At 34.8% G+C, this 57,671-nt stretch carries 50 protein-coding genes and 3 tRNA genes (1 of these 53 running past the window's edge); 15 read left to right on the top strand and 38 right to left on the bottom strand.

The window, feature by feature from the left end:
* Nucleotides 1-162, top strand: partial view of a DUF4386 domain-containing protein gene (locus ACSVDA_RS18105; RefSeq protein WP_485884917.1) — the 3' end only. The gene continues 597 nt to the left of window position 1, outside the view; 162 of the gene's 759 nt are visible here — the last part of the coding sequence; the start codon falls outside the window, past its left edge; its stop codon occupies nt 160-162.
* A gap of 3 nt (nt 163-165) precedes the next feature.
* On the opposite strand, the gene ACSVDA_RS18100 is transcribed toward ACSVDA_RS18105, so the two are convergent.
* Nucleotides 166-735 (bottom strand): Crp/Fnr family transcriptional regulator, encoded by a 570-nt coding sequence (locus ACSVDA_RS18100; RefSeq protein WP_485884915.1) that lies wholly within the window; start codon nt 733-735, stop codon nt 166-168.
* A 271-nt stretch (nt 736-1,006) separates the two neighbouring features.
* On the opposite strand from ACSVDA_RS18100, the gene ACSVDA_RS18095 reads away from it, so the two are divergent.
* Both ACSVDA_RS18095 and katG read left to right on the top strand, forming a co-directional pair.
* The gene (locus tag ACSVDA_RS18095) at nt 1,007-1,162 is read left to right on the top strand and encodes a hypothetical protein (RefSeq protein ID WP_485884913.1); all 156 of its coding nucleotides are present in this window, start codon (nt 1,007-1,009) and stop codon (nt 1,160-1,162) included.
* Between the two features lie 303 nt (nt 1,163-1,465).
* Nucleotides 1,466-3,685: a catalase/peroxidase HPI gene (katG, locus tag ACSVDA_RS18090; protein WP_485884911.1), complete on the top strand. Its 2,220-nt coding sequence runs from the start codon at nt 1,466-1,468 to the stop codon at nt 3,683-3,685.
* A 141-nt stretch (nt 3,686-3,826) separates the two neighbouring features.
* On the opposite strand, the gene rlmH is transcribed toward katG, so the two are convergent.
* The 15 genes from rlmH to ACSVDA_RS18015 all read right to left on the bottom strand — a co-directional run bounded on the left by rlmH (nt 3,827) and on the right by ACSVDA_RS18015 (nt 17,647).
* Nucleotides 3,827-4,306: a 23S rRNA (pseudouridine(1915)-N(3))-methyltransferase RlmH gene (gene rlmH, locus ACSVDA_RS18085; protein ID WP_485884909.1), complete on the bottom strand. Its 480-nt coding sequence runs from the start codon at nt 4,304-4,306 to the stop codon at nt 3,827-3,829.
* 93 nt (nt 4,307-4,399) lie between these two features.
* A complete protein-coding gene (locus tag ACSVDA_RS18080; RefSeq protein ID WP_320207304.1) occupies nt 4,400-4,555 on the bottom strand; it encodes a CxxH/CxxC protein in 156 nt (51 codons plus the stop codon).
* A 152-nt stretch (nt 4,556-4,707) separates the two neighbouring features.
* Nucleotides 4,708-4,860: a hypothetical protein gene (locus ACSVDA_RS18075; RefSeq protein WP_485884907.1), complete on the bottom strand. Its 153-nt coding sequence runs from the start codon at nt 4,858-4,860 to the stop codon at nt 4,708-4,710.
* Nucleotides 4,861-4,964: 104 nt separating this feature from the next.
* On the bottom strand, nt 4,965-6,209 hold the full coding sequence (locus ACSVDA_RS18070; RefSeq protein ID WP_485884905.1) for a S1C family serine protease: 1,245 nt from the start codon (nt 6,207-6,209) through the stop codon (nt 4,965-4,967).
* A 372-nt stretch (nt 6,210-6,581) separates the two neighbouring features.
* Complete coding sequence (locus ACSVDA_RS18065) at nt 6,582-7,823, bottom strand: S1C family serine protease (protein ID WP_485884903.1); 1,242 nt, start codon at nt 7,821-7,823, stop codon at nt 6,582-6,584.
* 372 nt (nt 7,824-8,195) lie between these two features.
* Nucleotides 8,196-8,990: an MBL fold metallo-hydrolase gene (locus ACSVDA_RS18060; protein ID WP_485884901.1), complete on the bottom strand. Its 795-nt coding sequence runs from the start codon at nt 8,988-8,990 to the stop codon at nt 8,196-8,198.
* 8 nt (nt 8,991-8,998) lie between these two features.
* On the bottom strand, nt 8,999-9,781 hold the full coding sequence (locus tag ACSVDA_RS18055) for a two-component system regulatory protein YycI (protein ID WP_485884899.1): 783 nt from the start codon (nt 9,779-9,781) through the stop codon (nt 8,999-9,001).
* Nucleotides 9,768-11,078 carry a YycH family regulatory protein gene (locus ACSVDA_RS18050; RefSeq protein ID WP_485884897.1) on the bottom strand — a complete coding sequence of 437 codons (1,311 nt, stop codon included), beginning with the start codon at nt 11,076-11,078 and terminating at the stop codon, nt 9,768-9,770. Before ACSVDA_RS18050 ends, ACSVDA_RS18055 begins: the two co-directional genes overlap by 14 nt.
* Nucleotides 11,075-12,898 carry a cell wall metabolism sensor histidine kinase WalK gene (gene walK / locus ACSVDA_RS18045; RefSeq protein ID WP_485884895.1) on the bottom strand — a complete coding sequence of 608 codons (1,824 nt, stop codon included), beginning with the start codon at nt 12,896-12,898 and terminating at the stop codon, nt 11,075-11,077. Before walK ends, ACSVDA_RS18050 begins: the two co-directional genes overlap by 4 nt.
* A gap of 8 nt (nt 12,899-12,906) precedes the next feature.
* Complete coding sequence (gene yycF, locus ACSVDA_RS18040; RefSeq protein WP_214482820.1) at nt 12,907-13,617, bottom strand: response regulator YycF; 711 nt, start codon at nt 13,615-13,617, stop codon at nt 12,907-12,909.
* Nucleotides 13,618-13,706: 89 nt separating this feature from the next.
* The gene (locus tag ACSVDA_RS18035) at nt 13,707-15,206 is read right to left on the bottom strand and encodes a peptidoglycan DD-metalloendopeptidase family protein (RefSeq protein ID WP_485884893.1); all 1,500 of its coding nucleotides are present in this window, start codon (nt 15,204-15,206) and stop codon (nt 13,707-13,709) included.
* Nucleotides 15,207-15,485: 279 nt separating this feature from the next.
* Nucleotides 15,486-15,558 (bottom strand) — tRNA-Phe (locus tag ACSVDA_RS18030).
* Between the two features lie 199 nt (nt 15,559-15,757).
* A tRNA-Asp gene (locus tag ACSVDA_RS18025) sits at nt 15,758-15,833 on the bottom strand.
* A 44-nt stretch (nt 15,834-15,877) separates the two neighbouring features.
* Nucleotides 15,878-15,949 (bottom strand) — tRNA-Glu (locus tag ACSVDA_RS18020).
* Between the two features lie 411 nt (nt 15,950-16,360).
* Complete coding sequence (locus tag ACSVDA_RS18015; RefSeq protein ID WP_485884891.1) at nt 16,361-17,647, bottom strand: adenylosuccinate synthase; 1,287 nt, start codon at nt 17,645-17,647, stop codon at nt 16,361-16,363.
* Nucleotides 17,648-18,053: 406 nt separating this feature from the next.
* Between ACSVDA_RS18015 and ACSVDA_RS18010 the strand changes: the two genes are divergently transcribed.
* Nucleotides 18,054-19,337: a phosphotransferase gene (locus ACSVDA_RS18010; protein ID WP_485884889.1), complete on the top strand. Its 1,284-nt coding sequence runs from the start codon at nt 18,054-18,056 to the stop codon at nt 19,335-19,337.
* 128 nt (nt 19,338-19,465) lie between these two features.
* Here ACSVDA_RS18010 and dnaB read toward each other — a convergent pair whose 3' ends face one another.
* The 11 genes from dnaB to ACSVDA_RS17955 form a co-directional block, all read right to left on the bottom strand.
* A complete protein-coding gene (gene dnaB, locus ACSVDA_RS18005) occupies nt 19,466-20,830 on the bottom strand; it encodes a replicative DNA helicase (protein WP_214482818.1) in 1,365 nt (454 codons plus the stop codon).
* 106 nt (nt 20,831-20,936) lie between these two features.
* Entirely contained in the window at nt 20,937-21,383 is a 447-nt protein-coding gene (gene rplI, locus ACSVDA_RS18000) for a 50S ribosomal protein L9 (RefSeq protein ID WP_485884886.1), read from the bottom strand.
* Nucleotides 21,380-23,353, bottom strand: a complete 1,974-nt coding sequence (locus tag ACSVDA_RS17995; protein WP_485884884.1) for a DHH family phosphoesterase — start codon at nt 23,351-23,353, stop codon at nt 21,380-21,382. The genes rplI and ACSVDA_RS17995 overlap by 4 nt, the downstream gene beginning before the upstream one ends.
* A gap of 37 nt (nt 23,354-23,390) precedes the next feature.
* Nucleotides 23,391-24,317: a YybS family protein gene (locus ACSVDA_RS17990; RefSeq protein WP_485884882.1), complete on the bottom strand. Its 927-nt coding sequence runs from the start codon at nt 24,315-24,317 to the stop codon at nt 23,391-23,393.
* 367 nt (nt 24,318-24,684) lie between these two features.
* Nucleotides 24,685-24,924: a 30S ribosomal protein S18 gene (rpsR, locus tag ACSVDA_RS17985; protein ID WP_214482814.1), complete on the bottom strand. Its 240-nt coding sequence runs from the start codon at nt 24,922-24,924 to the stop codon at nt 24,685-24,687.
* 69 nt (nt 24,925-24,993) lie between these two features.
* Nucleotides 24,994-25,500: a single-stranded DNA-binding protein gene (gene ssb, locus ACSVDA_RS17980; RefSeq protein ID WP_485884880.1), complete on the bottom strand. Its 507-nt coding sequence runs from the start codon at nt 25,498-25,500 to the stop codon at nt 24,994-24,996.
* A 55-nt stretch (nt 25,501-25,555) separates the two neighbouring features.
* Nucleotides 25,556-25,843 (bottom strand): 30S ribosomal protein S6, encoded by a 288-nt coding sequence (gene rpsF, locus ACSVDA_RS17975; RefSeq protein ID WP_214482812.1) that lies wholly within the window; start codon nt 25,841-25,843, stop codon nt 25,556-25,558.
* Nucleotides 25,844-26,326: 483 nt separating this feature from the next.
* Nucleotides 26,327-27,427, bottom strand: coding sequence for a redox-regulated ATPase YchF (gene ychF / locus ACSVDA_RS17970; protein WP_320259695.1), 1,101 nt, complete (start codon nt 27,425-27,427; stop codon nt 26,327-26,329).
* Between the two features lie 81 nt (nt 27,428-27,508).
* Nucleotides 27,509-29,512, bottom strand: coding sequence for a molybdopterin-dependent oxidoreductase (locus ACSVDA_RS17965; protein WP_485884877.1), 2,004 nt, complete (start codon nt 29,510-29,512; stop codon nt 27,509-27,511).
* Nucleotides 29,513-29,589: 77 nt separating this feature from the next.
* Nucleotides 29,590-29,787, bottom strand: coding sequence for a DUF951 domain-containing protein (locus ACSVDA_RS17960; RefSeq protein WP_485884875.1), 198 nt, complete (start codon nt 29,785-29,787; stop codon nt 29,590-29,592).
* Between the two features lie 579 nt (nt 29,788-30,366).
* Nucleotides 30,367-31,386, bottom strand: coding sequence for a YkvI family membrane protein (locus ACSVDA_RS17955; protein ID WP_485884873.1), 1,020 nt, complete (start codon nt 31,384-31,386; stop codon nt 30,367-30,369).
* Nucleotides 31,387-31,478: 92 nt separating this feature from the next.
* On the opposite strand from ACSVDA_RS17955, the gene yyaC reads away from it, so the two are divergent.
* Nucleotides 31,479-32,078 carry a spore protease YyaC gene (gene yyaC / locus ACSVDA_RS17950; protein ID WP_320207287.1) on the top strand — a complete coding sequence of 200 codons (600 nt, stop codon included), beginning with the start codon at nt 31,479-31,481 and terminating at the stop codon, nt 32,076-32,078.
* A 238-nt stretch (nt 32,079-32,316) separates the two neighbouring features.
* On the opposite strand, the gene ACSVDA_RS17945 is transcribed toward yyaC, so the two are convergent.
* From ACSVDA_RS17945 to rpmH, 11 genes are all read right to left on the bottom strand, one after another.
* Nucleotides 32,317-33,030 carry a DUF554 domain-containing protein gene (locus tag ACSVDA_RS17945; RefSeq protein WP_485884871.1) on the bottom strand — a complete coding sequence of 238 codons (714 nt, stop codon included), beginning with the start codon at nt 33,028-33,030 and terminating at the stop codon, nt 32,317-32,319.
* Nucleotides 33,031-33,113: 83 nt separating this feature from the next.
* The gene (locus ACSVDA_RS17940) at nt 33,114-33,965 is read right to left on the bottom strand and encodes a ParB/RepB/Spo0J family partition protein (protein ID WP_320207285.1); all 852 of its coding nucleotides are present in this window, start codon (nt 33,963-33,965) and stop codon (nt 33,114-33,116) included.
* A complete protein-coding gene (locus tag ACSVDA_RS17935) occupies nt 33,958-34,719 on the bottom strand; it encodes a ParA family protein (RefSeq protein ID WP_485884869.1) in 762 nt (253 codons plus the stop codon). The genes ACSVDA_RS17940 and ACSVDA_RS17935 overlap by 8 nt, the downstream gene beginning before the upstream one ends.
* A gap of 425 nt (nt 34,720-35,144) precedes the next feature.
* Complete coding sequence (gene noc, locus ACSVDA_RS17930) at nt 35,145-35,990, bottom strand: nucleoid occlusion protein (protein ID WP_485884867.1); 846 nt, start codon at nt 35,988-35,990, stop codon at nt 35,145-35,147.
* Nucleotides 35,991-36,096: 106 nt separating this feature from the next.
* Complete coding sequence (rsmG, locus tag ACSVDA_RS17925) at nt 36,097-36,813, bottom strand: 16S rRNA (guanine(527)-N(7))-methyltransferase RsmG (protein WP_485884865.1); 717 nt, start codon at nt 36,811-36,813, stop codon at nt 36,097-36,099.
* A gap of 343 nt (nt 36,814-37,156) precedes the next feature.
* The gene (mnmG, locus tag ACSVDA_RS17920) at nt 37,157-39,046 is read right to left on the bottom strand and encodes a tRNA uridine-5-carboxymethylaminomethyl(34) synthesis enzyme MnmG (protein ID WP_485884863.1); all 1,890 of its coding nucleotides are present in this window, start codon (nt 39,044-39,046) and stop codon (nt 37,157-37,159) included.
* 48 nt (nt 39,047-39,094) lie between these two features.
* Nucleotides 39,095-40,480 (bottom strand): tRNA uridine-5-carboxymethylaminomethyl(34) synthesis GTPase MnmE, encoded by a 1,386-nt coding sequence (mnmE, locus tag ACSVDA_RS17915; RefSeq protein WP_485884861.1) that lies wholly within the window; start codon nt 40,478-40,480, stop codon nt 39,095-39,097.
* 910 nt (nt 40,481-41,390) lie between these two features.
* Complete coding sequence (jag, locus tag ACSVDA_RS17910; protein ID WP_485884859.1) at nt 41,391-42,011, bottom strand: RNA-binding cell elongation regulator Jag/EloR; 621 nt, start codon at nt 42,009-42,011, stop codon at nt 41,391-41,393.
* A complete protein-coding gene (gene spoIIIJ, locus ACSVDA_RS17905) occupies nt 42,008-42,784 on the bottom strand; it encodes a YidC family membrane integrase SpoIIIJ (RefSeq protein ID WP_485884857.1) in 777 nt (258 codons plus the stop codon). Before spoIIIJ ends, jag begins: the two co-directional genes overlap by 4 nt.
* Nucleotides 42,785-42,890: 106 nt before the next feature.
* A complete protein-coding gene (gene rnpA / locus ACSVDA_RS17900) occupies nt 42,891-43,238 on the bottom strand; it encodes a ribonuclease P protein component (RefSeq protein ID WP_485884855.1) in 348 nt (115 codons plus the stop codon).
* 261 nt (nt 43,239-43,499) lie between these two features.
* Nucleotides 43,500-43,634 carry a 50S ribosomal protein L34 gene (gene rpmH, locus ACSVDA_RS17895; protein WP_214482797.1) on the bottom strand — a complete coding sequence of 45 codons (135 nt, stop codon included), beginning with the start codon at nt 43,632-43,634 and terminating at the stop codon, nt 43,500-43,502.
* Nucleotides 43,635-44,171: 537 nt separating this feature from the next.
* Between rpmH and dnaA the strand changes: the two genes are divergently transcribed.
* From dnaA to ACSVDA_RS17845, 10 genes are all read left to right on the top strand, one after another.
* Nucleotides 44,172-45,521 (top strand): chromosomal replication initiator protein DnaA, encoded by a 1,350-nt coding sequence (gene dnaA / locus ACSVDA_RS17890; protein WP_485884853.1) that lies wholly within the window; start codon nt 44,172-44,174, stop codon nt 45,519-45,521.
* A gap of 202 nt (nt 45,522-45,723) precedes the next feature.
* The gene (gene dnaN / locus ACSVDA_RS17885) at nt 45,724-46,863 is read left to right on the top strand and encodes a DNA polymerase III subunit beta (protein WP_485884851.1); all 1,140 of its coding nucleotides are present in this window, start codon (nt 45,724-45,726) and stop codon (nt 46,861-46,863) included.
* A 481-nt stretch (nt 46,864-47,344) separates the two neighbouring features.
* Entirely contained in the window at nt 47,345-47,560 is a 216-nt protein-coding gene (gene yaaA / locus ACSVDA_RS17880) for a S4 domain-containing protein YaaA (RefSeq protein WP_214482794.1), read from the top strand.
* 12 nt (nt 47,561-47,572) lie between these two features.
* Nucleotides 47,573-48,691, top strand: coding sequence for a DNA replication/repair protein RecF (gene recF / locus ACSVDA_RS17875; RefSeq protein ID WP_485884848.1), 1,119 nt, complete (start codon nt 47,573-47,575; stop codon nt 48,689-48,691).
* 9 nt (nt 48,692-48,700) lie between these two features.
* Nucleotides 48,701-48,955, top strand: a complete 255-nt coding sequence (gene remB / locus ACSVDA_RS17870; protein ID WP_320207274.1) for an extracellular matrix regulator RemB — start codon at nt 48,701-48,703, stop codon at nt 48,953-48,955.
* A gap of 177 nt (nt 48,956-49,132) precedes the next feature.
* Nucleotides 49,133-51,055, top strand: a complete 1,923-nt coding sequence (gene gyrB, locus ACSVDA_RS17865) for a DNA topoisomerase (ATP-hydrolyzing) subunit B (RefSeq protein WP_485884846.1) — start codon at nt 49,133-49,135, stop codon at nt 51,053-51,055.
* Nucleotides 51,056-51,657: 602 nt separating this feature from the next.
* Nucleotides 51,658-52,422: a molybdate ABC transporter substrate-binding protein gene (gene modA / locus ACSVDA_RS17860; RefSeq protein WP_485884844.1), complete on the top strand. Its 765-nt coding sequence runs from the start codon at nt 51,658-51,660 to the stop codon at nt 52,420-52,422.
* Nucleotides 52,423-52,432: 10 nt separating this feature from the next.
* A complete protein-coding gene (modB, locus tag ACSVDA_RS17855) occupies nt 52,433-53,086 on the top strand; it encodes a molybdate ABC transporter permease subunit (RefSeq protein ID WP_485884842.1) in 654 nt (217 codons plus the stop codon).
* Between the two features lie 162 nt (nt 53,087-53,248).
* Nucleotides 53,249-55,720, top strand: coding sequence for a DNA gyrase subunit A (gene gyrA / locus ACSVDA_RS17850; protein WP_485884840.1), 2,472 nt, complete (start codon nt 53,249-53,251; stop codon nt 55,718-55,720).
* A 321-nt stretch (nt 55,721-56,041) separates the two neighbouring features.
* The gene (locus ACSVDA_RS17845; RefSeq protein WP_485884838.1) at nt 56,042-57,121 is read left to right on the top strand and encodes an HD-GYP domain-containing protein; all 1,080 of its coding nucleotides are present in this window, start codon (nt 56,042-56,044) and stop codon (nt 57,119-57,121) included.
* The last annotated feature ends 550 nt before the right edge of the window (nt 57,122-57,671 follow it).

Raw genomic sequence — 57,671 nt, 5'->3', positions numbered from 1 at the left:
CCCAAGCTTGAAAATGTGACTTCAACTATCGAGATGATTTTGATGATTCCAATGACTGCTGGAGAGCTAGGCTTTTGCATTTGGCTCTTAATGAAAGGTGGTAAAACACCTATTAAATCGTATTCAACAAGGAAGGCACACAACAATGCTGCGCAAATTTGAATGCTATAATCTTCGTTTGATACGACTAAGTGACTCAGGTGTAATACCTAAATAGCTTGCTAACTGATGCTGTGGTACACGGTTAATCAAATCAGGGCGTTTGTCAACGAGCGCCTTATACCGCTCTTCTGGGCGAGATGAAATAAACGTAGCAATATCATCGTGCATATCACCCATAATCTCTTCCATTAGCTTACGCGTCATCGTTTCAAGTCCTGGATGCTTGTCATACATCTGTTCCTCGTTCGATAAATCACCTACAACGAGAACACAGTCCTCCATACAGATTAACGTGTACTTTGATGCTTTATCAGAACTATGCTGATTGAAAATCGTCACCGCTTGTTCTTCTGTAAAAAAATTATACGTCGTTTCTCTCCCCTCTTCATCAACTGCAAACTGGCGGACGCAACCCTTTACGACAAAATAGCATTTCTCTGGAACCTCTCCCTGATCTAAAAGGATAGTTCCTTTTTTATATTCTGCAATAGGTATATCTGCAACAATCATCTCTATCTCTGATTCACTAGCATCAGTATAATGTTTCAAATATCGAATAAGGATATCACTCATGTGAGCTACACCTCCATATTTCTCTTTATTATTGTTATAGCATATCACTTAGCTATGAAGCTAACAAAATATGATTCATATTACGATTTGAATAAGTAGATTTAATAAAGAAAGACTACTAGAAGATATATTCGTAGGACACTCTGAAGAAGATGATATGACAAGATGAGGCCATTTCAACATATGCAACTGGATTATTCTTTAGAACAACTAATAGGGTGGTTGGTTTGATGATGAGCGGTGTGGTCGGTTTGACAGTAAAAGGGTGATTTTGGACAGTAAAAGGGCTGACTTGGATAGTAAAGGAGCTGATTTGGACAGTAAAATGGGTAATTTGGATAGTAAAAAGGTTGATTTGGACAGTAAATTGTGTGATTTGGACAAAAACTGTATTAGTTCTGCAGCAATATCTTCATTGGTGATTTGATTAACGTAATTGCACAAAAATAATGTAGTAAGAAGCGGAAAAATCCTGTTTAACAACCTCATACTCAGGTAATTCTAATAAACATGAAAACAACATTTTTGACCCTATTTTGTGTGGTGATGAATCCTATTTGAAAGAAAATATTGTTAAAAATTCTCCATCCACAGCACATATCACTTTGAATCAAACACCCAGTCCACTATAATAGAGAGTAAGAATTATCATAATAGTCTAACACCTATTTGTGGCAAGATGTAATGTTATCTTCGACTAAATGTTCAAAAATAGGAAGGAGAATGATGAATGGAAAACAACAATTATCCTGACCAAAAAGAACACACAGCTGCAGCTGCGGGGCAATGTCCTGTAACTCATCACAAAGATAGTGCAATCACGACAACGACAGCGCCTAGAGGTACGACGAATAAAGACTGGTGGCCGAATCAATTGAATTTAGGCATTCTTCGCCAGCATGACAAGAAATCCAACCCAATGGGAGAAGACTTTAATTATAAAGAAGAATTCTCTAAGCTCGATTATGATGCTCTAAAGAAAGATCTTCATCATTTAATGACAGATAGCCAAGATTGGTGGCCTGCTGACTACGGTCACTACGGTCCATTCTTTATTCGAATGTCTTGGCATGCAGCAGGTACATATCGGACGGCTGATGGACGCGGGGGCGGCTCAACTGGATCACAGCGCTTTGCACCTCTGAACAGCTGGCCGGATAATGTCAATCTTGATAAGGCCCGCCGTCTGTTATGGCCTATTAAGCAAAAGTATGGAAACAAGATTTCCTGGGCCGATTTACTTGTATTAACAGGTAACGTAGCACTTGAATCTATGGGCTTAAAAACGTTTGGTTTTGGAGCAGGACGTGAGGACATTTGGCACCCTGAGGAAGATGTGTATTGGGGTTCAGAGAAGGAATGGTTAGCTGACAACAGGTATTCCGGTGACCGTGAGCTAGAAAATCCACTCGCTGCTGTACAGATGGGGCTCATTTATGTAAATCCTGAAGGTCCAAACGGAGAGCCGGATCCACTTGCAAGTGCCCGTGATATTCGTGATACATTTGAACGTATGGGAATGAATGACGAAGAAACGGTGGCGCTTGTCGCGGGTGGACACACATTTGGTAAAGCGCATGGCGCAGGGGATGCCTCTCAAGTAGGTGACGACCCTGAAGCAGCTACACTTGAAACACAAGGCTTTGGATGGAAGAGCACATACAAGAGCGGAAAAGGCCGTGATACGATATCAAGTGGTATTGAAGGTGCATGGACGACGAACCCTACTAAATGGGATAATGGCTACTTTGAATTGTTATTCGGATATGAATGGGAGTTGACCAAGAGTCCTGCAGGCGCTTCTCAATGGGCACCTGTCAATATGCAGGAGGAACATTTGGCCCCGGATGCTGAAGATCCATCTAAACGTGTAAAGACAATGATGACAACAGCGGACATGGCCTTGCGTATCGATCCAGAATATGAAAAAATTTCTCATCGTTTTTATGAGAATCCGGAAGAGTTTGCAGATGCATTCGCTCGTGCATGGTTTAAATTACTTCACCGTGACATGGGGCCAAAAGATAGATACTGGGGTCCAGAGGTTCCACAAGAAGAGTTAATCTGGCAGGATCCGATTACAGAAGTCGATTATGAACTATCTGATGCCGAAATCGCTGACCTAAAAGAAAAAATTCTTAACACAGGATTAACCGTAAGCGAACTAGTGAAAACAGCTTGGGCTTCAGCAAGCACATATCGTGGTTCTGATATGCGTGGGGGTGCGAACGGTGCACGCATCCGTCTGGCTCCTCAAAAAGACTGGGAAGCAAACGAACCTGCACAGCTTGAAAAAGTGCTTGGAATCTACGTGGACCTTCAAAGTAAGCTTGATAAAAAAGTCAGCCTTGCTGATTTAATCGTACTTGGTGGAAACGCTGCAATCGAAAAAGCAGCTAAAGAAGCAGGCTTCGATGTAACAGTTCCATTTTCTCCTGGTCGTGGTGACGCAACTGATGAGCAAACAGAAGTGGAAAACTTTGAAGTATTAGAGCCGGTATCTGATGGGTTCCGTAACTACCAGAAGAAAGAATACTCTATCAGCCCAGAAGAAATGTTGGTAGACAAAGCGCAGCTACTAGGTCTAACTGCACCAGAAATGACAGTCTTGCTCGGCGGTATGCGTGTCCTTGGCACGAACCATGGCGGTTCGGAACACGGCGTATTTACTGACCGTGTCGGCACGTTGACAAATGACTTTTTTGTGAACCTGCTTGACATGGGGATTGAATGGAAACCAGCGGGCTTCAACAAATATGAAGGCCGTGACCGCAAATCTGGTGAAGTCGTTCGTACTGCCTCACGCTTTGACCTCGTATTCGGTTCAAACGCAGTTCTTCGAGCTATAGTTGAAGTGTATGCTCAAGACGATAATACAGAAAAGTTTGTCCATGACTTTGTAGCCGCTTGGGTCAAGGTGATGGATGCAGATCGGTTTGATTTGAAGTAACCTTTATTTTGGAGACATAAAAAACTGCATCTCTATTGTTCGATACAATTGGAGGTGCGGTTTTTCTATCTAAAAATATCTTTAGCCCCCTTATTAGAGACAAAAATTCAACAGACATACTGATACTTGTATTTTAGTTTTTTACTTATGGTACGGTTCCCCCCTATTAATCCGAAAAGCTCGATAAACCTGCTCCAACAAAATCAACCTCATCAACTGATGAGGAAACGTCATCTTAGAAAATGACAACGATTCGTTCGACCTCTGCATTACTTCATTACTTAGTCCTAGTGACCCTCCTATTACAAAAGCAACTTTACTCTTGCCGTACGTTGCTAAATTATCAAGGTCTTTTGCGAGCTGTTCGGATGTTTTCATTTTGCCTTTGATGGCTAAGGCGATGACGTGGGTGTCTTCTGATATTTTTGCGAGTATGCGCTCGCCTTCTTTTTGTTTGATTTGCTCCATTTGTTGCTCGCTTAAGGCTTCGGGTGCTTTTTCGTCTGGGAGCTCAATAATATTGACCTTTGCATATGGTGTGAGGCGTTTTAAGTATTCTTGTATGCCTTGCTTTAAGTATTTTTCTTTTAGTTTTCCAATTGAAATAATTGAGATATTCACATTTATCCCCGCTTTATAAACAGTTTACTTACAAGTTATCCACAGTGGTTATCCACATATACACATTTTCTATCCACATCTTGTATGAGAATATTAGTTCCCTACAATATATGTTGCTGGATTTCGACAAAATTCACAGCATGTTGACAACTTTTCTTCTTCATTTAGCATATTTATTTCTGGTGCAATTTCATGTTCATCTACATACATATCAATGGCTAAATCTATATGTTCATCACAGCATTTCATGTTCTCATTCCTCCAAACAATGACTCTTTACATTTATCCACATGTGGGCAATTCTTTTTTCCGTTATCCATTGTAGCATATATTATTGTGGGTAATTATTAACGTAAATATTTATCCACACACATAAAAGCATAAGCGACTTCACTTCCACCTTAAAACCCCCCACTCCCCAGTGGTAACGGCGGAATCTTGTCATCATCATCCTGACTCCTCCGACAAGCACTTGACTCAAGACATTTCTCATGAAGACGCTTTTTACGAAATGGTGAAACTACTTCACGAAGAAAAGCACTAAATCTAAACATTAGCTAATACTCATATAATAAATAATCCTACTTATAAACCATTTAGTTAATCATAAAAAAGAGGGCTTCTCATAACCCTCTCTTCCTACCGTTTATACATCTACCTACAGCAAAATATATTTCGACAGCTTCATCGTTATCGTTTGTTTTAATCCTTGTCGAAACAATGTTACTTCCATCGTATCTCCGACTGACTTTTTCGTATATAAATGCCTTCTTAAGTTTGTTAGGTCATTTATTGGTTCACCGTCAAGCTCAACGATGACATCAAGCTCTTGCATGCCGGCTTCGTCAGCAGGTGAGGATCGTTCAACGCCAGTGATAGCTACACCTTTAGTCACTTCTGTTGGTAGCTTTAATGTTTTTTGTAAATGCTCTACCGGAATATCTTGGAGAGAGGTTAATTCTACTCCCATATATGGTCGTCTAATCTCACCATTCATTTCTAGGTTTTCAATTGTTTGTTGTACATAGTTAATTGGGATTGAAAGGCCTATACCTTCAACAGCATGCCTCGCAATTTTCATCGAATTTATGCCGATGACCTTTCCATTCATATCTACGAGTGCGCCTCCACTATTACCTGGGTTTATCGCAGCATCTGTTTGTAAAACCTCAGCAAACCAATCAATGATTCTGCCTTTTGATTCTACTTCTACTGGGATAAAACGATTTGTACCAGAAATAATGCCTTTTGTGACCGATCCTGATAGATGGATTCCTAATGGGTTCCCTATTGCGATGACGGTTTCCCCAGTTTTTACTTGATCTGAGTCACCTAATTCGGCAATGACCGTTATATCCTTTGCATCAATTTTGAGTACCGCCAAATCTGTTAATGCGTCAGTTCCGACTATGTCCGCATTTACACGTGTACCATCATATAGTACGACCTCAACGTTATTTGCCTGTTCAACAACATGGTGATTTGTCACAATATATGCTATGTCGTTGTCTTTTTTATATATAACACCTGAACCAGTACCAGCTTCGACCGGTCCTCTACTTGACCAAAAGTTTGCTTCTTGAATGTTTACAACACCGACAACTGCCTCTGAAACTTTCTCTACAGCTTCAGTTATAGATGTAATCACATTGACTGTCATATTTCTACTAGGGGCTGCTGTAACTGAAACAGAGTCAATTTCCTCTGGTGATTGGATTTTTTCGTGTTCATATACAATCTTATAAGGGAGAACATCTAATTTTGCTAATAGAGGAATGAACATAATGACAATGAATGTGCCAACAACTGCACCTATAAATACAGTTAACAACCAACCTTTTTTCTTCCTCTTCCTCTTGTATCTTTTTTGTAAGTGAACATAACCATCGTCATAATAGCCCATTTATTATTCATCCTTCCATCGGATAATAGGTTAGCTAATGTATTTGTTTAATAATTACACTGCATGTCATTGCATTGTTACCTTCAAGTATCGCAGTTTGTTACATGTATTACACCATATCTATAGTATATTATACTTTTATGTAAAGAAAAATCTACCAACATATATGTAACAGTACTAAACATTAACTTAATTTCCTATGATCGTCTCTTTATTGTTCAAATCAGCACTCTTTCTATCGGAATTTAAGCTTTTTCTGTCCAACTAGCTACTGTTACTGTCCAAATATAGCCTTTTACTGTCCAAACTTCAAAAAAAGGCTTCTCTAAGCCAAACTAATTTGACTAAAGAGAAGCCTCTATCTATTTATATCTAAAATATTTCTTCGATCAACTTCATTGTGACTGTTTGTTCTTCACCATCTCGGAAGATAGTGACTTCCATCGTGTCGCCAATTGCTTTTTCATTATACAAGTACTTTCGTAATTCAATTGTATCTGTAATTTGTACACCATCCATTGCGACAATGACGTCTAATTCTGTTAAGCCTGCTTGGCTTGCTGGAGAATTAGGCTCTACTCGCTGGATGACGACACCTTCTGTAACATCTTCAGGTAAATGAAGCGTTTGATTTTTATGGTAATCTGAAATCTCATTTAGCGATACCAAGTCTCCTACTCCCATATAAGGACGGCGCACTTCCCGGTATTGCTCTAAATCCTCAATAACTGGTAGCGCATAATTACTTGGAATTGAGAAGCCAATTCCTTCAACTGCTTGTTCAGCTATTTTCATTGAGTTAATACCTATGACCTGACCATCGATGTTAACTAATGCTCCACCGCTATTACCTGGGTTAATTGCTGCATCTGTTTGTAAAACTTCAGAATTCCAATCATACGTACCATCGCCATTAATGTCCATTGGTACAGAACGATTTAAGCCGGAAACGATCCCTTGTGTTACTGAACCAGAAAACTCCAAGCCTAATGGATTTCCAATAGCAATGACTGGCTCACCTAAATTAATTTGATCAGAGTCACCGAACTCGGCTACTGTTGTAACGTGTTCCCCATCAATTTCAAGAACCGCTAAATCAGTCCAAATATCACTTCCGAGTATGGTTGCTGGTACACGGGTTCCGTCAGCCAAGCTTACTTCCACTGCATTAGCACCTTCGATTACATGGTGATTAGTGATCACATAAGCTTTACCGTTATCTTTTTTATAAATAACTCCTGATCCTGTTCCTGCTTCTTGTGCTCCAGCTTCGTTGTTACTCCAAAAGCCAGCTTGTTGGATATTCACTACACCGACAACTGCGTCTGATACTTTATCAACTGCATCCGTTACTTGTGAGGATACATTGACGGCAACATTTTTATTAGTTCCCTCATTTATTGGTGTCCCGTTATTTGTTTCGAGTTGCTCAGCTTGCTCCTCGTTAATAGCTATATCATACGGTAAAACATCTAAATTAACTAAAGTAGGAATTGCAATAACAACTAGCAACGCTCCTAGAATAGCCCCAACAAGTGCTGATAAAAACCAACCGCCTCGATTTCCTTTTTGCTTTCCTTGAGCTTGCTCATAGTCTTGATCATAATATCCCATAAGTTATCCACCCTTTCACCGATGAATGTTAGATTTTGCAATTAATGCTTGTAATATTTATTATACTCAGAAATACTAATAAATCTATCATATCCACGAACTAACACAGTCATCACATAATTTCACATGAAGGGTGTTTTTTCCCTTTTAGAAAAGGCTCTTTTCGTATGCTATTTTATGAAAATGGACAGTCATACAAGGTTTTATCCACGCTCAAAAATGTAAAAATAGAAAAGAAGTCACGAACGCTTACTTGTACGAAAAGGATCAAGCTATGCGAAAACAGTCTAGTGAAAAGGATGGAGCAACTTCTAAGGGATGGATGCTATAACTCGATTGAACTTTATGGAAGATCGATTATGAACAAATAGCTTAGACTGCTATGAGCTTTGTCGGTTGATTTGGATCAGTATCATATAAGCTAAACTGCTCTCCGATTATAAAACCTTTTGATTCTAATGTCTGAGAAACTGCCATCCGTGCTAAATCCTTCATATTATTATCTTGGCTTAAATGTGCTAAATAAATACGTTTCGTACGATCACCTATAACTTCAGTCATCGCAATGGCAGCATCTTCATTTGATACATGACCAACATCACTTAAAATTCGGCGCTTAATGTTCCATGGATATTTACCCATTCTTAGCATGTCAACATCATGATTGCTCTCAAACACAAATACGTCAGCGTTGTTAATAATTCCTTTCATTCGATCACTGACATAACCAGTATCCGTAATAAGTGCAATTTTATTACCTTCATGGTGGAAAACATAAAACATTGGCTCAGCTGCATCGTGTGACACTCCAAATGACTCTATATCTAAATTGCCAAACGTTTTTACTTTACCCATATCAAAAATAAACTTTTGTTCTGTAGGGATTTCACCAACTTTACTTTCCATCGCACTCCACGTTTTTGCATTCGCGTATATTGGTAATTGATATTTCCTAGCCAATACACCTATCCCTTTTATATGATCAATATGTTCATGAGTTACTAAAATTCCAGATAGATTGCTTATCGAACGGTCTATCTGAAGAAATAATCGCTCCATCTGTTTACCACTCAAGCCAGCATCAACTAATATTGATTGCTCATTCGTTTCTATATAAAAGGCATTTCCAGTACTGCCACTTGCAAGCACACTAAAATGTAAACTCATACTTTCTTTCACTCCAAACTTTCCTCGTCAATTACTTTCCCCTCAAATGCATTGACGTAATAGTTTTCCTTATCATTTACGACAAATTGCCAAGTCGGTGTAAGAACCTTTGATTGTGGGGTTGTAAATGGCACAATTGAATAATATCCTAACTCAATTTCTGTTATTTGGCTACCAAACTTTAATAAGTTTTTATTGTGGAGAATTTCTAAAGCTTTTATCGCAGCAATGATTTCTTCTTCTTTTTCGTATTCCTCTATATTAAGCATTGTCTGTTTATAAGAAATAATTTCATTTAAGTCATTTAGTTGCAAGATAATACTACTGTTTTGTTCGTTGTAAATAACTTTATCATTATATAGTTGATAGAATATAATTTGATCTAGCTCCTCATCCATTTCCCAAAAAATATATTTATCGCCATCAATAATATACTCATTGAAAAATTGATTTAGCAGGAAGTCAAACTTTGCTTCTTCTAATGGATACGGTGTTAACAATGTTGATTCTACTGTTGCAGTATCAACAATAGGTATATCCTGACCATCTAGCTTCGCTAGTTCCTCTTCCGTAAATAATCTACTTACCCCGCTTAAATATTTGCCTCTCTCCTCTACTTCAGGAATTTTATCATAAGTAATATCGTCAGCAGCTAAATTTTCTTCAATTGTTTTTTCTGTCAGTATCATTAATTGGTTATTATTGCGCATTTCAAGAAATTGATAAATTAAAAAAATATCTAGCAAGAGAAAAGTAATAATGAAAATGGTTTTCGTCTTATTCCAATCCAATATACTCTCCTCCTACCTCTTCTACATTAATATGACGCCAGATGTTATTATAACGATAGAACCATACTGGATCAAAAATTAAAACATCTCGTTCACCTCGTCTAAGCCTATAACCTAAGATTAGATCTTCAAGCGAATCTTTATTGAATTGTTCCATTTGTTCCAAGTGATTAATAATTTCTTCACCAGTTGGTATAGTAACCTCCCTATGATCAGAAATCTTTAGCTCTATCATCGGGCGTTCATATCTATATAATTTACCATTACGCCAATATTGTTCAATTTTTGTAAGGTTACTTTCATTGAAAACAGGTAGGTTTCGTAAAAATAATTGAAACTCTGTCGTTTGCGTATGCTTTTCTCTGTTCTCATCCCAGCTCCAATAACGATACTTATCTGTCCATCCACCATGACTATTTACAAAATCAATGCTTTTTAATACAGTGTTTGCGGTACTTAATATATCACTATCCTCTGATACAGGGTTCTCAAATTTTAATCGATTCGTTAAAGAATTTATTTCCATGAAGCGTGAGCCATCTGTATACACAACTACGTGAGAATATAATGATTCTTTTTTAACAGATTTAGGATCACTGAACAGGGCATCCTTAAATACTTCTGGAGCTAGTGTTTCATACGTATATTCTAATTGATATACAGCTTGTTCTCCAGAAGGTACATAAATGCGTTTTACCTCATTGATGTCGTATGGGATATAGTGTGTATATGATTTTTTTTCTTGGAAATTTTTCCTTATATTTTCTAAATAAACATTATCAAGTGATGCTTTATACACTCTTTGCTTATCATATAAAACAAAATATAACTCTCCCTTATCTACATCAACAACAATACGATCATACAGCCCGACTAAAATATCTGGATTTTGAAATTGAAACATTTTCTTAGTAAATTCAGCTGGAACTTGGTCTTGATAGACTATTTCAAATTTACTATCTCCATGGATAAATGATAAAAAATCTTTTTGTGGAATAGTATTAGATATATTTGTTACATTCGTAATAATCCATTTTTGTATTTCTGTTAGCATTTTATCAATTTTGTAATATTCATTTGTTCCATAATCATCGTAATTATAATGAATAAACATTTGACTAGGTTTAATCAATTCTTCAACATCACGAGTTTCATTGTTAACTAAAACAAATTGATTAATATCTGGATTTTCTAATGTTTTATACTTATTTTGGAAAGTCCAAATATTCCATGTTAAGATAATACTTATCAAGATTAATGTTGTTAGCAATATTGATTTTAAGACTTCAAATTTCATGACCACTCATCCTCTTGCTCTTTTTCAAGTGGGAGTGTAAAGAAAATTGTCGTACCCTTGCCCTCCTCACTCTCTGCCCAAATGTCTCCTCCATGTGCTTCTATCATTTCTTTGGAAATAGCCAAACCAAGACCTGTTCCACCGAGGTTACGGCTTCTAGCCTTATCAACTCTATAAAATCTATCGAATATATGTGCAAGGTTAGCCTTAGGAATACCGACACCTTCATCACTTATGATTACTTCAAGGTGATTAACATTTTTCCTCAAAGAGAAGCTGACTTGTCCTCCTTCTGGAGAGTATTTTAGTGCATTTGAAATGATGTTATCTATGACTTGAGTTACTTTATCTTTATCAATACTAACCGTAATTTGTTCATCTGGTAGCTGTCGTTTGAAGGTTACATATTGGTTCTTTGAAATTTCAAATCGATCAATGATCTGATGAAAAAATTCAATAAAATTAACAGATGTTCTATGTAATGAGTAATCCCTACTATCTAACTTAGATAGCTGAAGTAAATCTTTCACTAGTCTTATCATACGTTCAGTTTCTGTTTGTGTAACATGTAAAAACTGTGGCGCAATATCTTTGTCCTGCCATGCCCCTTCCGCTAGTGCTTCCAAATAACTTCTCATTGTCGTAAGTGGCGTTCTTAATTCATGTGACACATTCGCAACAAACTCTCGTCGTTCTTGCTCGATCTTCTCTTGTTCAGTCACATCATGTAAAACAGCTATTAAGCCATTTGTAATACCGATTTTATTTTCAATGACAGAAAAATTCACTCGAAGTACATAAGAATTTTCCTTTGTACTCACGTCTAGTATTAAAGATTCCCTCTCATGTAAAAGTGTATCAAAATTAAGTTCATCCTCTAAACCTAAGGCTGAAATAATAGGTTCATTAAATACGTCTTCCCTGGATATACCTAATAATTTTAAAGCAGGATCATTTATTAATATGATATGTCCTTTTCTATCAGTGGCAATAACCCCGTCTGTCATATGAGTAATAACTGAAGCAAGCTTACGTCTCTCGCCTTCTGTAGACGCTTGTGCTTCTTGGAGTTTTCTAGATAAATAATTAAAGGTTAATGCTAATTGACCAATTTCATCATACCCGTAAATACGAACCTTTCTAGAGAAATTTCCTTTCGCCATCGCAAGAGCTTGTTTTCTCATATCTGAAATTGGACGAGTAATTGTATGGGCTAAAAAGATCCCTAATACTGCAGTAATGACCATAGCTAAAACTGTTCCTGTAACAAGGATACGATTAATTTGCTTCATTTGATTATAGACATTTTCCATAGAAGCTACTAAGTATATCGCACCAACAATTTCATCATTTGACTTGATAGGTGTTGATAATACACGCAATCTGAACCCTGTATTTGGTTCTATAACCAATTCATCACTAGCTGTTCCAACAATAAGTGCAAGATTTATACCACGCTCAGTCATTCTTTTCCCAACAATTTTCTCATTATCTGGATTAGACGTTCCTATGACACGACTATTGATATCAATAACACGTACCTCGATAATGTCCTGATAATCGTAGTCTCGCAAAATATTTTTGACATCATCCTCAACTGTGCTTGCTTGTTCATCTCGCTCTAATGTTATGGCTTCCTCTAAATAGTAGGATAGGATGTTTTCTTGTCTATCCAGTGACACTTTAAAGCCTTCGACGAGCTGACCTTCTAACTTCCGAACAAAATACACTCCAATAATTTGCATAGCAATAAGAATGAGGAGAATATAAATTAGAATAAACTTAATATGAATGGAACGAAACACACCAACTTTTTTCATAAATAAATTTACTCCTGCTCTGGATTTCGTAAGTAGTAGCCAACACCCCTTCTAGTAACAATCCAAGTTGGATCGCTAGGGTTATCTTCAATTTTTTCACGGAGGCGTCTAACTGTGACATCGACTGTACGAACATCACCAAAATAATCGTAACCCCACACTGTTTGAAGCAAATGCTCTCTTGTCATTACTTGACCTAGGTGCTTTGCTAAATAATGTAATAATTCAAACTCGCGGTGAGTTAGTTCTATCGTTTCACCACGTTTTGAAACAACATAAGCATCAGGTTGTATGACTAGTGGTCCAATTGATAAGTAATTATTGTCATCTTGTGATGTATCTTCTTCTGGGATGAGTTGATGCCTTCTTAAATTTGCTTTTACGCGTGCAAGCAACTCTCTAGTACTGAACGGCTTTGTTACATAGTCATCCGCTCCTAATTCTAAACCAAGAACTTTATCAATTTCTGTGTCCTTTGCTGTTAGCATGATGATTGGCATATCATATTTTTTCCTTACTTCTCGACAAACTTCCATCCCATCTTTTAGTGGGAGCATAATATCGAGTAATATAATACTCGGTTTTACCTCTTCAACTTGATTAAGTGCTTCTACTCCATCGTAAGCACATGTAACTTCATATCCTTCTTTTTCTAGGTTGAATTTTAAAATATCAGCAATTGGTTTTTCATCGTCTACTACAAGAACTTTATTTTTCATAGAAAGACTCCTTTCCCGGAACATTCTGTATCCTTACTTTATCATGAGGAGTATATGAATTACAAAAAAACCTCTAGCAAAGCTAGAGGTTACTGCAAGAAGTTTCTCGGGTTTTGTACACTTCCGTTTTTGTATACTTCAAAATGTAAATGAGTACCAGTTGAATTACCTGTCGACCCCATCACGCCAATTTTGCGTCCTTTTTCAATCGTTTGTCCAACTGAGACGCTTATTGATGACAGATGTGAATATGTTGTCTTTATACCGTTGTTATGATTAATAACAATTCGATTCCCATATCCTCCATCCCAGCCTGCAAATTCAACGACTCCATTGTCCGCAGCTTTAATCGTATAATTACTCGGTCTCGCAATATCCATACCTTTATGCAGCTTTCCCCATCGCTGTCCCATTTCACTTGAAACATAACCGCCTGAGGCTGGCCATAATAGAGTACCAGTTCCACGTGATGGCACAACCTTCGTACCTTTGAAAATAATTTTATTTACAGGTTCTTTAGTAACTTCTTCTTTAATCGTTGTTTTTTCTACTTGCGTACCATTATCTTTTACAATAATAATATTCTCTAGTTTCTCACCATTTTGACCTTCTTGATTTACCTTTTGATCACCTTTATACATTGTATCTTTTTCAATCGTCTCAGTTTTAAATGGTATTACAACTCGTTTATAATGCTCTTCTTTTACGAGAACATGTACATATGGTTCATACTGAGTAACATTTAATTGCTGACCAATTTGCAATACTGTCTTTTCGGATATATCTGAATTAAGTTTAAGAAGCTCTTCTGTGCTTAAATCATGAGCATTAGCAATACTTCCTAAGACATCACCTTGTTTAATTTCATATTTTTTTTCTGCCAACGTCCCTTTCTTTAATAAAGAAACACCTTGGTCAACAGTAATGATATTATCTGGTGAAATGTCCTCTTTAGTAACTTTAACTGATTCATCAAAAGATACGTCTATAATTCGTGATTCGCCTTCCTTCAGTGGCGGTAATTCATTCGATAAGTCATTCGGTAATTCATTCGGCTTTTGTTGTAGCTCTAGTTTTTCTAACTCTTTTGCTGACACGTAAGACGTTTTGATCTTTTTCAACACTTCATTTGCTTCTTCTTCATTTGCAAAATAAGCTATTGGTTCTCCGTTAACATTAATGGCAGCTGATGCAGCATATATCTCTATGTTATTTTTAACTTTCTTAGCGGTAGTTTCATTATTAACAATAGGACTAAAGACTTTTTCAGGTATGTAGGTTAACTGTTCTCCTACAGAAAATTCAAGATAACCGTTACGATCATCCATCTTTTTCATCTTGTCGTTTACAGCCTTCTCAATAGTCTTTTTGTCATCTACTGTTCCAATATTTTCTCCGTTAACATATACATGATAGATTGTAGATATTTCTGATGCACTATTAGCAGCTTCTACCGAACCAACTGTTAGTGTTGCGACTGCTACCGTCGTGACCATTGCTTTTTTGACGATACTAAGCGCTTTCTTATCAAAGTTAACAGGTTTAATCATATGGCGTACTTTAGTATATATGTTTGTTTGTTTTAACACTACTTTTCCTCCTAAAACAGGTTTCTCCATCGCCTTGGGAGAGAAAATTTTTTTTATATTAATGTGACAAATTTCTCTATTAAACACTCTATTACTTTATCATAAAATAAAAATAATGGCATACTAGATCAAAAGATGTAACATAATTGTATTATAGCTGTAATTTAATAGTGTCTTTTGTAAAATACAAGGTAATAAAAGCTAGCATTCTACTAGAATTATTACCAATATTATCATTTAATTAAAAAAGTATGATCTATACAGACCATACTTTGACAGTGGCTCGGGACGGAATCGAACCGCCGACACAAGGATTTTCAGTCCTTTGCTCTACCGACTGAGCTACCGAGCCATAATGAATTGTGCTTTTATTTCTTACCTTTTAGTCAAATACTCATATCTTTGCTCGTCGCATCTCTTTTGCAAGACATTGCTCCTCGCAGAACTAAACTAATGCCATTTCATAGATGTTTACGTTCTGCTCTACAGACTGAGCTACCGAGCCATATTTGCTATTCATTAATAATTTCTTAGTTCTTTATGTAATAAAATGGCGGTCCCGACGGGAATCGAACCCGCGATCTCCTGCGTGACAGGCAGGCATGTTAACCGCTACACCACGGGACCAAATATTCTATACAGTTTATTATGTAATGCTTAATTTTTATAAGTGACCCGTACGGGATTCGAACCCGTGTTACCGCCGTGAAAGGGCGGTGTCTTAACCACTTGACCAACGGGCCATATAATCATAAAATCTCAATTGATTATCAGCGACATTTAATATACTAACATATTTTTAAAATAAAATGCAATAGTATTTTATTTATTTTTTAGGTTCTTTTTATAAGCTGTGCTGTTATGTTGACTAAATTAATAAGACAATATTCGATTGTAATCATTTTAATAGTAGCAAAATTCCACGAGTATTAGTTGTAAAAGCGTATATATTAATACAATAATCGAAAACAACAACCAAAACGATACAATCTTTTTAACAGACAGAAGGTCTAAAAGTTACTCATATTAGCCCTTCTGTCTTATTTTAAAATAGACTTTGACTTTAAATACATGTGGTTGCTAGAGGCTGCTATCGCGACTCTAGGATGAAAAACAACAATCAACCTGAACAAAACTAAAGCAAGAAATAAAAATTAACTGTATACGCTACGCACAACATTTGTTTGTGATCTATCTGGTCCAACTGAGAAGATTGATAAAGGAATGCCTGTTAGCTGTGATACTCTTTCAAGATAATGACGAGCATTTGCAGGTAACTCTCCTAAACTTTTGACTCCTGTAATGTCCTCTGACCATCCAGGTAATTCTTCAAATACTGGCTCACACTCAGCTAACATTTTCAAGCTAGGAGGAAATTCTTCTATAAGTTGGCCCTTATAACGGTATGCTACACAGATTCTTAATGTTTCAATTCCTGTAAGTACATCAATTGAGTTTAGTGATAGATCAGTGATTCCACTTACTCTACGAGCATGTCGAACAACTACACTATCAAACCAACCTACGCGACGTGGTCTACCAGTAGTCGTACCATATTCACGTCCTACTTCTCTAATCTGATCTCCTACCTCATCCGTAAGCTCCGTAGGAAATGGTCCATCTCCAACTCGGGTCGTATATGCTTTTGACACTCCTACAACATGTTTTATTTTAGTAGGACCTACACCGGAACCAATTGTTACTCCGCCTGCGACTGGATTTGAAGATGTTACAAATGGATACGTTCCTTGATCTATATCTAGCATTACACCTTGAGCACCTTCGAATAGAACCCTACGTCCTTCATCTAGCGCATCATTTAACACAACAGATGTATCACAAACATATTTTGCAAATTGTTGTCCATACTCATAATATTCATCTAAAATATCTTCCAATTTAAAGCCATCTACCTCGTACATTTTTTCTAATAAACGATTTTTATCTCCAAGGTTTTTAGCTAGCTTCTCTTCAAATACTTCACGGTCAAGAAGATCTGCAATTCGGATACCTATACGAGCAGCTTTATCCATATATGCTGGCCCGATGCCCTTTTTCGTCGTTCCAATTTTGTTAGCGCCTTTTCTCTCTTCTTCGATCTCATCAAGTTTAAGGTGATAAGGTAAAATGACATGTGCACGATTACTAATACGTAAATTTTCAGTACTTACTCCACGTTCGCGCAAATAATTCAGTTCCTTAACAAGAGCCTTAGGATCTATTACGGTGCCATTCCCAATCGTACAAATTTTATCAGCATAAAAAATGCCTGAAGGTATTAAGTGTAACTTATACGTGTTACCGTTAAACTTTATTGTATGCCCTGCATTATTTCCACCTTGAGACCTTGCAACTACTTCTGCATTTGCTGAAAGAAAATCTGTAATTTTACCTTTTCCTTCATCTCCCCATTGTGTTCCAACAACGACTACTGAAGCCATCTATAGGCACCTCCGCTTTTTCCGAACTTTCATTTTTATTATTATCAAACATGATTAGTGTACCAATTCCATCGTGTATAGTCAATTAAAACCGAACATTATTATTTGATTTAGTAATTTTGTTCGTAGTTTATAATAATCAATGGCTTAAACATTTTTTGAAAAAGGTGTTGATCATACTAAAAAATAAACACGTAATTCTCTATAAAACGATGCCTGTTGCGTAAAATAACATATAGTTTAGGAACTATAGGAACTATATTTTCTAGAAGAGCCTTGAAGGAGTTTTTCTGAAAAAGTCTATAAATAGTGTATCCATAAAAGTTGATTCCATAATTAGTTAATTGTATGCTTATATAGTATTGTATAATTTTGTAATTTACTTAACGATAATGAGGGCTATGCAATGGAGAAGTTAGTGTTTAAGTTCTTTGTTATTTCAAAAAACAATAGTATTTTGCTAACATATGATAATAATAGATGGACCCTACCTACCTATGATGCAAAACCATCTCACGTAGCTGAAACAGCACAAATTAATCATTTTTTTAAAAGTAAATACAAATTAATGACGAATGTCTTGAGGTGCTATAACGAAACCGACCGTATGAGAATTTATGAAATAGAATTACTAGATAAAGAATGGTTTTCACCAAATATGTGTTGGATTAACAGATTGAATTTAGAGGATGTTAATGAACTTTGTAAGGAAGACAAGCTCCTTTTAAACGATTGGAACGCTTCTTTTCAGCCTACAAATTTACCTTGGTTTTCCCACGGTTGGGTAGATGAAATAAAGCAATGGTTTAGAAAAGAACTATCATGTAGTACTTTTGAATTGAAACAAATCAGAAGTTGGGAACGATCAGCATTGTTCAGAGTTAAATTAGCTAACAACAATTATTACTTCAAAGCGGTTCCACCTATATTTTCTCATGAGCCAATACTTAGTCAATATTTGTACCAACATCACCCTTCTTGTGTTCCATCTATACATAGTGTTGACTCAAAAAGAAGATGGTACATCATGCAAGAGTTAACAGGCCCCTTACTTGGAAAAACAAACAATATGCATCATTGGCAGGGAGCTCTATTAAAACTAGCAGAGATTCAAAAAAAGTCGATAGAAAACATCAACAAAATTAAACATATGTGTCCAATAAGACCTATCTCTAAGGTAATACAAACATATATGAGACCTTCATTAAATACTTTATATAACAGCAACAATATTTCAAATGAAATATATAATCAATTCATTGAAAGCATCCCAGCCATAATAAATATATGCGATTTATTGGAACAATCTCACATTCCTCATGCTATAGATCATGGAGACTTTTTTGGAGGTAATATTATTGTTCATGGTAATATTCCAATCATTTATGATTGGTCCGATTGTACTTTATCACACCCCTTTCTTAGTATCACAACTTTTCTTGAAGAAGTAGAACACTTTTTTTCAAAAGAACATGCAACATATTTGCTAGATTTATATTTAGCTGAATGGCGTTCATATAATTCGCCGGAACAATTATACAATGAATACGAATTAATCAAACTTATTGCACCAGTGTTTTACTTAACTGTATATCAGACTTTCATTTTTCCTTCTTTTCATGACAATTGGGACAAACAACATATAATAGATGGTTATATAAATAAATGGTTAGCTTTATTTGCTCAGTAACAAAAATCATATTCCATATAGACGATCAACTTTTCATAATATGGAAAATTGTATTAGTTAACAAAAAAAGAACCACATGTAGATAATCTCTACTTTGTGGTTCTCTATTATGTTAGTAATCTCCTAAACTATGCTCCAGCAGGAACACTTGAATCGCCATAGCGTGTCTCTAAGTTTACAAATTTATTATACTCTTTGACAAATGCTAATTGTACAGTCCCGACTGGACCATTACGTTGTTTGGCAATAATAATTTCTATTATATTTTGGTTTTCTGTTTCTTTATCATAATAATCTTCTCGATAGAGGAAGGAAACAATATCAGCATCTTGCTCGATACTTCCTGATTCACGAATATCTGACATCATCGGTCGCTTATCTTGTCTTTGTTCAACCCCACGGGAAAGCTGTGAAAGAGCAATAACAGGGACTTTTAATTCACGTGCAAGTGCTTTTAATGAACGGGATATTTCAGAGACTTCCTGCTGACGATTTTCCCCGCTTCGCCCACTACCCTGGATGAGCTGTAAGTAGTCAATTAAGATCATGCCTAGACCACTCTCTTGCTTTAGGCGTCGACATTTTGAGCGAATTTCACTAATACGTATACCAGGCGTATCGTCGATGTAAATACCTGAATTAGAAAGGCTCCCCATCGCCATCGTTAGTTTACCCCAATCCTCAGGAGTGAGTGAACCGGTCCTTAAGTTTTGAGCATCAATATTTCCTTCAGCACAGAGCATACGCATTACAAGTTGTTCTGAACCCATCTCAAGACTAAAAATCGCTACATTTTCATCAGTTTTCGTAGCAACGTTTTGAGCTATATTTAACGCAAATGCAGTTTTACCAACAGAAGGACGTGCTGCAACAATAATTAAATCATTACGCTGAAACCCAGCAGTCATTCGATCAAGCTCAGAAAAGCCTGTTGGTATACCAGTAATATCACCTTTGCGATTGTGTAATAATTCTATATTATCATACGTTCGAACGAGAACGTCTTTTATACTTTGAAAGTCACCTGCGTTTTTCCTTTGGGCAACATCCATAATTTGTTTTTCTGCTTCATTTAAAAGAACATCTACTTCGTCTTCTCGACTGTAGCCATCTTGAGCAATCGTCGAAGCTGTTCTAATTAGGCGACGTAAAATAGATTTTTCTTCTACTATTTTTGCATAATACTCAATATTTGCGGCAGTAGGTACAGAGTTAGCTAAATCACTTAAATAATTTAGTCCACCGATCTCTTCTAAGAGCTTCCCATCTGCTAGTTCTGACGTGACTGTTACTAAGTCAACAGGTTCACCCTTATCTGAAAGTAATAGCATAACATGAAAGATTTTTTGATGAGCAGCTCGATAAAAATCTTCAGGAATTAGTATTTCAGAAGCCAAAGTTAATGATGATGACTCAAGGAAAATAGCACCTAATACAGCTTGCTCCGCTTCAATATTTTGCGGTGGTATGCGATCCATTATCATATCGCTCATCCACTTTCACCATCCTATAGAAAAAATGTGATTTTAGAAAAAAGGTACGCTTAAAAAAGTACACTTTATCATTAAATCACATTTTCACTCATTTTGTATAATTAAATTATTCCTCTATTACATGAACTTTGACAGAAGCGGATACTTCTGGATGTAGTTTAATAGATACGTTTGTAAATCCTAAAGCTCTAATTCCATCCGCAAGCTCTATTTTACGTTTGTCAATTTTCATTTTATGTTTCGTTTTTAATTGCTCAGCTATTTGCTTACTCGTAATTGAACCGAATAATCTACCACCTTCACCAGCTTTCGCAGTAAATTCGATGGTGATTTTCTCAAGCTCTGCCTTTAATTTTTTGCACTGATCTAGTTCTGCTTCAGCCTGCTTCTCTTCCTTTTTTTTCTTCGCTTCTAATGAACTCATATTATTTTTTGTTGCTTCTACTGCAAGACCTTGTTTAAAAAGAAAATTTTGAGCATATCCATCAGATACATTTTTTACTTCCCCTTTTTTTCCTTTCCCTTTAACATCCTTTAATAATATTACTTTCATGATTCTTTCCCTCCATCTAAATAATCATCAAGCACTAACTTTAATTTCTGTTTAGCTTCATCAATAGTTATATTCTCTATCTGTGTTGCTGCATTTGTTAAGTGACCACCACCGCCGAGAGCTTCCATAATGACTTGAACATTTACATTACCTAAAGATCGAGCGCTAATTCCAATTACATGATCACTACGCATCGCAACAACAAACGAAGCTGTTACATCATTCATTGATAATAATGTGTCAGCGGCTTGAGCTAATAACACTTGATCATACGTTTCATCAGCATCTCCAAGTGCTATTGTTAAGCCTGATCGATAAATCACCGCTTTTGATATTAGATTAGCACGTTTTACATAATGATCAATATTTTCTTTTAATAATTTTTGAACGAGTATAGTATCTGCACCGTGAGCACGTAAATTAGATGCAGCATCAAAAGTACGTGAGCCAGTGCGAAGCGTAAAGCTTTTTGTATCTACGATAATTCCTGCTAACAAGGAAGTTGCTTCAAGCATATCCATCTTTAAACCTTTAGGTTGATACGCTAATAGCTCTGTTACAAGCTCAGCAGTAGAAGATGCGTAAGGTTCCATATAGACGAGAAGAGGGTCTTCTATGAAGTCCTCACCTCTTCTATGATGATCGATTACAACTACACTTTCCGTTTTATTAATTAATCTTTCCTCAATAACTAGGGAACTTTTGTGAGTGTCTACAACGACTAGCAATGTCTCGTCAGTAATTATTTCAAGCGCTTGTTCAGGTGTAATAAATCGAGACCATAAGTTTGTATCTTTTTTAATCTCATTAATCAGACGTTCAATTCCAGTTCCTATATCATCTTTGTCTATTACAATGTATCCATTCTTCTCATTCACTTCAGCAACTTTTAAAATCCCTATTGCTGAACCTATTGAATCCATGTCAGGGTTGACATGTCCCATTATTAATACTTGATCACTTTCAGTTACTAGTTCTTTCAATGCGTGCGATATGACACGCGCACGTACCCTCGTCCTTTTTTCCATAGGGTTTGTTTTTCCCCCGTAGAACTTCACCTTTCCATTCGTTTGCTTAATAGCAACTTGATCACCACCTCTTCCGAGTGCTAAATCAAGACTTGATTGGGCAAGTACACCTAGCTCAGGTAAAGATGAAACTCCTACTCCAATACCAATACTTAATGTTAAAGGCAAATGGTGCTTTGAAGTTTTTTCTCGAACATCGTCTAATATAGAAAAACTCTCAGTTTCTAATTGCTTCAAGATATACTCATTTAACACAGCGATAAAACGTTCGGATGATGTTCTTTTAATAAAAACCCCGTTTTCCTTTGCCCACTTATTTAATAAAAACGTTACTTGGCTGTTTAAATTACTTCTTGTTTGATCTTCTACTCCTTGCGTAACTTCATCATAATTATCTAACAAAATTACTGCTAATACAGTCCGTTCATTCTCATATTGAATTTGAATTTCTTTCTGTTCTGTTACATCAAAGAAATAGATCAGACGTTCTTCTGGCTTTACATGAACTTTAACTTTTCGTTCATAAAGGATAATAATATCATCGTCAACTTCTTGCTTAATAATTGGAATTAAGCTCTCTGTAATATCACGAAGTGAACGTCCTACTAATGTATCTTCTGGAAAATAGGAAGTCAAAAATGAGTTACTCCATTCCACATTTAAGTGTTCGTTATAAAGTAATATCCCAATAGGCATTTCAAGTAAAGCTTCTTCTCCAACTTTTTTGACTCGGTGGGAAAGAGTAGAAATATAGTCTTCTATCGATTGGTTAATTACCTTTTCGGACTTAATAAAAAAATATATAGGGATGACAAGGAGCACAAAAGCAATGATTCCGTAGATCCATTGATAAAAAGTAATAATAAGTATCATTAAAATTGAAATACTAATTATTCCATATATAGGATACCGAATTACACTCTTTTTATAGTACGAAGGCACGTTTTTCAGCTCCTAAATTTTAAGATATATGCGCCCATTAGCGCTTAGTTACTATTCTTTTCCGCAGGTCGAATCCTATATCAATTATACCTAATAATCGAATAATTGGTATAAGAAACAATGAAATGATAAATACAAACAATTGAACAACTTTGGTATAGCCTTTATGGTGTAAGAAATAAAATAATAAAGACATACCTTGAATAATCATTAGTAATTGCAAAATAAAATCAATATTTATCATTGGAAAAAATAAACTTGATTCTTCTTCTATAATAAATAACATAATGATCGTAATTAAATAATACCAAATTACACTTTTGGGCAGCATAAGATCTCGAAAAGGTGGCCACGGTTCAATACTTACATTAAAACGCTTAATAATCGGTATTGAAACAATTAACGAAATGAGCGCAAATAAAAACGCAGTCATAACAAAAAAACTCGGTATTAAGTATTGTATTAAATCTACTGTTGCTTGAAATTGCTTAAGGACTTGCTCATTTGCATCTTGTCCTAAGCCCTCCATCATATTTGTAGCCATCGCTATTGACTCATTCATCAATAATGTCATTTCATTTATGAAATCAATTTTAAAAAGCAACATCGATCCAACATAAATAAATGTAATATTAATTAAGTATATGACCGTTCCAACTAACAGTGTCATGTAATGACTTTTCTTTTCCTTTATTAAATACCCTGTAACAATACCACCACTTGCAAACATTAATGCTAGCGGTACTGCCAATATTGAACCAACGGCAATTGTTAATAAAATAGCGGGTATAATTAATATTATGCCATTTCGCAAACCATTTCTAATCGTAAAAAGCATAATTGGTAGTGGAAGAAAAAATATTGATACTGATCCAAGGAATGGTATGTACATTGAAATGAACACTAAAATAATAAAAATTGCTAGTAGTATAGCTCCTTCTGTTAATACTTTCGCATTCTTCACAGTTCCACCTCATGTTAGCTTAATTTCTTCATTTTCTTCACCTACTATATCAATTCATAATTAGTACGTAAAGTATATGCGATTGCTCAGTCTCAACAATAGAGTATGGTGCGTAGTTAACCAGCAAGCACTGAAGGCACTTCATTTCATATGAAGGCTTTGGAGTTGGATATAAACAACGTTCGTTTTACATAAGGCTGTTTTCACTCTATGACAGACATACGACAGATCGTCAATGCGCGTATTTATACTGCGTACGACATAATCACTAAAGCTATAACAGCCTGAGGAACAAAGACTTTATATAAGTATATACCTATTTAAGAAAGTAAAAAGCAGCAAGGAACCCCCGCTGCTTTAAAAATTATTATTCACCTGTAACATAAGGTAGTAATGCCATTTGACGAGCGCGTTTAATAGCAATAGTTAATTTACGTTGATATTTAGCGCTTGTGCCTGTAACACGACGTGGTAAAATTTTACCTCTCTCTGAGACAAACTTTTTAAGTACATCTATATCTTTGTAATCGATGTGCGTGATACCGTTAGATGTGAAATAACACACCTTACGACGTTTTGCACGTCCTCCTCTACGTCCTCCTGCCATTGTTCATCCTCCTTTCTATTTCAGTTATATATACACGTTCAAGTATAATCGACTAAACTACTCAGCAAATTAGAACGGCAAATCGTCATCAGAAATGTCTATAGGCTGTCCATCATTTGCAAACGGATCGTCATTTACTCGAGTAAACCCTTGATTATTATTATTATTATTACGTTGGTTCTGATTTTGTCCAAATTGCTCGTAGCCACCTTGGTTTCCTTGGTGATTATTGCCTGCAGGTCGCTGCTCGTTACCTGATCGCGGCTCTAAAAATTGCACACTTTCAGCAACTATCTCAGTTACATATACGCGTTTACCGTCTTGTCCTTCATAGTTACGTGTTTGAACACGTCCATCTACTCCAGCTAAGCTACCCTTTTTCAAGTAGTTTGCGACGTTTTCAGCTGGTTTACGCCATACAACACAATTAATAAAATCGGCCTGTCGTTCACCTTGCTGATTTGTAAATGTTCTGTTGACAGCTAACGTAAAGGTTGCAACTGCTACTCCACTTGGAGTATATCGTAATTCTGGATCTTTCGTTAATCGTCCGACAAGAATTACACGATTCATCATCAGAACCACTCCCTTTAAAGAACCTCTATTTTACAGAGTTTCTTTCAATTTATATTTATTCTTCTTCTTTTACAACGATATGGCGAATAATATCTTCACTAATTTTTGCTAGGCGATCAAATTCGTTAATCGCTTCAGCATTAGAAGCTACTTGTAAAATCATATAATAACCATCACGGAAATCATTGATTTCATAAGCTAGACGGCGTTTTCCCCATTCTTTTACTTCAGCAATCTCCGCACCTTTTTCAGTTAAAACGTTGCTAAAACGTTCAACAACTGCTTTCTTTGACTCATCGTCAATGTTTGGGCGGATGATATACATAATTTCGTATTTTCTCATCACAGTCACCTCCTTTTGGTCTGACGGCTCTCAAATGAGAGCAAGGAGCAATTGAATTAATTACTCACAATACGTGATTATAGCATATGGAGAAGAATATCGCAAGCGCCTTACAAATTTCTGATAAACATTTCGCCATTTCACATGAAGGTGCTTTTTGTCCTCCAATGAAATGGCGAAGTAACCTCGAAGAGATAGACACTCGAGCTTATTATAGTTAAATCGAATTAACACTTCTATTTACATGTAAGCACATGTTCCAAAAAAATCTTACAAAACACAATTATGTGAAGCCATTACTTTTACGTCGAGCTGTTTTCACATGATTGTGCTTGCCAACAAACAAACACGCACATAACTAACGTTCGTGACATCTTTTCTTCTATAAAGCAAAGACAATGGCTATCACCATCATCTAGCTTCTCAAATTAGGTTAAAGTAGTAACAAAGTTTACGAAAAGAGGCTAATCGATAGATACTGTTTTACACATTAAATCGAAAGTGAATGACATCTCCATCTTGAACAATATACTCTTTTCCTTCCAAGCGAACATTACCAGCTTCCTTCGCCGTTGTCATAGAACCTGCCGCTAAAAGGTCGTCGTATGACACTGTTTCTGCTCGAATAAAACCACGTTCAAAATCTGTATGGATGACCCCTGCACATTGCGGAGCCTTCATTCCTTTACGGAAAGTCCATGCTCTAACCTCCTGAACACCAGCTGTAAAATAAGTAGCTAGTCCAAGTAAGCTATAAGTTGCACGAATAAGTTGATCTAGGCCTGATTCTTCTATTCCGAGCTCTTCAAGAAACATTTCTTTCTCTTCCCCTTCAAGCTCAACAATCTCAGATTCAATTTTTGCGCATACTACGATGACTTCTGAATTTTCTCCTGCTGCAAATTCTCTAACTTGCGTTACATATTCATTGTTTGAAGGATCCGCGACTTCCTCTTCACTGACGTTCGCCACATATAGAATAGGTTTAATCGTTAATAAGTGTAGCCCTTTAACAATTTTCATTTGCTCTTCAGTAAACTCAACTGAACGTGCTGGCTTTTCATTTTCAAAAGTTTCCTTCAGCTTCACAAGCACCTCGTGCTCGTACATCGCTTCTTTATCTTTCTGCTTTGCCATTTTGCCAACGCGATCAATTCGTTTATCTACAGTTTCTAAATCTGCTAAAATTAGTTCTAAATTAATTGTTTCTATGTCTGCAATTGGATCCACTTGACCAGACACATGAGTAATATTTTCATCCGCAAAACAACGAACAACATGACAAATAGCATCAACTTGTCGAATATGAGACAAAAATTTATTACCTAAACCTTCACCTTTACTTGCTCCCTTAACAATACCAGCTATATCTGTAAATTCAAATGCTGTAGGTACAGTCTTTTTCGGCTGAACAAGCTCCGTTAATTTCTCCAAGCGATGATCAGGTACTTCTACTATGCCTACATTAGGATCTATTGTACAAAACGGGTAGTTTGCTGATTCAGCTCCCGCTTGAGTAATTGCATTAAAAAGCGTAGATTTACCAACATTCGGTAGACCCACAATTCCTGCAGTTAAAGCCATTGTAATTTCACTCCTCTTATATATCCGCTATCAATTCAGTCTTTCCCAATTATAGTGATTCCTAGTTAAAAAAACAAGGAGTTATATTTTTTCAATCGCTACAACACAATCAAACAAAGTGCTCCCCATCCCATTATCTGAAATACGATTTGGAGTGAGCAAATTAACACTTCCACCAAACTTACTCCACTGACCTTCATCTATATTAATTGTATTGCGATGTGCTTCTTTCAAAATTCGCACACGTCCCTCTAGTTCTCCACGTTCATTAAACACTTTAACAAGATCATCTTCTTGTAGTCTTTCTTTTTCAGCAACATCTTTTGATACCTCTACCTTAATTTCTTGCATAGAATCAATAAGATGATAGTGTTGCGAATGATTTGATCTCAACGGATGAATGGACAACAAAGTATATGGATATTTTCCAAGGAGATCTGGATTTTTTTGTTTTGATTCAAGTGGATAATCAATTCGTAACCGGCCATCAAAACCTTTATGGATTGCTTGTGATGAAGTAAATTCATACTTTCCACTTGCTGTCATAAATTTCTTATCACTCCAAGGAACATGATCAATAGGTAAAGGTAAATGATCATACTTTCTTAATCTCTCAAGTGTAATACCTTTTGTAACTAAATCTCCTAACCCAATATTAATAAATTGTTCTCTATTAAATGCAAAATCATCTGCAAAACCTAAGCGTTTTGCCAACTCTGTCCATATCATTAATTCTGATTTCACTTCACCTGAAGGCTCGACTAATTTGGGACCATAATTCACGTAATGATGATACATAGACGAATAATACACGTCCTCTTCTTCAAATACGGTCGTAGTTGGTAATACATAATCAGCCATCTGAGCAGTATCAGTCATAAATTGTTCTACAACAACTATCGTGTCTACCTTTGAAAAAGCTTGTTTCACTCGATTTGTATTTGGTACTTGTGTAACTGGGTTTCCACATGTAACAAAGACCATTTTAATAGGCGGATCATTAGCTAAAAGAATCCCTTCTGCTTGTTGCATCATTGTAAACGTCCTTTTATGCTGTCTGCGATTTGTCAATGACAGTGCATTTATGTCAAAGCTTTCACCGACTTGCTTATTAGCAAAATTCACACCTCCACCAGGAATACCGATATTACCACTTATTGCAACCAAAGCATCGATCAAACGGATCGTATTCCCTCCATTTGTATATCTTTGCATTCCTAAACCTAAATAAGTCATTGTTGGCTCATTCGCATATATATGAGCTAATTTTGTCATAATATCTTTCGATACATCTGTATGCTCTTCAAGTTCATCTAGTGTTTTTTCTTCAAGTATGTTCAGTAAATCACTATAGCCCAGCGTATGGTCATCAATAAATTGTTGATCTTGTAAATTGAGGCGCACGATCTCTTTCATAATACCTATCGCTAACAAACCGTCCATACCAGGCTTAATCGAAACATATTCATTACTTAATTTTGCAGTTGCATTTGACATTGGATCAATAACTATAATATTGGCACCTTGCTGTTTGGCTTTGGTTAAATTAGCGTATAAATGCATGTTCGTACGCGCTACATTTCTACCCCAAATCACTATATTTTTGCTATTAAATACATCATCTGGACTATGACTGTATGAATCACCGAAATCCCAAGTTTGTGCTTCTATTCCTGCTCCCCAACAAATACTACCTGTTAGTTCCGTTACCCCTCCATAGCAATTAAAGAAACGTTTATCAAGGTTTGTTAACAATCCACTATTTGAGTAATCATGGCTATGAAGTACTGCTGTCGTACCGTATGTTTTTTTAATAGCAGCTAGTTTATTAGAAATTTCATTTAGCGCTTGCTCCCATGAAATTCTTTGAAACGTCCCATTCACTTTTTTTAGTGGATATTTTACTCTTTCATTAGAATTCGCTCGGTGTTCAAGCATCCTACCCCTTCCACAAATTTTACCTTTTGTAATCGGGTGATCTTGATCTCCTTCAATTTTTACAACCATATTATTTTCAACTGTTACTTCAAAACCACAACTATCCCAACAATTTAACGGACAAGCTGTTTTATACTTTACTCTCACCTTCGTATCACCCTTATAAGAGGTTATTTCAAATCAGCATGAATTTTTTTACTAACTAAAGTACGGATAACTTTAGATTACTCCTCATATTTTTCAATAATTTTTTTCATTTTACGTGTAAATTCTTTTCTTGGAAGCATTACACTATGTGCACACCCTTCACATTTAATCCTAATGTCCATACCCATACGGATAATTCTCCATCTATTCACACCACAAGGGTGTTGTTTCTTCATTTCAACGATATCATTTATTCCAAATTGTTTATTTTCCAACTTACACTATCCTTTCATACATCTATTTTCGTTGATTGTTGTTTTTCGTTCACTAATATAAGCGCGCATACACCTAACGATCGTGGCATCTTTTCTTCTGTACATCGATGATCAACAACATAAAACCATTTTTTATGGTGCTAATTTGAAACCAATAGCAACAATGTTTACGAAAAGAGCCTTTGTGATCGTCGTTTTCGCACTAATTGTTACTTTTCGTAATTAGAGCTAAGTACGATTATAACTAACGTTCGTGGCATCTTTCCTTCTGTACATCGATGATCAACAACATAAAACCATTTTTTATGGTGCTAATTTGATACTAATAGCAACAATGTTTACGAAAAGAGCCTTTGTGATCGTTGTTTTCGCACTAATTGTTACTTTTCGTAATTAGAGCTAAATACGATTATAACTAACGTTCGTGGCATCTTTCTTTCTGTACATCGATGATCAACAACATAAAACCATTTTTTATAGTACTAACTTGATAACAATAGCAACAATTTTTACGAAAAGAGCCTTTAATATTCAGGAAACTATTTATAGTAAAGTCGATACTACTATATTACCAAGTTTTCATTCCCATTTATACCGATTTGCAATAGGATGAATCAATATTGCTGCAAGCAAATATAAATTTATGACACCATAGATAGGATAGAGAACAGATACTAATGTAGCAAATCCAAATGACGTAAACGGAATCATAGTAATTAAAGTTAACAATGCAAGGAGCCAAAACGGGAGCTTTATTTTCTTTCGAAATCTCGTTGTTAAACCGAATATGCCAGAAGCAGCAGTTGTATAAATGGCTGACCATAATAAAAATGACATAATAATCAACATGGCATATGGAAAGTATTTTAATACTCCAAATAACGGAATCTCATAAAGTATCATTTCACTAGCTATTTGTAATAATGACTGATTATAAATAAATGAAATAATCCCTAATAATAAGCCACTCCCTATACTTGCAATCCATGCCTCACCAACCTTTTTTATTTCTTTACCAATTGCTGAAAGAACAGCAACTAAAGGTAGAATATTTAATGCTGTAAAAGTAAATGCAGACGGCCAATTTGATTGTTCATTTAGATTGAGATTAATACTTTGGCCATTCTTATATAAAAAAAGAAATAATGTTACCATCAAACTAATAATTAAAATCGGTAGAATAAAAATATTAATGGATACAATTCCTTTTAAATCCCATATAAACAAGAATACAAGCATGAAGCAAAAAATTAATATCCCTATCCAATATGGAATCTGCAATATTTCTAGTGTAGCTCCTCCACCTGCAAGCATAACAACAGTAGTAGTAAATAAATATAATATTATCATCCAATCATATGCTAAAGATAATCGTTTACCTACTAGTCTTTGCAAGACAGGTAGAAAATGTTCAGATTGCTCCTCGTAACTTATTTTCATAATGACAAAGCAACTAATGATAAATATTAAAGTAAAAATGATGATAGCAAGTCCACTTTCTTGTCCAAAAAACTGCCATATCTCTCTTCCAGATGCATAGCCTGCTCCAATCATTGTGCCTAATATTAAAAACATCCACTTCAATCCAGACTTTATCATACCCATGCTCCCTCTTTTCATTTAACTATTTTATGTATAGTTTTAATTTTTCCTCCGTATACTGTTACTACTATTACAAAGGAGTGAAAGCTATGAATCTTAAACCGAAATTTTTAAATATTGTTAATGAAAGTACTCGTGTGTCTCATGAGGATGGTCACGCAATTAATAGCTTAGCAACAAAACTCCTTTCCTCCTTACCACAAGAAATTCAGCAACCAATTGTATTCGTCTGTATTGGTACCGATCGATCAACTGGTGATTCACTTGGACCATTAGTAGGTTCAAAACTTGAGGAAAAGAATTTGACTCATTTTCATGTATATGGAACGTTAGAGGATCCTATTCATGCTGTAAATCTAAAAGATAAGTTAATAGAAATTAATAACGCTTACCGGAATCCATTTATCATTGGTATTGATGCTTGTTTAGGGAAATTAAATAGTGTAGGTTATATTTCAATTGGAGATGGACCTGTTAAACCAGGTGCTGGGGTAAATAAAGAATTACCTGCAGTAGGCGATATTCATATGACGGGAATTGTAAACGTGAGTGGATTTATGGAGTTTTTTGTCCTACAAAATACTAGATTACATATTGTCATGAGTATGGCTAAAACAATTGCAAATGCCATTAATGAAGCCCACAACCAATATAGTTTAAAAGAACTATCATCTAGGTTCCTTCGCTAGTTCGTATAAAAAAAATCCTGCACCATATAAAAAAAGTACTTGGTGCAGTCATCAATAACTTGTTGGCTGTTTTCGCATAGATTATTATTTGTCATACTAATAATTAAATAAGATAGTGACATCTTTTTTTCTTCTAATTTAGGAACTATAGCAACAAAGTTTATGAAAAGAGCCAACTTGTTATAATATTGTTGCAAGAATGGTTTTGTAGTTACAATTATCAACAAGATTCATTTATTTACGGTAAAATTGGCCAAAAATACAATACTGTCACAAATAATGATACAAACAACAGACTTGGCAACATGTTTGCAACACGGATTTTTGTTATCCCTAACATATTTAGTCCTATAGCGATAATCATTATACCACCTGTTGCAGTGATTTCTACGATGAGTAATTCCATCAACTTTGGTGGTATCCATTTGTCGATTTGAGTAGCAAACATTGCTAATGAACCTTGATAAATAAACACTGGTATAGCAGAAAAAATTACTCCGACACCTAATGTTGTAGCCAATACAAAGCTAGTAAATCCATCAAGTATTGATTTAGTAAATAGTATATTGTGATCGTTTCTTAATCCACTATCAAGTGCACCTAAAATCGCCATAGCCCCTATAACGAATATTAATGTTGCCGTCACAAAACCTTTAGCAACTGTACCTTCATCCTTTGTCCCTATTTTATTTTCTAGCCATTTACCTAACAAATTTAATTTGTCATCTAAGCCCCAAAGTTCACCTAGTATTCCTCCTAGAGCTAAACTTAAGATTACAAGGATAAATTGTTCACTTTTGAGTCCCATCTGTATTCCTAATATGAAGACGGATAAACCAATCCCTTGTAAAACAGTCGTTTTCACTCTCTCTGGAATTCTTTGCATGAACATTCCAAATAACGTACCAACAACAATTGATACACAATTAATCACAGTTCCAAGTAATACCATTTCATATCCCCTTCTGGTTGCATTCACTATAATATAAAATAACTAATAAAAAAAAGCCACCGTTAATGATGGCTCGTTGAAAATCATTTTGTTGGTGTATCTAATATATCTAATATTCTTTCTAAATCTTCCTCTGAGAAAAACTCAATTTCAATTTTTCCCTTTTTCTTATTTTGTTTTATGACAACAGGCGTCCCAAACCGATCACGTAATATTGATTCTCTTTCCCTAATAAAGATGTTCTTTTCTTTTTTCGGCTTAGATGTTTCACGTGGAACATCTTTATTAAGTTGTTGAACTAATTGTTCTAGCTGTCTCACATTTAATTGTTCATTTATCACTTTTTCAGCTAGTTTTTTCGTCTTTTCTTTATTTTTTAAGCCTAGCAAAGTCCTCCCGTGTCCCATTGTTAGTTTCCCTTCAGAAATGAGCACTTGAATTGATTTAGGAAGAGCTAACAAGCGAAGATGGTTTGCGATATGAGGGCGACTTTTTCCTAACCGCTGTGCTAACTGCTCTTGTGTAAACTCTAATTTATCAATTAAAGTTTGGTAAGCTAGTGCTTCTTCGATAGGAGTTAAATCCTCTCTCTGTAAATTTTCTAATAGAGCGAGTTCCATAATCTGCTGTTCTGATAAATCTCTAATAACAACTGGTACAGTTGATAAATCAGCCTCTTTAGCAGCCCTAAATCGACGTTCACCTACAACAATTTCAAACCCTTTAATGCTTTTCCTAACAATTAGTGGTTGTAATATTCCGTGCTGTAGGATAGACTCTTTTAGTTCGTCGATTGCCTCTGGTTGAAATGTTTTTCGAGGTTGATATGGATTTGGTCTTAACTCGTTAATTTTTACCTCTTGAACAATTTCTTCATTTCCCACATCCATACTTGCAAATAGAGCATTAATACCTTTTCCAAGACCTTTAGCCATTTGCAACCACTTCCTTTGCTAGATCTAAATAAACTTCTGCTCCTCTTGATTTTGGATCATATATGATAATTGGTTCACCATGACTAGGTGCTTCACTTAACCTTACATTACGTGGAATAATCGTCCGATATACTTTATCTTGAAAGTACTTTTTCACTTCATCAATTACTTGAATCCCTAAATTTGTTCTAGCATCTAACATTGTTAGTAGAACCCCTTCAATAGTAAGTTCAGTATTTAAATGTTTTTGAACAAGTCTAACAGTATTAAGAAGCTGACTTAAACCTTCAAGGGCATAATATTCACATTGTACAGGTATTAACACTGCGTCAGAAGCAGTTAAAGAATTAATAGTTAATAATCCTAGGGACGGTGGACAGTCAATAATTATATAATCATATTGGTCTTTAATACGTTCTAATGCCCTTTTTAAGCGCACTTCACGTGAAATAGTAGGAACAAGTTCTATTTCAGCACCAGCAAGCTGAATGGTCGCAGGTATAGCATACAAGTTTTCAACTTTAGTTGGGATTGTGACTTCATCTGCATCAATATCTTCAACTAATATATCATAAATACACTGATCTACTTCTGCCTTTTCAATCCCTGCTCCGCTAGTTGCATTTCCTTGTGGATCAATGTCTACTAGTAAGACCTTCTTACCTATGTATGCTAAGCAAGCACCTAAGTTAACAGAAGTTGTAGTTTTCCCAACTCCACCTTTTTGATTAGCAATTGCAATTGTTTTTCCCACGATGTCACCTACCTTTAATTGAACATCAATTTTACCACTTCACTATTTTATCATGAAAATATGCTATTTTACTGTAATTTCGCAAAAAAATAAAACTCTTCCTCATATTACTATTACTTATTTGTCTAAAATAATGGTTTTTGAATTGGGGTCTATTCATGAAATTAGCTAACGAGAAGTTTTTTAATGTAGCTATGTTAGCATTGTACAGGAGAAAAGGTATAGTTATACATATATTTTCTTAACATTAGTAAAAACAACTCTATAGCTAAAGAAAAGGCTTTTCTCATAAGCTTTGTTGTTATTACTAACATAGTAGGATGAGGGTTTATCCGAGCTCCATCACTTAATCGTGACAAAGGTGGTACGAACTCATTTTCATAGTAAAAAACAACGAAAGAAATAAAACCTCATGAGATGAAGTTTTATTTCTTTGGTATTTTTATTGTAAACTGATAGTATTCATCGAATTCTTCTTCTTCAGCATCTATAGATAATCCAGTGTCTTCAACCATAGATAACGATTGACGTATTGTATTTACGGCAATTCTCATATCTTTACTAAAAGCCTTTCTACTAGCCTTCTTTTTAACATTTGATTGCTCTAATAGTTTCACAACACGATCTTCTGTTTGCTTAACATTAAAATGTTTCTCAATAATTTCATGTAATAACTGAATTTGTTTTCTTGGATCTTTTAATGCAATTAATGCCCTTGCGTGGCGTTCGGTAATTTTCTTTTCCATTAAAGCTTGCTGTATTTCATTTGGAAGCTTTAACAAGCGTAATTTGTTTGCAACTGTTGATTGACCTTTTCCAAGACGTTGAGCTAACGCTTCCTGAGTTAAATTATGTAATTCTAGTAATTTGGAATATGCTGTCGCTTCTTCTATTGCTGATAATTCCTCGCGTTGTAGGTTTTCTATTAAAGCAACAGATGCTGTTTCAGTGTCATTGAAGTTTTTTATTATAGCCGGTATCGTATCCCACCCCAATTGCTGAACAGCTCTCCATCTACGTTCTCCTGCAATGAGTTCATATTTTTGGTCATCTAATATACGAACGACTATTGGTTGGATAATTCCATGTGTTCTAATCGTTGAAGCCAATTCTGAAATTTTTTCTTCTGCAAATACCGACCGAGGCTGATATCGGTTTGGGATGATATCCGTTACGTGCAATTGTTTAATTTCTTCATTTTCTGTTGTTTCGATAATTTCTCTTTCTTCTTTTTCACTTAGTCCAAAGATTCGTGAAAAATGATGTTTCATATGATACACACCACCTTTTAGAAACTCCTCAATTAATATTCTCTATAAAAGGATAAAGTTCCTGCTATTACATTTTACTATTAAATGTTTCACGTGAAACATTCCATTATTCAATCGGTAACTTGTTTGGTGTTCCTGGCTTTCTTGGATATTTTTTTGGTGTTGACTTTTCTTTCTGAATAATAACAATATTTCGTTCACTATTTTCAATTGGTAATAAAAAATGATGAACATCAATTAGTTTACCACCTAGAGTATTTATTGCTTTTGATCCGTTCGTTAGCTCTTCTGTTACTGAAGAAGCTTTTAATGCTAAAAACACGCCCTCTTTTTTAACTAATGGCAAACATAATTCACACAATACTGACATACGCGCCACTGCTCGAGCAGTTACAACATCAAAGCTTTCTCTCATTTCTGCTTTTCTTCCGAAGGTCTCAGCGCGATCGTGATAAAAGAAAGTATGATCCAAGTGCAGCTCATTAGCAAGATGCTGTAAAAAGCTAATTCTTTTATTTAAAGAATCAACAATCGAAATTTTCAAATGCGGAAAACATATTTTTAAAGGAATACTAGGGAACCCTGCACCAGCACCTACATCACAAATTGACAGGTTTTTAGTAAAATCAAAATGAAACGCAGCTGTAATTGAATCAAAAAAATGCTTCAAATAAACTTCTTGTTTGTCAGTTATGGCTGTTAAGTTCATTTTATTATTCCACTCAACTAATAACTCATAGTACAGCTCAAATTGTTGTAATTGTTGAGAGGATAACTTTATTCCTTGTTCATTCAGCATGTGCTGAAACTGTTCAATATTCATAATCAATTCCTTTCATTGCACAATTTCTCTGCTAAACATGTCAAACGATGTTATCATAACACATTCGACTTATACAATGAATAGCTATTCTACTTGTTAAATAATTGTTTGACATGATTCATTATCAAGGCTGTTTTCCCCGTTGTTTGTTGTTTTTCATATTAGGATATAAACTTGTATACAACTAGAGCTTTTGGCACCTTTTCTTCTGTAACATGATTCACAAAATTTACGTAAAGAGCTTTGTATAAAAGCTCCCCTTTATCTCCACAGATGAACACAACTATTTTTCCATTAGTGATGATAAAGGGACTTATATAGGATTAATGAAGTCTGCAAGGTATTATTCGTTCGACACTCTAGCTATTCTTCCTTGCTCAATATATACTAATAAAATTGAAATATCCGCTGGATTAACTCCTGAAATCCTTGATGCTTGCGCAACAGACAAAGGTCTTACTTCATTTAATTTTTGTTTTGCTTCATTTGCAATCCCAGTAATCATATCATAATCAATGTTATCAGGGATTTTTTTATTCTCCATTTTCTTTAAACGTTCTACTTGTTGTAGTGATTTTTCTATATACCCTTCGTACTTAATTTGAATTTCAACTTGTTCAGTGACCTCTTCATTTAATACTTCTTCGTCAGGAGCTAAAACTGTAATGTCTGAATAACTCATTTCAGGTCTTTTTAATAAATCAGATGCACGAATCCCATCCTTTAGTTCACTACCACCAGCATTTTGAATATGTTCCTGAACTATATCACTAGGTTTAATAATAAATGACTGCAAGCGTTTTTTCTCTAGTTCAATTGCTTTTTTCTTAGCAATAAAATGTTGATATCTTTCTTCCTGAATAAGGCCAATCCGATACCCTATATCTGTTAAACGCAAGTCGGCATTATCATGTCTTAATAATAGACGATACTCAGCTCTTGAAGTCAATAATCTGTATGGCTCGTTCGTTCCTTTCGTTACTAAATCATCAATTAAAACACCAATATACGCATCAGAACGACTTAAGATTAATTCTTCTTTTCCTAAAGCACGATTTGCTGCATTGATTCCAGCCATGATTCCTTGACCTGCCGCTTCTTCATATCCTGAAGTTCCGTTTATTTGACCTGCAGTGTATAGGTTTTGTATGTTCTTCGTTTCTAATGTAGGCCATAATTGTGTAGGAACAATCGCATCATACTCAATTGCATAGCCTGCTCTCATCATTTGGACATTTTCAAGTCCAGGGATTGTGGAAAGTATTTGTTGTTGCACATCCTCTGGTAAGCTAGTAGATAATCCTTGTACATATACTTCCTGCGTATTTTTCCCTTCAGGTTCTAAAAAGATTTGATGACGTGGTTTATCATTAAAACGGACAACTTTATCTTCTATTGAAGGACAATAACGTGGTCCTGTCCCTTTTATCATACCTGAATACATTGGAGAACGATGAAGATTATCATCGATTATTTTATGTGTATGCTCACTTGTATACGTTAACCAGCAAGGTAATTGGTCAGCCATTTCTTTTACAGATTCATATGAAAAAGCTCGAGGAACTTCATCACCTGGCTGAATTTCAGTTTTACTATAATCAATAGAATGACTGTTTACACGAGGTGGTGTCCCTGTTTTAAATCTAACTAAATCAAATCCTAGTTCCTCTAAATGTTTAGATAAATTAATGGATGGTTGTTGATTGTTTGGTCCACTAGAATATTTTAAATCACCTAAAATGATCTCTCCTCGTAAAAAGGTTCCAGTTGTTATAACAACGGTACTTGCTTTAAAAATTGCACCTGTTTGAGTGATAACACCAGTACACATTCCGTCTTCTATAACTAATCGTTCAACCATCCCTTGCATTAATGTTAGGTTCTGTTCGTTTTCTAACGTTTTCTTCATCTCATGTTGATATAAGAACTTATCGGCTTGAGCACGTAAAGCTCTTACTGCTGGACCTTTCCCAGTATTCAACATTCTCATTTGAATATATGTTTTATCAATATTTTTTGCCATCTCACCGCCTAAAGCATCAATTTCACGAACGACGATGCCTTTAGCTGGCCCCCCTACAGAAGGATTACAAGGCATAAAAGCAACCATATCTAAATTAATAGTAAGTAGCAAAGTTTTAGCTCCTAGCCTTGCTGAAGCTAAACTAGCTTCACAACCTGCATGGCCTGCACCAATAACAATTACGTCATAATGACCTGCTTGATACCCCATTTGAGTACCCCCTTTATTCGATATTTTTTCTTGTTGTTTCCGCCTCGATTACTTGCCAAGACAAAATTGAGAGAATAACTGATCGATTAGACTTTCATGCACTGCTTCACCGATAATTTCACCTAAAAGTTCCCAAGCTCTTGTCAAATCTATTTGAACGATATCAATCGGTACTCCACTATTAATGCTATTCACCGCATCATCAATAGCAACTTTAGCTTGTGTTAGTAGCGATATATGACGACTGTTAGATACGTAAGTCATATCTTTTGACTCTATGCCTCCCTCAAAGAATAATGAAGAAATTGCTTCTTCTAGCTGCTCAATCCCTTCCTCCTGTAATAAAGAGGTAGATACGATGGGATAATTATTTGCTAATTCTTTTACTCGAGTCATATTAATTGTTTGAGGTAAATCTGTCTTATTAATAATGACAATTACATCCATACCCTCTACGGCATGAAATAGCTGTTCATCATCAACGCTAAGCTCATCATTTGAGTTTAAAACTAATAAGATAAGATCTGCTTCCTTTAATTTTTCTCGGGAGCGCTCTACACCCATTCTTTCGACGATATCTTCAGTTTCACGAATCCCTGCAGTATCAACTAACCTCAGAGGCACTCCTCTTACATTGACGTATTCCTCAATTACATCACGGGTTGTTCCAGGTATATCTGTAACAATTGCTTTATTCTCATGAACCAAACTATTTAATAAGGAGGATTTTCCTACATTCGGTCTCCCTATAATTACAGTAGATAAGCCTTCTCTTAAGATTTTTCCTTGTTGAGATGTTTGGATTAGCTTATGAAGCTCATGTTGTACATTACTCGCCTTTGGCAATAATAACTGATGAGTCATTTCTTCAACATCATCATATTCAGGATAATCAATATTCACTTCTACATGTGCCAAGGTTTCCAAAATATCTTGTCTGAGTCGATTAATTAGCTTTGATAAACGCCCCTCCATTTGGTGTAAAGCAACATTCATAGCACGATCTGTTTTGGCACGTATTAAATCAATAACTGCTTCAGCTTGTGATAGATCTATTCTCCCATTCAAAAATGCACGTTTCGTAAATTCTCCCGGTTCAGCTAAGCGAGCTCCACCTTTAATTACGGTCTGTAATACGGTATTGACGGAAACTAAACCACCGTGGCAATTTATTTCTACTACATCTTCACGAGTAAATGTTTTTGGCCCTTTCATTACTGAAACCATTACTTCATCTATCGTTTCATTATTTATCGGATCTACGATATGGCCGTAATGAATTGTATGAGAAGGAACCTCTATCAATTTTTTATCTGAAGGTCCTTTGAAAATGGAATCTGCAATACTTAGCGCTTCAGCACCGCTAAGCCTCACAATCGCAATTGCTCCCTCTCCCATCGGAGTAGAGATTGCCGTAATTGTATCAAAGTCCATTCTTTTATTCACCGCTCTCTTAACATAAAATAACAAGCATTATTTATTATTAAGCTATTTTCGCAATGGTTGTTGCTTTTCTAAGTAAGTTATAACCACGAGCAAAAACTAAAGTTCGTGACATCTTTTTCTGTAAAAAACGAATACAAACGTTTCGTCACCATTTCTAATTGGTGATAATAGCAATACAGTTTACAAAAAAAGCTTTTATAAAACAGCAACAATCACATAAAACCTCGTTTTCTGATGTAATTTAGTCATTTTAGCAACAAAGTTTACGAAAAGAGCCTAATTAATATGACAATAAATATATTTAAAAACGTTTCCCTAAATTTTAAGAATACCATATCTTCAATTATCTACAAAGATATTTGTATTATCATTTCCCTAATATCCACATTGAATAACAAAACCTAGATGATTATCAGTTATCCACATGTGAATAAGATCTCTAATCATTTATTTTATTACATGACTTCCAGTTATCTTTATGTAGATTTGTTTGACATTGTTGTTTCTTCTTTTGTAATGGCTGTTTTCACATTAATTGTTGTTTTTCGCATTAAAAAAGAACACCTGAACAACGATGAATAACATTAAAAAACCACTTTTTTGTACTAATTTGATAACAATAGCAACAATATTTACGTAGAACAGCACAATTGTCATTATATTAAAATAGAGAAAAACTATGAATTTCAGTAGTATATTTCTACTAGTAATGGAAAACAGCCTTACAATAGCGATGAAAGCACAGAGAGTAATAATTAGTAATGTTTGTAAAATAAAAAAAGCGACTCAATTTTGAAGACATGAAGCAATCCATTACCATTTATTGTAAATAAAATAACGTGTAGTTTATAAACAATAATGTATTATTGCTTAGGTCTCCTATGAGCCACTAATGTACTTATTTTATCGGACTAATTACTATATGACGATGAGGATCAGAACCTGAAGAATATGTTTTAACTTTATCATTAGTTGCCAATGCAGTATGAATAACTTTACGTTCATATGATGGCATTGATTCAAGTGATATATCCTTCCCAGTTCGAAGTGATTTTTCTGCTAAACGTTGAGCTAACTGATACAACGTTTCTTTTCTACGTTCTCGATAATTTTCGGCATCAACAATAATGTTTAAATAATGGTCTGCATATCGATTTGCAACTAATTGTGTTAAATATTGAAGAGAATTAAGAGTTTGTCCTCTTTTTCCAATTAAGATTGCTATTTTTTCACCTGACAATTGGAAGTTAACATATTTCCCTTCTTGTTTAACTTCAATTTTGACGTGAACACCCATATTTTCTGTAACTTGTTGAAGGAAATGCTGAGCTTCTTCGACCGGATCATGTAATTTGGTAACTTTTACAACTGCTGGCTTAGTGCCAAAAATACCAAATAGTCCTTTTTTGCCTTCATCGATGATATTTATTTCAGTGCGGTCTTTTGTTGTTTTTAACTGTTCTAGAGCTGATTGTACTGCTTCATCGACTGATTGGCCTGTAGCAGTTATTTGTTTCACTTTTTCTTTTTCGCTCCTCCCGCAATTTCAGATGTTTTTATTTCTGGTCCTTTAATAAAATATGTTTGTACAATCATAAATAGGTTCCCAACTACCCAATATAAAGATAATGCTGCTGGAAAGTTTAGTGCAAAAATAATGATCATAATTGGCATAATCCATAGCATCATTGCCATTTGTGGATTTTGATTTTGAGTACCTGCCATCATCATTTTTTGTTGAATAAAAGTTGTTACCCCAGCTATAAGAGGTAATAAATAGAATGGATCTGCTTCACCAAGGTTAAACCATAAAAATTCATGCTGTTTAATTTCTACAGTTCTCATGATTGCATGGTAAAAACCAATTAAAATAGGCATTTGTATGATTAATGGGAAACATCCCGCTAATGGGTTTACACCATGTTTTTGGAATAGCTGCATCGTTTCTTGCTGAAGTTGTTGTTGAGTTTTTTGATCCTTAGAGCTATATTTTTCACGAAGCTTTTGCATTTCTGGCTGTAATGCTTGCATAGCTTTCGAGCTTTTTGTTTGCTTAATCATTAACGGTAAAATTACTAAACGAATCAAAATTGTTACGATAATAATCGATAATCCATAATTATTATTCATTAGTTCTGCTACAGATGTTATTAACCATGATAGTGGATAAACGATATATTCATTCCAAAATCCGGTACTTTCTGTCGTAATTGGCTGGTTTACCTCAGTACAACCTGATATGATAGCGACTAAACCAATAAGACCAATTACTAGAAGAATTCGCCTTTTCAATCAAATTTCCTCCTCAAATATTATTCAATTTGATCTTTTATCTGATAAAAGTTTAGATTTATGACCACTAAGTATTGTAACATTTTTTAAACAAAAATTCCCTTGCTTATTTTCCACTCTTTAATATTTTTGCTCTTTTACATACATGGTGCAGACTACTTTTTATTTCCGCATAATCCATTTCAGCAGCTGGTTTTCTAGCAATTATAACGTAATCCATTTCAGCTTTTAGAACATCTTTCGAATCGGTAAACACTTGTCGAATCAGTCGCTTTATTCTATTTCTAGTTACAGCATTTCCAATCTTTTTACTTACAGACAAACCAATTCGGAAAAAATCTTGCTCTGGTTTTTCAAGTACGTAAATTACAAATTGACGATTAGCAAAGGATTTTCCCTGTTTAAAAACTTTTTGAAATTCATCATTTTTTTTTATTCGATACTTTTTCTTCATTTTTATCCCCCTGTAATTCATAGGGTTTAACATTATGATGCGCAAAATTAAGAAAAGCCTACGAAATCTATCATCCTTCCGCCAAAGACTAAAGCTAGATATTTATGAATAGCTTTAGTCGGCCGCTTTAAGCGACAGCTATAAGTCAAGCTGATAGATTTTGGAGCTAAATATTGTTAATGCTCAAGCATGAATAACACTCCAACATAATGTATATACTTTCTTATCTAATTGAAAAAAGACCACTGACATTTCAGTGGCCTAAGCTGATAATACTTTTCTTCCTCTACGACGACGACGAGCTAAAACCTTACGTCCGTTTTTAGAGCTCATTCGACTACGGAATCCATGTACTTTGCTCCGCTTACGATTATTTGGTTGATAAGTTCTTTTCATTATATGACACCTCCCTGAGGAATAGCTGTTAAAGACAGTCTTACTAATTATAGAGAAGAAACATATTAAATGTCAACCTATCATTTTAACTTCTATATTTTTTTAAAATTGACATACTTTCTCACTTTATTAAAGTTATAAAACATTTCTGTGGACAACTTTTTTACATTAATTTTTGTTCTTCTACAGTTATCGACAGCATTTACCCAATATCTCCTTATGTGGACATTTTTTTTAAACAACCTGTTAAAGTTGTGGATAAGCTACTAAAAAGCATTGCAACTATTATATTTTTTTGTTATCATATTTGTGTTTTCTATCTGTGAATAATTTATTTTATAATTACGTTATCCACAAAATGTGGATAACGTGTGGATATTTTATTAAAGGTTGTTTAAATACTTGTCCACAAGTATGGGGATTTGTCGATAAACTACTTTTCATCATTATAAACTGTTCTCCACACAATTTCTGCGTGTATATTTATTCAGTAATACTAATTATGTGAATGCAATCTAATGTAAGGGAGGGCATGTGTTGGAAAATATTTCGGATTTATGGGATAAAGCTCTCAGTGAAATTGAGAAAAAATTAAGTAAACCTAGCTTTGAAACTTGGCTAAAAGCTACAAAAGCATATTCAATAAAAAATGATACGTTAACCATTACGGCTCCAAATGAATTTGCAAGAGATTGGCTCGAGTCTAGATATTCAGTATTAATTGCAGAAACAATTTACGATATAACCGGCGAACAATTAACGATTAAATTTATTATTCCTCAAAATCAACAAGATGAAGACCTTGAGACAAATGTACCTGCAAAAAAAGTGAAAAAACAGGATAATAATCACCCTGAACTACTGCAAAATATGTTAAATCCAAAATATACATTTGATACCTTTGTCATTGGTTCTGGCAACCGATTTGCTCACGCAGCTTCATTAGCTGTAGCAGAGGCACCAGCGAAGGCGTATAATCCCCTTTTTATATATGGTGGAGTTGGATTAGGTAAAACTCATTTGATGCATGCTATTGGCCATTATGTAATCGAGCATAATCCTTCAGCTAAAGTAGTCTATTTGTCTTCCGAGAAGTTTACAAACGAATTTATTAATTCGATAAGGGATAATAAAGCAGTTGATTTTCGAAATAGATATCGTAATGTTGATGTTTTACTTATAGATGATATTCAATTTCTAGCTGGAAAAGAACAAACTCAAGAAGAATTTTTTCATACTTTTAATACTTTGCATGAAGAAAGTAAACAAATTGTTATCTCAAGTGACCGTCCTCCAAAAGAAATACCGACGCTAGAGGATCGCTTAAGATCTAGATTTGAATGGGGATTAATTACAGATATTACACCTCCTGACTTGGAAACAAGAATAGCAATATTGCGTAAAAAAGCAAAGGCAGAAGGACTAGATATTCCTAATGAAGCTATGTTATATATCGCAAATCAAATCGATTCAAATATACGTGAGCTTGAAGGTGCACTTATACGTGTTGTAGCTTATTCGTCACTTATTAATAAAGATATTAACGCAGATTTAGCTGCTGAAGCTTTGAAGAATATTATTCCTAGTGCTAAACCAAAAGTAATAACAATACATGAAATCCAAAAAACTGTTGGTCAGCATTATAATGTGAAACTTGAAGACTTTAAAGCTAAAAAACGCACAAAATCAGTCGCTTTTCCTAGACAGATTGCTATGTATTTATCACGAGAATTAACCGACTTCTCACTACCAAAGATCGGCGAAGAATTCGGGGGAAGAGATCACACGACTGTTATTCATGCACACGAAAAAATTTCTAAATTAATTCAAACCGATTCACAATTACAAAAACAATTGAATGATATTAACTCTCATTTAAAAGCATAGTAGGTTTATACTTATTCTTAATACTGTGAATAACTTAACGCATATTACACACAGTCTATCCACATGTGGATAGACTGTGTTTCCTTTGCTATAATTAGTTATCCACAATTCCACAGCCCCTACTATTACTTCTACTATTTTTTTAAAAAATAATATATATATTCAATTGTTAACTAGTTTATGACTAAAGGAGGATTTTATAATGAAATTTATAATTCAACGAGACTATTTATTACGCAGTGTACAAGATGTAATGAAAGCCGTTTCTTCTAGAACAACAATTCCAATATTAACGGGTATTAAAATAGTGGCAAATGAAAATGGAGTTACATTAACAGGAAGTGATTCTGATATTTCTATTGAATCATTTATCCCACTTGAACACAAAGATTTAGAAATTGTTGAACTAGTCAAAAGTGGAAGTGTTGTGTTACAAGCTCGTGTATTTAGTGAAATTGTTAAAAAGCTACCTAAAGAAAGTGTAGAAATTGATGTGCAAAACCACTTTCTGACTATTATTAGATCTGGAAAAGCAGAATTTAATTTAAACGGCTTAGATGCAGAAGAATATCCATTATTACCACAAGTTGAAGAAAATGATGCTTTTCAAGTTCCGTCTGATTTAGTGAAACAATTAATTAGACATACAGTTTTCGCAGTGTCCACCTCAGAAACACGACCTTTATTGACAGGTGTAAACTTGAAAATAGAAAATAATGAATTGACCTGTATTGCAACAGATAGTCATCGACTTGCTTTACGTAAAGCGAGAATTGATTTGAATACGACAGATGTATCTTATAATATTGTTATTCCAGGAAAAAGTTTGAATGAATTAAATAAAATATTAGATGATTCAAATGATCTAGTTGATATCGTAATTACAGAAAACCAAGTGCTATTTAAAACAAAACACATATTATTTTTCTCACGCTTGCTTGAAGGTAGTTATCCAGATACATCACGTTTAATTCCTGAGGAAAGTAATACTGAAATCAAAGTGTCTGCTAAAGAGTTTTTACAAGCCATTGATAGAGCTTCCTTACTTGCTAGAGAGGATAGAAATAATGTTGTAAAATTAGCCATCTTAGAGGGTGGCGTTATTGAAATCTCTTCGAATTCACCGGAAATTGGTAAAGTTATTGAGGAAGTTCAAAGTCAATCTATTAGTGGTGAGGATTTAAAAATTTCCTTTAGTTCAAAATACATGCTGGATGCATTAAAAGTTTTGGGAGAGACAGATATTAATATTAATTTTACTGGAGCGATGAGACCGTTTGTCATTCGTCCTATTCACGACGATTCAATACTACAGTTGATTTTGCCTGTTCGTACATATTAATTCATGTACAAACATGTCAGAAACAACAATTTGAAACTAATAGAACCTTGAATTGCATGGGTTATGATCTCGAGTTGAAGACTAGTTCAGAAATAGACATGCACATCCTCAAACATAAGTATAGCTCTGATAAATCTATCCTTTTTTATCTTTGCAAACGGCTATTTTGTCATTGATTGTTACTTTTCGTAATAAGAAAATGAATATGTATTAATCAAGCGTTCTTAGCATCTTTTCTCATTTATGATTTAATTAATTGCATATAATGATTTGTTGTTGTCCTAAGTTAGTCTCAATAACAACAAAGTTTACGGCAAGAGCCTTGCAAAAAAGAAAGCTGCTAGTATGAGAAAAAACTAGTAGCTTTCTTTTCTATCCTCATTTTTTTTAGTACAATAAAGTGATAAGTAATTTTTGAAAGTAACATAATATGTTTACAATATAAACTAGCATAATATTACATGAAAGAGAGCGATCATATATGACAAAAATGATCACGATCTCAACTGATATTATTACATTAGGTCAGTTTTTAAAATTAGCAGATGTAATTCAAACAGGTGGGATGGCAAAGTGGTTCTTAAGTGAACATGAAGTATTTGTAAATGGACAAGCTGAAAACCGTAGAGGACGAAAACTTAAACAAGATGATGAAGTAGTTATTCCTGGATTCGGAACTTTTATTGTGAAAGTATAGTTGGTGGGCGACTTGTATATTGAAGAACTAGCACTGAAAAATTATCGGAATTATAAGAGTGTGCAAGTAACATTTGAAAACAAAGTTAACGTAATACTAGGTGAAAATGCTCAAGGAAAAACAAACGTTATGGAAGCTATATTTGTCTTGGCGATGGTCAAATCACATCGAACGTCTAATGACAAGGATCTTATAAGGTGGGATGAAGAATATGCTAAAATAGAAGGAAGGATTCATAAAAATAATGGTATCCTTCCTTTGCAGTTAGTTATATCGAAAAAAGGCAAGAAAGCGAAGTATAACCATATTGAACAACAAAAATTAAGTCAATATGTCGGCAATATGAATATTGTCATGTTTGCGCCTGAAGATTTGCATTTAGTAAAAGGGAGTCCGCAAGTGAGGCGGAGATTTATCAATATGGAGATCGGTCAAGTCTCACCTTTATATTTGCATGATTTAAATCAGTATCAAAAGATTTTACAACAGAGAAATCATTACTTAAAGAAGCTACAACTTAACAGATCGAAAAGCGATCCGATGTTAGACGTTTTGACTGAGCAGCTTGTTGAGGCTGCAGCTAAAATTTTGATAAAAAGATATGAATTTTTAGAGCTGTTACAGAAGTGGGCTGAACCGATTCACAGAGGTATTAGCCGAGGGTTAGAAAGTTTACAAATTGATTATAAGCCTTCAGTTGATGTATCAGAAGATGTTAGTTTGTCAAAAATGGTAAAATCATTAACGGAAAAGTTTGTTAAAATAAAAGAGAAGGAAATTGAGCGTGGGATGACTCTTGCTGGTCCGCATCGTGATGATTTAGCTTTTTATGTCAATGGTAAAGATGTTCAAACATTTGGATCACAAGGACAACAAAGAACAACAGCTCTCTCTCTAAAATTAGCAGAGATTGAATTGATTTATGCTGAGACAGGAGAATATCCAATTCTATTGCTAGATGATGTTTTATCAGAATTAGATGATTATAGACAATCTCATTTATTAAATACAATAAAAGGAAAAGTACAAACATTTGTTACAACAACAAGTGTAGATGGGCTTGATCATAGTACATTAGATGAGGCCTCTACTTACCAAGTTGTGTCAGGAGAACTGACAAAACTATCATGAGGTGATGTCATGTTCATTCATTTAGGAGAAGACTTGATTATTAGAAATAGTGATATAATCGCTATTTTGGATCGGCAGTTACTCACATCCTCTCCAATTATTGTAGAGTTTATAAAAGCACACAAAAGTGACACTGTTCAACTCTCTGGTGAAACAAAATCAGTCGTAGTGACTCTAGATAAAGTTTATTTTTCACCTCTATCATCGAATACGCTGAAGAAAAGAGCACAAATGGGTTCAGAGCTAGATTCAATTTTATTCTAAATATAAGCAAATTATGATGTGAATTCGAGGATACGTGCTACTGCGAGTGAAATATGGAATAAAGACTATCTTTAGACTTAAAGTGTGGGATTTGTCAGATATCATTGTTCTCTATAGTAATTTTTAAAATAGCATTTTTGAACGAGTTCACTGAAAGTGCAGGTGGTTTAAGTGACAATGGAGCAAAAAGAAATAGATCAACAATCTTATGATGAAAATCAAATACAAGTCTTAGAGGGATTAGAGGCTGTACGTAAACGCCCAGGAATGTATATTGGTTCCACAAGTGCAAAAGGGCTGCATCATCTTGTATGGGAAATTGTCGATAATAGTATTGATGAGGCGTTAGCTGGCTATTGTGATGAGATTAATGTACTCATTGAAGAAGATAATAGTATTACTGTCAAGGATAATGGACGGGGAATTCCTGTTGGTATTCATGAGAAAATGGGACGACCAGCTGTTGAGGTTATCATGACAGTACTTCATGCTGGTGGAAAATTCGGTGGTGGAGGCTATAAAGTTTCTGGTGGTCTACATGGCGTTGGTGCCTCGGTTGTAAATGCACTTTCGTCCGTTTTAGAAGTATTTGTACACCTTAACGGGGAAATTCACTATCAAAAATTTGAGCGTGGAGTACCGTGTGCCGATTTAAAAGTCATCGGTAATACAGATATAACTGGAACCATTACTCATTTTAAACCTGATGGTGAAATATTTACTGAGACGTTAGAGTATGAATATGATATTCTTGCAAACCGTCTTCGTGAATTAGCCTTTTTAAATCGTGGCATCAAGATTACGATTGAGGATAAAAGAGTCGGAGATAAAAGTAATGAATACTACTATGAGGGTGGAATCATTTCTTATGTTGAACATTTAAACAGAACGAAAGAAGTTATTCATGATGAACCGATTTTTGTAGAAGGAGAAAAAGAAGGAATTTCAGTTGAAGTTGCGTTGCAATATAATGACAGTTATGTAAGTAATATATATTCGTTTGCTAATAATATTAATACGTACGAAGGTGGTACTCACGAATCAGGTTTTAAAACAGCATTAACAAGAATCATAAATGACTATGCTAGGAAGCATAATATTTTTAAAGAGAGTGATTCAAATCTTACTGGGGATGATGTTCGTGAGGGATTAACTGCGATCGTATCAATTAAACATCCTGATCCACAATTTGAAGGACAAACGAAAACAAAATTAGGGAATAGTGAAGCAAGAACAATAACTGATTCACTCTTTTCTGATAAGCTAGAAAAATTTCTACTTGAAAATCCTGTTGTAGCAAAGAGGATAGTTGAAAAAGGCGTTACAGCATCAAGAGCAAGACTTGCAGCAAAAAAAGCGAGGGAATTAACACGTAGAAAAAATGCACTCGAAATTTCTAATTTACCAGGAAAACTAGCAGATTGCTCATCAAAAGATCCATCGATAAGTGAATTATACGTGGTTGAGGGTGATTCAGCGGGAGGATCTGCAAAGCAAGGACGAGATCGTCATTTTCAAGCGATACTTCCTTTACGCGGGAAAATAATTAATGTTGAAAAGGCAAGGTTAGATAAAATATTATCTAATAATGAAGTAAGAACAATTATTACAGCCTTAGGTACAGGTATTGGAGAAGACTTCGATATTTCAAAAGCTCGTTATCATAAAATTGTCATTATGACAGATGCTGATGTTGATGGAGCGCATATACGTACTTTATTATTAACTTTCTTTTATAGATATATGAGACAAATTATTGAGTCTGGCTATGTGTATATAGCACAGCCACCTCTTTATAAAGTTAGCCAAGGCAAGAAAGTAGAATATGCTTATAATGAGCGTCAATTAAATGTAATTCTAGAAGAGTTAACAGGTAATACAAAGCCTGGAATCCAACGGTATAAAGGTTTAGGTGAAATGAATCCAGAACAGCTTTGGGAAACAACAATGGATCCTGATACACGCACGTTATTGCAGGTCAATCTTCAAGATGCGATTGATGCTGATGAGACATTTGAAATCTTAATGGGCGATAAAGTAGAACCAAGACGTAATTTTATTGAAGAAAATGCCCAATACGTTAAGAATTTAGATATTTAATATGAGTTATGCAATTTAACTGGATAAAAAGCGGGGTTTCGGAAATAACGAGCATTGACTTTCCGGGACCCTTTTTATGTGGGTCGTATGTGCATTACGAATTGTTTTTCGAAATATGAGCTAAATACGAATATATAATTAATGTTCATGGCATCTCTACTTCTGAAAAACGATGTCAAATTTATTAACCCCCTCTGACTATGCTAATTTGGTGACGATAGCAACAAACTCTTCGACAAAAGCCAATTAGAAATAGAATCCAATATAAGATAGGTGTATGTGCCGCAATTCATCTTATTAGTAATTACGTATGTATTGTTTGATATTGAATAGGTTAGTGAAATCCTCTTATATTAAGTAGCTTTAAATCAAAAAAATCTATATAATAGATATGCTATAGAAAATTATATATATTCGTATTTAGTCATGTTATATTGGGGCTTTGTAATAGCACTGTTACTATAAATTGTTGTTCTTTCTTCTAAGAGAAAAGCTTTAGCAACAATTTTTATGAATAGAGCATAAATAAAACCACATTTTAATAGTTTTTACTGTTAACTCAGGAGGTGGTTTTCATATTAAGAAAAAAAATGATTTTTATGATGGCCATTTTTGTTGTACTTATCGGATGTTCGCCTAGTCAATCAAATAATGATGGTAAAGGCACTGAGCAAAGAGAAATCGAGCTAACTATTTCCGCAGCTGCAAGTCTCCGAAATGCTCTATCAGAATTAAAATCACACTTTGAACAAGGAAATAAAAATATTAAAATTGCTTATAATTTTGGCTCGTCTGGGGCGTTGCAGCAACAAATTACACAAGGCGCTCCTGTAGATATGTATTTTTCTGCTGCCAAGGATAAATACGATTACTTAGTTGATGAAGGTATGATTGCACAAGGAGTAAATTTGTTAACAAATGAACTTGTCCTTATTGCACCGAAAGAGCATAGAACAAACATTAGTAATTTTGAAGACCTTACTAGCCCTAAAATTTCTCAACTTGCAATCGGTATTCCTGAATCAGTACCAGCGGGGAAATATGCAAAGGAAGCACTACTACATATGGATTTATGGGAAGAAGTAGAAGATAAGCTTATATTATCTAAGGATGTTCGACAAGTATTAACATATGTGGAAACAGGTAATGTTGATGCAGGAATGGTGTATAAAACAGATGCATTAATTTCTTCCGACATAGAAATCGTAGATGTTACTGATAAGTCAAATCATTCATCTATTATTTATCCAGTAGGAATTATAAAAGATACGAAAAATATTTATGAAGTAGAACAATTTTTTGAATTTTTACAGAGTGAACAAGCTTTAACTGTTTTTGAAAAATTCGGATTTAAACCTTTGGAATAAGGAGTCAATCATGGCGGTAGAGTTTTGGTCTCCAGTACAAAAATCAATAGAAATTGCTTGTGTCTCAGGTTTAATTGTTCTCATAATTGGTTTAATTATGGGACGCATGATGTCGAAAAAAAACTTTAAGGGGAAGGTCATTTTTGAAACAATCTTAATGCTTCCTCTCGTTCTTCCACCATCGGTAGTTGGTTTTTTGCTTGTTGTAATATTTGGGAAAAACAGTCCGGTTGGCCGAGGAATTGAAACAATTTTTAATCAATCTATTATTTTTACGTGGTGGGCAGCCGTTATAGCAGCTGTTGTCGTTTCTTTCCCGCTTATGTATCAATCAGTAAAGACTGGTTTTTCTTCTATTGATTTTGGTATTGAAGAAGCTGCACGAATAGATGGGGCAAATGAGTGGAAAGTATTTATTTTTGTCTCCATTCCCCTTGCATTTAAATCTATTGTTTCTGGTGCAGTATTAAGCTTCGCTAGAGCTCTAGGTGAATTTGGTGCAACACTCATGTTTGCTGGTAATATCCCAGGGAAAACACAAACAACATCGACAGCAATCTATGTTGCTATAGATTCAGGTAATTTAGAAACAGCGTGGTTATGGGTGTTAATGATGGTTATTGTGTCATTTATTATGTTAATTGCAGTTCATTATATTAGGTGATGGGTACGGTTTATTACTATATGAGTTATATAGAGTATATATACTTGGATACAATAGTTATTAGTATGCTCAATGTAATGACATTTATATGTGCTACTAAAAAAGTATGTTATGATTATAAAATAATAAACTTGTAATCACCCTCGTAGGAGGTCATTTCAATTGTCTGAAAATCAAAGTTCTCGTGTAAAAGAAGTAAATATTAGTCAGGAAATGCGTTCTTCATTTTTGGATTATGCAATGAGTGTCATTGTGTCTAGGGCGTTACCTGATGTTAGGGATGGACTAAAACCTGTTCATCGACGTATTTTATATGCAATGAATGATCAAGGTATGACTGCAGATAAGCCGTATAAAAAATCGGCACGTATTGTTGGAGATGTTATCGGTAAATATCATCCCCATGGTGATACAGCTGTATACGATACGATGGTGCGTATGGCTCAGGATTTTAATTATCGGTATATGCTTGTTGATGGCCATGGGAATTTTGGTTCTGTTGACGGTGATGCAGCAGCAGCGATGCGTTATACAGAATCGCGAATGTCAAAAATTTCAATGGAATTACTTCGTGATATTAATAAAGATACGATAGACTATCAAGATAACTATGATGGATCTGAAAAGGAACCGGTTGTTTTGCCATCTCGTTTTCCAAACTTATTAGTGAATGGGGCAGCTGGGATAGCAGTAGGTATGGCTACAAACATACCTCCACATCAATTGGGTGAAGTCATTGATGGTGTCTTGACACTAAGTAGGGATCCTGATATTAGCATTGCAGAATTAATGGAAATAATCCAAGGACCAGATTTTCCAACAGGAGGAATTATTCTTGGTCGAAGCGGTATTAGAAAAGCATACGAAACAGGTCGTGGATCAATCACAATTCGCGGTAAAGTTGTCATTGAAGAAAAAAATGGTGGAAAAGAAGTAATTATCGTTAATGAGCTACCTTACCAAGTAAATAAAGCGAAATTAATTGAAAAAATTGCAGAACTTGTACGTGATAAAAAAATAGATGGCATAACTGATTTACGCGATGAATCAGATCGTAATGGAATGAGAATAGTCATCGAAGTTCGTAAAGATGCAAATGCAAATGTGTTGTTAAATAACTTATATAAACAAACTGCTTTACAAACTAGTTTTGGTATTAATATGTTGGCGTTAGTAGATGGTCAACCTAAAGTATTAAACTTAAAGCAGTGTTTATATCATTATCTAGAACATCAAAAAGTTGTTATTCGTAGAAGAACAGAGTTTGAACTTCGTAAGGCTGAAGCACGTGCTCATATTTTAGAAGGACTACGTATTGCTTTAGATCATTTAGATGAAGTTATTGCGCTTATTCGTAGTTCACAGACAACAGATATTGCACGGGAAGGATTAATGAATCAATTCTCGTTATCTGAAAAGCAAGCACAAGCTATTTTAGATATGCGCTTGCAAAGGTTAACAGGGTTAGAGCGTGAGAAAATTGAAGAGGAGTACCAAAACCTCTTGCAAATAGTAGCAGAATTAAAAGCAATATTGGCAAATGAAGAAAAAATCTTACAAATTATTAGAGAAGAATTAGCAGAAGTAAAAGAAAGATTTAATGATGAGCGCCGTACAGAAATTGCAACAAGTGGGCTAGATTTAATAGAAGATGAAGATTTAATTCCCCAGGAAAACATTGTTATCACCTTAACACATAACGGCTACATTAAACGGTTACCAGCATCAACTTATCGTAGTCAAAAACGTGGAGGACGTGGTATTCAAGGGATGGGGACAAATGAGGATGACTTTGTTGAGCATTTATTAACTACATCCACACATGATACAATTCTATATTTTACAAACAAAGGAAAAGTGTATCGTAAAAAGGGATATGAAATCCCTGAGCTAGGCAGAACAGCAAAAGGTATTCCGATCATAAACTTATTAGAGATTGATAAGGATGAGGAGATAAATGCTATTATTCCTGTCACTGAATTTGGAGATGATATGTTCTTGTTCTTTACTACGAAACAAGGGATATCAAAACGCTCACCTTTGTCGTCATTCTCAAATATTCGTAACAATGGGCTTATAGCTTTAAGTTTAAAAGAAGACGATGAGCTAATTTCTGTTAAGCTCACTGATGGAACGAAAAATATTATTATCGGGACAAAAAATGGCATTTTAATCCGTTTTATTGAGACAGATGTACGTTCTATGGGAAGAACTGCGACAGGAGTAAAAGGAATTTCCATCGAAGAAGATGATGAAGTTGTTGGTATGGACATTTTAGAGGATGATTCAAATGTTCTCATCGTCACAAAAAATGGTTATGGTAAACGAACTCCTGCTATAGAATACCGTAGTCAAAGTCGTGGAGGAAAAGGTTTAAAAACTTGTAATATTACTGATAAGAATGGGACTGTCGTATCAGTTAAAGCTGTTACTGGTAACGAAGATATCATGATTATTACAGCAGGCGGAGTACTTATTAGAATGGCTGTTGATGATATTTCTCAGATGGGGCGAAATACCCAAGGTGTGAGACTTATTCGTCTAGATGAATCTGATGAGAATGAGTTTGTAGCTACAGTTGCTAAGGTGCAAAAGGAAGTTGAAGATGAAGAATTAAATGCTAATGAGGAATAAGTTCTTTAGGATGTTTTTGTAATTGAAGAAATCAATTAACTATACAATACTGTATTCTTATAGCTCTTCCTTTTGATAACATTGGTAATTCTAATGCTTCATCTAGCTGAGCAAACTTAGTAAAAAGTTTCAAAGTTTATAATAAAAGCCTTAATTAAAGAGGGTGACTGAAAAGGTCTGACCGTACGCTTTATATGCTGTATATAGAGGTTTTTAACCTCGATTGTTTATACAAGATAGCGAAGTCGTAGAGTCTGATGCCTATTTTCGGTCACCCTTTCTATATAGTTATGGAATTATAAAGTGATAGGAGGGGTATTCATGAAGGTATCCATTGATCAATTACAGGAAGGGTGTATTCTTTCTGATGATGTCAAGTCGATTTCAAATAGACCGATTATGGTAAAAGGTACGGTTTTAAATGAGAACTTGTTAAATATTTTGCATATTTTTCTAGTCGAAAGTGTGAAAGTTGACACATTTCTAGTAAATGGCGAATTATTTAAACCGACGAAGCCAAATGAGGAAAAGATAGAGGAACAAGAAGAAAAAGCCCTAACTTTTATTGATCACTATTTACAAGTGGTGACCTATTATAAAAAAATGTTTACTAGCTGGCAAGCAGGTTCATCAGTTGATATTGGTGATATAAGAAAGCACCTACTACCATTGCTAGAAAGGTTCCTAGAAAATCCATCATCTATTTTTTTGCTACATCAACATAGTACGAAAGAGGATTATTTATATCATCATGGGGTAACTGTTAGTTTATTAGCTGGCTTTTTAGGTAAACAGCTACATTATAGTCAAGGAGATTGGATACAAATTGCATTAGCAGGCTTTTTATGTGACTGTGGTATGGCAAAGATTAATCCAAAAATATTAAGAAAACAATCTTCTCTAACTGAGGAAGAAAGATTAGAAGTAAACAAACATCCTGAATACAGCTATAAAATGGTTGAAAAAATTGGTGTGCTAAAAAAAGGTGTTAAGGAAGCGGTTCTTCAACATCATATTAGAGAAGATGGAACAGGCTATCCTGTCGGAATACTAAAAGGAATACTGCACCCTTTTAGTAAAATAATTGCAGTAGCAGATGTATATCATGCGATGACATCTGAACGTGAATATAAAGCGAAACAATCTCCATTTGTGGTTATGGATTTAATTATTCAAGATAGTTTTGGAAAATTAGATACGAATGTTGTACATGCCTTAACAAAAATAGTTACGAATTATGCTATTGGTCAAAAGGTTAAGCTATCAAATGGCTATACTGGAAAAATAGTTTTTGTTGAAGAAAAAAATCCTACTCGACCTATGGTCAATTTATTTAAATCTAATGAAATTATTCAATTAAAAGATTATAGAGACGTCTATATTGAGGAAGTAATTTTATGATAAATGACTGTTTTCGAATTGATCTTGTTTATTTGTACTAAAAAAAAGCTCACGTTACTAGTTTCCACGCCAATATTACTAAACTTCATTGTTGAATTGCTGTTTTAGTTATAGACTGTCTTTGCATTGATTATTGAGAAATAAACACTTATACACTATAGCTTCTAGGCATCTTTTTATCTATAAACTCTTTTGGATTGTGTAATTTTGTATACATAACAATAAGGTTTACGACAAGGACCTTATATAAAGTAAGTTTTAGTAGTTTTATTATTATGAAAATTACTTACTCCCTTGTGTTCAATCACTTTCCCTGCTATACTATTCAAGGTCAACAAGTTGTCAAAAGTAGTCGTGTTTTTTTTATAAAAAACAATTGACGAATGATAGATAACTATGATATTATATAAAGGTCGCTTCAAAAGGACAAAGTTCTTTGAAAACTAAACAAAACAAAAGCGTCAACGTTAATTTTTTTGAACAAATGAGCAATCAAACTTTATTGGAGAGTTTGATCCTGGCTCAGGACGAACGCTGGCGGCGTGCCTAA

Source organism: Cytobacillus sp. Hm23 (assembly GCF_051842895.1).
Classification (GTDB): Bacteria; Bacillota; Bacilli; order Bacillales; family SM2101; genus Nanhaiella.
Note: the sequence above shows the minus strand (reverse complement) of the source record. Positions and strands in the feature narration are given on the sequence as shown.

What these genes read in the sequence shown, in the direction of transcription:
- ACSVDA_RS18100 (WP_485884915.1), bottom strand. Translation starts at nt 735, where the DNA reads ATGAGTGATATCCTTATTCGATATTTGAAACATTATACTGATGCTAGT.
- katG (WP_485884911.1), top strand. Translation starts at nt 1,466, where the DNA reads ATGGAAAACAACAATTATCCTGACCAAAAAGAACACACAGCTGCAGCT.
- ACSVDA_RS18080 (WP_320207304.1), bottom strand. Translation starts at nt 4,555, where the DNA reads ATGAAATGCTGTGATGAACATATAGATTTAGCCATTGATATGTATGTA.
- ACSVDA_RS18075 (WP_485884907.1), bottom strand. Translation starts at nt 4,860, where the DNA reads ATGTTTAGATTTAGTGCTTTTCTTCGTGAAGTAGTTTCACCATTTCGT.
- ACSVDA_RS18070 (WP_485884905.1), bottom strand. Translation starts at nt 6,209, where the DNA reads ATGGGCTATTATGACGATGGTTATGTTCACTTACAAAAAAGATACAAG.
- ACSVDA_RS18065 (WP_485884903.1), bottom strand. Translation starts at nt 7,823, where the DNA reads ATGGGATATTATGATCAAGACTATGAGCAAGCTCAAGGAAAGCAAAAA.
- ACSVDA_RS18060 (WP_485884901.1), bottom strand. Translation starts at nt 8,990, where the DNA reads ATGAGTTTACATTTTAGTGTGCTTGCAAGTGGCAGTACTGGAAATGCC.
- ACSVDA_RS18050 (WP_485884897.1), bottom strand. Translation starts at nt 11,078, where the DNA reads ATGAAATTTGAAGTCTTAAAATCAATATTGCTAACAACATTAATCTTG.
- walK (WP_485884895.1), bottom strand. Translation starts at nt 12,898, where the DNA reads ATGAAAAAAGTTGGTGTGTTTCGTTCCATTCATATTAAGTTTATTCTA.
- yycF (WP_214482820.1), bottom strand. Translation starts at nt 13,617, where the DNA reads ATGAAAAATAAAGTTCTTGTAGTAGACGATGAAAAACCAATTGCTGAT.
- ACSVDA_RS18015 (WP_485884891.1), bottom strand. Translation starts at nt 17,647, where the DNA reads ATGGCTTCAGTAGTCGTTGTTGGAACACAATGGGGAGATGAAGGAAAA.
- ACSVDA_RS18010 (WP_485884889.1), top strand. Translation starts at nt 18,054, where the DNA reads ATGGAGAAGTTAGTGTTTAAGTTCTTTGTTATTTCAAAAAACAATAGT.
- dnaB (WP_214482818.1), bottom strand. Translation starts at nt 20,830, where the DNA reads ATGAGCGATATGATAATGGATCGCATACCACCGCAAAATATTGAAGCG.
- rplI (WP_485884886.1), bottom strand. Translation starts at nt 21,383, where the DNA reads ATGAAAGTAATATTATTAAAGGATGTTAAAGGGAAAGGAAAAAAAGGG.
- rpsR (WP_214482814.1), bottom strand. Translation starts at nt 24,924, where the DNA reads ATGGCAGGAGGACGTAGAGGAGGACGTGCAAAACGTCGTAAGGTGTGT.
- ssb (WP_485884880.1), bottom strand. Translation starts at nt 25,500, where the DNA reads ATGATGAATCGTGTAATTCTTGTCGGACGATTAACGAAAGATCCAGAA.
- rpsF (WP_214482812.1), bottom strand. Translation starts at nt 25,843, where the DNA reads ATGAGAAAATACGAAATTATGTATATCATCCGCCCAAACATTGACGAT.
- ychF (WP_320259695.1), bottom strand. Translation starts at nt 27,427, where the DNA reads ATGGCTTTAACTGCAGGAATTGTGGGTCTACCGAATGTTGGTAAATCT.
- ACSVDA_RS17955 (WP_485884873.1), bottom strand. Translation starts at nt 31,386, where the DNA reads ATGATAAAGTCTGGATTGAAGTGGATGTTTTTAATATTAGGCACAATG.
- yyaC (WP_320207287.1), top strand. Translation starts at nt 31,479, where the DNA reads ATGAATCTTAAACCGAAATTTTTAAATATTGTTAATGAAAGTACTCGT.
- ACSVDA_RS17945 (WP_485884871.1), bottom strand. Translation starts at nt 33,030, where the DNA reads ATGGTATTACTTGGAACTGTGATTAATTGTGTATCAATTGTTGTTGGT.
- ACSVDA_RS17940 (WP_320207285.1), bottom strand. Translation starts at nt 33,965, where the DNA reads ATGGCTAAAGGTCTTGGAAAAGGTATTAATGCTCTATTTGCAAGTATG.
- noc (WP_485884867.1), bottom strand. Translation starts at nt 35,990, where the DNA reads ATGAAACATCATTTTTCACGAATCTTTGGACTAAGTGAAAAAGAAGAA.
- rsmG (WP_485884865.1), bottom strand. Translation starts at nt 36,813, where the DNA reads ATGAATATTGAACAGTTTCAGCACATGCTGAATGAACAAGGAATAAAG.
- mnmG (WP_485884863.1), bottom strand. Translation starts at nt 39,046, where the DNA reads ATGGGGTATCAAGCAGGTCATTATGACGTAATTGTTATTGGTGCAGGC.
- mnmE (WP_485884861.1), bottom strand. Translation starts at nt 40,480, where the DNA reads ATGGACTTTGATACAATTACGGCAATCTCTACTCCGATGGGAGAGGGA.
- rnpA (WP_485884855.1), bottom strand. Translation starts at nt 43,238, where the DNA reads ATGAAGAAAAAGTATCGAATAAAAAAAAATGATGAATTTCAAAAAGTT.
- rpmH (WP_214482797.1), bottom strand. Translation starts at nt 43,634, where the DNA reads ATGAAAAGAACTTATCAACCAAATAATCGTAAGCGGAGCAAAGTACAT.
- dnaN (WP_485884851.1), top strand. Translation starts at nt 45,724, where the DNA reads ATGAAATTTATAATTCAACGAGACTATTTATTACGCAGTGTACAAGAT.
- yaaA (WP_214482794.1), top strand. Translation starts at nt 47,345, where the DNA reads ATGACAAAAATGATCACGATCTCAACTGATATTATTACATTAGGTCAG.
- remB (WP_320207274.1), top strand. Translation starts at nt 48,701, where the DNA reads ATGTTCATTCATTTAGGAGAAGACTTGATTATTAGAAATAGTGATATA.
- gyrB (WP_485884846.1), top strand. Translation starts at nt 49,133, where the DNA reads ATGGAGCAAAAAGAAATAGATCAACAATCTTATGATGAAAATCAAATA.
- modA (WP_485884844.1), top strand. Translation starts at nt 51,658, where the DNA reads ATGGCCATTTTTGTTGTACTTATCGGATGTTCGCCTAGTCAATCAAAT.
- modB (WP_485884842.1), top strand. Translation starts at nt 52,433, where the DNA reads ATGGCGGTAGAGTTTTGGTCTCCAGTACAAAAATCAATAGAAATTGCT.
- ACSVDA_RS17845 (WP_485884838.1), top strand. Translation starts at nt 56,042, where the DNA reads ATGAAGGTATCCATTGATCAATTACAGGAAGGGTGTATTCTTTCTGAT.